The following is a 55,773-nucleotide window of genomic DNA, read 5'->3' on the forward strand; positions in this document are numbered from 1 at the left end:
CGGCGCCACGGCGCAATAAATCGTTGTTTTCATTGGGCGGCGCGGCCCAGTCGCTCACGTGCAGGCGTTTTTCCATCATGGCGAACCACGGCGCCATGGCGTCCACCGAATAGCCGGACAAGCCAAAATGCCGCTGCCAGTAGTCGAGGGTGCCGGGCGGTGTGCGGAAGCTCGACGTCCAGTTGACGGTGGTCGAACCGCCCACCGTGCGCCCCTGCAGGATATTGATCGCCTTGTCGCGCGTCTTGCGGGCGGCCGATTCCTGGTACAGCGCGGGATAGGCCTGCGCTTCGCGCATCTTGAAGTCCTTCGAGGACTTCAGGCCGCCCTCCTCGACGATCAGGACGGTCAAGCCTGCCAGCGCGAGGATTTCCGCCGTCACGCCGCCGCCGGCGCCGCTGCCGATGACGACGACATCTGCTTCGAAGCTGCGGTCGGCGGCCACGGTGCTGGCATCGGTGACGTTCCAGCCGGCGGCCACGCCGATGGCGATGGGATCAGGAATGGGGGATGTGCTCATGGATGCCTTATGCGCTCAGTTCGGGCAGCGGCCCCGGATAGCCGATGGCGGCCCAGTGGGCGGCATCGGCATACCAGGCGCCGAGAATCAAATCGTGCAGGGCCAGATAGGCCGTCTGCAGGGTGGCCAGGCGGTGCGTGCGCCACGCCTGCAGAAAGGCGGCCACCTGGGCCGGATCGGCGCCCTGCCAGCCATCCTTGACGCCGGCAACGAAGCGCCGCGCGGGCGCCAGCGCCAGTAAACCAAACAAATCCTGCACCTCCTGCTGCGCCGCCAGGGGCAAGCCATGGATGGCCGTCTCCACGCCGGCGATGGCGCCATCGAGCGCCGCCGCCCGCGCGGTGGCATCCTGCGGCAGCGCGCTGCCCAGCATGGCCGGCACGATGGCCGCCAGCGCCGCGCGCGCTTCGCCATCGAGCACGAAGCGGCCCGGCGGCGCCGGCCCGCGCACGGCGCGGTAAGCGGCGCCGCCGGCGGCCAGCGCACAGGCGCCGAGTACACCCAGTTTCAGAAACGATCTGCGTCGCATTCCCATGTCTCCCCTTGTTGTGTACCGCCTTTTGCAGGCCAGTGTACGCCAAAGGCAGTGGGCGTTTGAACGCAAAAACTAGAGCGGGCCGTCTAGTTTGCACGACTGGAAGCACAGCAGCAGCATGGCCAGCAGCGCCGCCAGCGCCCCGCCGATGGCGATGCCGGGCAAGCCAAACGCGACGATCAGCATGCCGCCCAGCGCCCCGCCAGCAGCCGTGCCCGCATTGAAGGCGGCGATATTCAAGCCCGCCGCCACGGCGTCGCTGCCAGGGCAATGCCGTTGTGCCAGAAGCAAGAGGCGCATGGTCGACAGGGTCACGAGGGCAAAGAACAGCAAGCCCAAAGTGCCGCACAGGGCCAGCATGGCAAACGGATGCGTGCGCAGCGCATACAACCCCAGCAGGTTGAGAGCCAGCGCGGCCAGGGCCAGCACGGTGCAGCGCAGCGCGTGGGGCCGGTCCGCGCACCAGCCTCCCAGCAGGTTGCCGCCGATGGCGCACGCGCCAAAGCACAGCATGGCGGCGCTGAGCCAGCCCGCATCGAGCCCGCCCAGCTGCAGCAGGAACGGCGAAACATACGTGAAAAAGCTGAAGGTGGCCACGCTGACCAGCGCCGCCACGCCGGCCGCCAGCAACAGCGGCGGCTGCAGGATGGCACGCAGGCTGGCCAGCGCCGGTGCAGCGGGCGCAGAGGGGCGCGTGCGCGGCATGGCGGACAGCAAACCGGCGCCGCCGCACAGGGCCAGCACGCCGATGGCCGTAAATACCCAGCGCCACGACGAGACGGCGCCCAGCCAAGTCCCCAGCGGCACGCCGCCGGCCAGCGCCAGGGTCAGGCCCAGCCAGACGATGGACAGCGCCCGTCCCGCGCGGGACGGGTCGACCAGGCTGGTGGCTGCATGCGAGGCGACGGCCATGAACACGCCATGCGCGAGGCCGACGGCAAAACGCACACCCAGCAGCGCGCCCAGCGCCGGCGCGGCCGCCATGGCCACGCTGCCGGCCGCCAGCACGAGCATGGTGGCCACCAGCAGCTGGCGCACGGGCCGGCGCGCCAGCAGGGCCGTCAGCACGGGCGCGCCGATGGCCGCCCCCAGCGCATACGCGGCGATAGCGCCGCCGGCCGCCGCCACGCTGGCGTGCAGGTCGCGCGCCATGGGGGTCAGCAGCCCGGCGGCGATGAATTCAGACAAGCCGAAGGCAAAGCTGCACAAGGACAGCCAATAAATGGAAGGAGGCAGCGCGCGGCTGGGTGGCGAAACGTTGGACATGGCATTCCCGACAATCAAAACGCCATGCTGGCCCCTGGGCCATCATCTGTAAAATATCTTATTTATCTTGAAACGAGACGTTTAAAGTCTTATTGAACAGCGGACAGCCGCAGCTGCGCCAGCAGCCGCTCGCGCACGGGAGACGTGCGCTGCGGGTTCCACGCCATGTACAGGTCGAGCTGGCGCAGCGGCGCGGGCGCGCTGCTTGCCAGCGGCAGCATGACGACGCCGGCAGGCCTGGACGCCGCCAGGCTGGCTGGGAGCAGGGCCACGCCGAAACCGGCCGCCACCAGGCCCAGCACCGTTTGCAAACGGCGCGCCTGCTGCGCCACGCGTGGCACAAAACCCGCATGCAGGCACAGGCTGGCCAGCTGATCGTGGAAACCCTGGCCCAGCTCGCGCGGCGAGGCGACAAAATCGTCACCGGCCAGCTCCGCCAGGTCCACGCGCGCCTGCCCCGCGCAGCGGTGGCCCGACGGCAGCGCAACAAGGATGTCTTCGCCGGACAGGCGCTCGAAGCGCAGGCCCGGCGTGCCCCGGCCGGGCGCGCGCAGCAGCGCGATATCGACCTCGCCCCGCTCCAGCCACTCGACCTGCTGCTGCGTCGACGCTTCGCGCAAGGTGAATTGCACGGCGGGCGAAGCGGCGCGAAACGCGCGCAAGGCGTTCAATACGTGGGCGTAGGGCGTGATGTGGATGAAACTGAGGCGCAAATGGCCCTCGATACCCTGCGCCACCCGGCGCGTGGCGGCCACGCCCTCTTCCAGGCTGGCCAGCACTTGGCGCGCCGTGGCCAGGAAAGCATCGCCCGCCGGCGTCAGGCTGACCTTGCGGTTCGTGCGCTCGAATACGGGATAGCCGAGCGCTTCTTCCAGCCGAAAAATCGCCTGCGACAGCGGCGGCTGCGCCATGTGCAGCCGTTCGGCCGCGCGCCGGAAGTTCAGCTCCTCGGCGACGGCGATGAACTGGCGCAGCAGCCGCGTCTCTATCATGGGCCTTTTTTCGCCACCGCCAGGATATGCCGCGCGATGCCGCGCAGGATGTTGACTTCTTCCGTTTCCAGCCCCGTGCGCGAAAACAGGCGTTTCAAGCGGGGCATGAGCTTTTTCGGGTTATCGGCGTCGAGGAAATCGATGGCGACCAGCGCCTGTTCCAGGTGCGCATACATGCCGTCGACCTGCGCTAGGCTGGCCGCGTCGCCGTGAAAGCCGACAGGACTGGAGATTTGCCCGTCGCCGAGGGCCGCCACGCGGCATTCGTAGGCGACGACCTGCGCCGCCTGCGACAGGTTCAGCGACGAGTACTCGGGATTGGCGGGAATGTTGATCAGCACATTGCACTGCTCGACGATCTCGTTGGGCAAGCCGAAGCGCTCGTTGCCGAAGATGACGGCCGCGTGCAAGTCTTCGCCGGCGGCCAGCTGGGCCGCGATGGCGCGCGGGGCCGTGACGGGCGGCGAGAACTCGCGCAGCCGGGCCGACACGGCCGCCGCGTAATTGCAGCCTTCGAGCGCCTCGGCGATGGAGCCGACGATGCGCGCGCCGGACAGGATATCCTGCGCGCCGCTGGCGAAGGCCACCGCTTCCGCGTCCGTCAAGGCATCGGGAAAACGGGGGTTGACCAGCACCAGATCGGAAAAACCCATCGTTTTCATGGCCCGCGCGACGGCGCCAATGTTGCCAGAGCGACTAGTTTCGACAAGAATAAATCGCAGGCGTTTGAAAAGAGACGTGTTGATTTCGGGCAGATTCATTTAAAATAGCGCTATTGCGCGGTATCGATACAGGAAATTTCGGGAAACGGAGTCACAAAACGCTGACTCCAGGCCGGGATTTTAACCACTTCGGCACCGCTCCGCTCTTTAATTCATTCTTGCACTCTACCGTACCGGCGCCGCAAGGCGGCCATGGGCGGTCGCGTGCTTTTAACGGAAGCTCACATGCACCCAATGCTCAACACGGCGATCAAAGCCGCCCGCCGCGGCGCCGCCGTCATCAATCGCGCCTCTTTTGACCTCGACCGCGTCGTCGTCACGGAAAAACAACATAACGATTTCGTCACCGACGTCGACCAGGCGGCCGAACAAGCCATCATCGAGGTGCTGTCCAAAGCCTACCCGGACCACGCGTTCCTGGCTGAGGAATCGGGAGCTTCCGCCAACTCGCACGACGAGAATGAATATCAGTGGATCATCGATCCGCTGGACGGCACCACCAACTTTATCCACGGCTTCCCGCAATACTGCATCTCGATCGCCCTCGCGCATCGCGGCGTCGTCACGCAAGCCGTCATCTACGACCCGGTTCGCAACGACCTGTTCACGGCCACCAAGGGCGCCGGCGCCTACCTGAACGAAAAACGCATCCGCGTCACCAAGCTGGACCGGATCTCGAACGCCCTGCTGGGCACCGGCTACGTGGCCGGCAGCGCCCGCGCGCTGGACGAATACCTGAAGATGTACGCAATCATGGGCGAACGCAGCCAGGGCGTGCGCCGCGCTGGCTCGGCCGCGCTGGACCTGGCCTACGTCGCTTGCGGCCGCCTGGACGGCTTCTACGAAAAAGGCTTGAAGCCTTGGGATATCGCCGCCGGCGCCCTGATGATCACGGAATCGGGCGGCATCGTCGGTGAATTTTCCGGCGAATCGGACTACCTGTACAAGGGCGACGTCATCGCCGCCAGCCCGAAGATCTTTGGCCAGATGATCACCCTGCTGACGCCATTTGCCTGATTGCCAGGCAAGGGTTGAACTAAAAAAAGCTGCCGGAGGCGACTCCGGCAGCTTTTTTATTGCCCGCAGGTATAACAATCAGTCGCTGACGCCATACGTCGCCGACGTCACGATGCCATTCGGCGTGCGCACCGTCACCGTCAACAGGCCGTTGCGCACGCTGTTCGGCTGGCACGCAGTGCCGATCTGGGTCACGTCGCTGATCATCTGCACCGGATAGATCCAGTTCGCGGAACTGGCGCTGTCGATGCTCGGCACGACAAAGCTGGTGCCGCCGACGATGCTGCCATTGCTCGCCGAGAAGCTGATCGTCGTGCCCGCCGGCAACGGATTGCCGGGCAAATCCATCGCCAGCCCCGTCACGGCGGCACGATTCATGGCAAACACGGTGTCATTGCCGTCGCGGATGGCGAGCGGGAAGGTACGTACCCGGTTTTCGAACACGGTGCCATCGACGCACTTGTCCAGATCAACGGAAGCGGCGCCCAGGGGCGTGAAACGCGCCGTGCTGCCCGACAACACCTGCACCAGGGCCTGGCGTATGTGCACGGTGTTGGCGGCCGTGGCATTGGCGCTGGAGGCAGCGCGTCGGACGCCATTGTACTGTCCATCACCCACCTGATCCCAGCTGCCGTTGCCATTCGAATCGATAGGCTTTTCATTGCCGGCAAGCACCGCATTGCCCGTGCTGTAGGCATCGTCCTTGAAGTTGGCATTGCTGCTGACGATGGCGCGGTCATTGCGGAACGGTTCGCCCAGGTCGACGTAGCTTTCGCCGGCATCAAACAAATTGTTGCCATTCGCATCGACAAAACTTTCCTCGCCCAGCGCATACGCCAGGATGGTCACGCGGCCGTCAAGCGGACGGGGATTGCCGGGGCAAAAACGCACGGAACACGAACCCGGCACGCCTTTCTGCGTAATTACCGTGCCGTCCGTCAAGGTGGTGTTGACCAGGCCCGTCAGGCAGGATGCATCGACGGTGCCGCCTTCGGCCGTGAAGCTGACGGCCGTGCCATCGGGTACGGGATTGTGAAAGTGGTCGCCCAGGCGCGCCGTGATGGTGGCGCCCGTCGGCGCGGTGCAGCCGGCAAAATCGCTGCCTTCCGTATTGAACATGGACGTGGTCAAGGTAAAGCTGTCCTGCTCGGGTATGCCGGTGGACACCACCAGCTGGTCCGACACCGTCGACAGGCTGGTGCCCTGCAGGGTGGCCGTGACGCGGATCGGCGTGTTCACGGTACCGGAAGCCACCGTGGTGCTGACGCTGCCGTCGGCGCCGCTGGTCGATTGCGCGGGATTGAGGCTCAGCCCGCCCGCCGTCGTATTGAGCGCGAAATTGACCGCTTTGCCGCTGACGGGATTGCCATTCCTGTCGAGCACCTTGAAGGTGACGGTGGACGACTCTTGCCGCCCGGCCCCGCCCGTGCCTTTCAGGGCGATGTTTTGCGGCAGGGCCGAGACAAAGCCGATCTGGCCGGCATTGGCCGTCTGCACCGTCAGGGTGCCCGACTGGCTCAAGGTGGTGGCATTGAAGACGGTGCTGGCCGTGATCACGTCCGGCGCGCCGCAGCCCTTGTCGATGTACGAGGTGCTGGCCACGCCATTGACCGTATTCACGGGGCTGCTGATGGCCGCCTTGCCGGCGCTGGCGCAAGGCGAACTGAAGACGACCGACTGCACCGGCGCATACACGGCCGGGCCATTCATCACCGTCACGCTCAGGCCGGCCGTGCCGCCCGCCGACAGGGTCGCCGGCACGACGCCCACGCCGCCCAGGGTCAGGGCCGGGTAGACCACCGTGTAATTGATACTCGACGTCAACACGCTGCCATTTACCGTGGCGCTGGCCGTCAGCGCAAAAGCACCGCTCTGGCTGCCCGCCGCGATGACGATGCTGGCCACGCCGTTCGCGTCCGTCAGAGCGCTGGCCGCGCCCGGGGTGAAACTGGCGCTCTTGTCGCTGCTGTTCAAGGTCAGCAAGACGCCCGGCAGCACCGCACCCTTGCCATCCTTCACGACGGCTTGCACGGTGGCGCTGTTGCCGGGGCCGACCGAGGTGGTCGCCTTGCCGCCCCCATCCTTCAGGCTCAGCGCCAGGGTTGCAGGCACGGGCACGACGGGCGTGACGGGAGCCACCGGCGTGACGGGCGGCACGACGCAGCCGGGCAGGTTCGGATTGCGGCCCGGGTCCAGGGTGCTGCAATCGCTGCCGCCGGAACCGCCGCCGCCACAGCCGGCCAGCAACGTTGCTGCCGTGCCGGCAGCCAGGCAATGCGCCCAGCGCGCCGGCCAAGCCCTACTCGTCAATCCATACATGCACTTCTCCCTGTTATTGTGATACTGATAATGTATTGCTGCTAGCTTGTTCCAGTTAAGCCTGGTCGTGTCCCAGGATCAGGCGGATGCCGGCGCCACGCCCCAGGCTGGCGACGGCCACCAGTTGCACGGGCGGCCCCTGCTGCGCCAGGACTTGCCGCAAGGCATCGGCCTGGCGCGCATGGCCGGGGGCGTACAGGATCTGGCTATGTGCCTGGCGGAAACCAGGCTGATTCGCCAGGCGGCCGACCGCCATGCCATGCTCCCGCACGCGCTGGCGCACCTGCGCCGCCATGCCGCGGATGCCATTGCCATTGATGATTTCGATCCCGGCCAGCGCCGCCGGCGCGGCGGCCACGGCTGGTGCCGCCTGCATCGCTTGCGCCGCTTGCACCAGTTGCAGGTTATTGCGGGCCAGCGCCGTGCCGCCATCGCGCGCCACGGCCTGCCCGAGCATGCCCGACGCTTGCGCCAGTTCCCCTTGCAGGTAGTAGACATAGCCGAGATTGTTCATGGGCTGGGCGGCCTCGGGATAGTCGCGCACCAGCGCCAGCAGCGCCGTGGCGGCCTGTTCAAGCCGGCCCTGGCGCGCATCGAGCACGGCTTGCGCATTGCGCGCGCCCAGTTGCCGCGGGTCGAGGGCAATCGAGGCGGCATAGGCGCCGGCCGCCAGCTCCAGCTGGCCCCGCTCCTGGTAAAACTTGCCCAGTTGCAAATACGTGGCGGCATTCTGGCCGGCGGAATGGCCGATGCGCTGCACGCCTTGCACTTGCCACTGTGGCGCGACGGGCGTGGCCGTACAGCCTTGCAGCAGGCACGCCAGCAGCCACCAGACAGGCATCCTGAACCAGCGCGGCATCACGCGCCCCCCATCGCCGGCAGCAGCGCGCGGCGGATCTGCAGCAGGGCGGGCCCCATGAGCACCACCAGCAGGGATGGGAAAATGAAAAAAATCAAGGGAAACAGCAGCTTGAGCGCAATCTTGGCCGCCGTTTCCTCGGCGCGCTGGCGCCGTTTGGTGCGCAGCTCGTCCGACTGCACGCGCAAGGAAGCGGCGATGCTCGTGCCGAAGCGCTCTGCCTGTATCAGCAGGGTCACCAGGGCATCGACATCTTCCACGCCCGTGCGCAGTGCCAGGTTGCGCAAGGCCTTGTCCTTGGCGCTGCCGGCGCGCAGTTCCAGCGTCACCAGTTGCAATTCCTCGGCCAGAATCAGGCTTTTCATGCCAATTTCCTGGGCCACGCGCGCCAGCGCGGCATCCATCGCCAGACCCGCTTCGACGCAGACCGTCATCAAGTCCAGCGCATCGGGAAAGGTTTCGAAGATTTCGCGCTGCCGTTCTTTCAAGCAATGCTTGAGCCAGAAGTCCGGCAGATAATAGCCCAGGGCCGCGGCCAGCAGCAGCCACAGGAACAGGTTGTACTCGCCGTGCCGCAGCAGCAGATAAGCCAGCAGGGGGAACAGCAGCGCCAGACCCGTCTTGGCCGCGTAAAACAGCGCCGGCGCGGCGCTCTTGCGCCAGCCCGCATTGATGAAGCGGATGCGGATGGGCGATACTTCCCACCCCTCCTCGGGCAGCGACAGCCTGGCCAGCGGACGGGTCAGGCTGACCAGGTATCCCAGCCAGCGCTGGTTCATCCGGCGGGCCTTGCCCGTATCTATTTTCTGCACATCCAGGGTATCGAGCCGCACTTGCACCGCGTTGCCCGCAAACAACCGCGCCAGCACCAGGACGATGCCGAACACGATCAGGAACAGCACCACCAACAAGCCCATCTGCATGCCGCTCATCGTGCCACCCTCTGTATAGTCAATTGCCTCATTTCACAGCCTCACACGCGAATCCGCACAATCTTGCGGATGACAAAGATGCCAATCACCAACATGCCGAAGGCCATTCCCACCATCTTGCGCCCGCCGCTATCCGTGTACAGCACGGAGAGGAACTCGGGGTTCGTCACCTGCATCATCAGCGCGGCGGCAAAGGGCAGCGAACCGAGCACCCAGGCCGACATGCGCCCTTCGGCCGACAGCACGCGCACCTGGCCCATCAATTTAAGGCGGTCGCGGATGATGGCACTGATGCTGCCAAGCAATTCCGTCAGATTGCCGCCCGTCTCGCGCTGGATCAGCACGGCGATGACGAAATAGCGCAAGTCCGTGCTCGGCACCCGCGCCGCCAGCCCCGACAGGGCATCGGACATCGACACGCCAAAATTGACTTCGTCAAACACGGCGCGGAATTCATCGGCCAGGGGCCCCGTCATCTCGTCGCCGACCATTTTCAGGGCCGTGGGAAAGGCGTGGCCGGCACGCATGGCACGGCTCATCATGTCCAGTGCATCGGGCAATTGCAGTTCGATGCGCGCCTGCCGCCGGGCCTTGGCGCGCATCACGAGCAGGAGCGGCAGCGCCGCGCAGGCAAGACTGAGCAGCAGGCGCAGATACCAGGGCAAGGGGCTGATGCTGCCCAACAGCAAGCCCAGCAGCCAGGCCAGCAGGCTGTAGCCGAGCAGCTTGCCCACGTCCCAGTCCTTGCCCGACTGCAGCAGCAAGCGGTCCAGACCGGCCACGCCGGGCAGCCATTCCAGCAATCCCTGTATGCCCGCATGCGAGCTGAGCTGCCGGTTCTTGGTGATGGAAACGGTTTTCTGCGCGTCGTCGCTGGCCGTATTCATGGCCCGCAAGCGGCGCGCCACGCGCCCGGCGCCTGCGCCGCGCGACTGCAGGTTGAAATACACGGCGCCGACCAGCAGCATGACCGCCAGGAAGATCAGCAGATACACCAGATACGAGAGATAGCCCATGCCGTGTCAGCGCCCGCTGCCGGTCGGCTCGAATACCGCGCTGGAAATGCCGACGCCAAAACTCTTCAGGCGTTCCAGGAAATGGGGACGGATGCCGCTGGCCGAGAAATACCCGACGACGGCCCCGCTCTCCCCCACCCCCGTCTGCCTGAAGCTGAAGATTTCCTGCATCGTGATGACATCGCCTTCCATGCCCGTGATTTCCTGGATCGACGTGACCTTGCGCTTGCCGTCGATCAGGCGCGACACTTGCACCACCACCGATATGGCCGAGCTGATCTGCTGGCGGATGGCCTTGCTGGGCAGGTTGGCGGCCGCCATGCTGATCATGTTTTCCAGCCGCGTGATGGCGTCGCGCGGCGTATTGGCGTGGATGGTGGCCATCGAGCCTTCATGGCCCGTGTTCATCGCTCCCAGCATGTCGAGCGCCTCGGCGCCGCGCACCTCGCCCAGGATGATGCGGTCGGGGCGCATCCGCAGGGCATTGCGCACCAGCGCGCGCTGCGACACTTCCCCCTTGCCTTCGATATTCGGCGGGCGCGTTTCCAGGCGTACCACGTGCGGCTGCTGCAATTGCAGCTCGGCCGCGTCTTCCACCGTGACGATGCGTTCCGTATGGCTGATAAAGCCGGAAATCACGTTCAGCATGGTGGTCTTGCCGCTGCCCGTGCCGCCGGAAATGAGGATATTCATCTTCGCCTTGCCCAGGCCCTGCAGCACTTCGGCCATCTCGGCCGTCATGCTGGTGTAGGCGACCAGGTCGGCCAGGCGCAGCGGGTCGACGGAAAAACGCCGGATCGACATCACGGGCCCGTCGATGGCCAGCGGCGGGATGATGGCGTTGACGCGCGAACCGTCGGGCAGGCGCGCATCGACCATGGGGCTCGATTCGTCGATGCGGCGGCCCACGCGCGAGACGATCTTGTCAATGATTTTCATCAAATGGGCATCGTCATTGAACACGACATCGGTCAATTCCAGCTTGCCGCGCCGCTCGACATACACTTGCTTGTGGCCATTGACGAGGATATCCGACACACTCGGGTCCGACAGCAAGGTTTCCAGCGGGCCAAACCCCAGCATCTCGTTGCGGATGTCGCGCGTCAGGTTCTTGCGCTCGATATCGTTGATGACCACGGCTTCCTCGTCGAGCAGGCGCTCGACCAGGCTGCGCAACTCGTCGCGGATCTGATCCTGCGTCAGCCGCTGCATGCTTTCCAGGTCGACGCGCTCGAGCAGCAGCGTATGGATGCGCTGTTTCAGCTCGCGGTAGCTGCGGTTGTCGATCGAGGGCGCGCGCTGCGGCGTCAGGGTGGCGATCTTGCCATTGCCGAGACGCTCGCGGATCGACAGGCTGGAGACGGGGGAAGTTGCCATAAAAGAATTCCTGTTCGAATGGGGTTAGGCGCGCCGCAGCACGCGGTTCAGCCAGCCTTGCCGCGCGGGTTCGACGCTGGCGCCCGTCAGGCTGGCGGCAAACTCCTGCAGCGAGCGCGTGATCGGGCTGTTCTTGTCCAGCTGCAAGATCGGCATGCCCTGGTTGACCGATGCGGCGGCCGACGCATAATGATTCGGCACCGTGCGGTCGATCGTCGTGCCATATGCCGCCTCCAGGTCCTGCAGGCGGATTTCGCCGCCCCTGTCGTGCCGGTTGACGATCAGGCGCACCTTGCCCTTGTCGTATTCCAGCGAGCGGAACATGCCCAGCAGGCGCTTGCCGTCGCGGATGTAGGGCAAGGTCGTTTGCAGGATGGGGAAGATCAGGTCGGCGTGGTCGAGCGCGCGCACGCTGACCGCATCGAGGTTGCGCCCCACGTCGAGCACCACGAAGTCGTACTGGCGCCGCGCCAGCTTGATGATGGCGTCGATATGCTCGGGCTGGACTTCGCTGGCATGGGCCGGGTCCTCCGGCGCCGCCAGGACGCTGAAATTGGGCAGCACATTGAGCATGCTCGAAGCGAGGAAGGACGGGTCCAGGCGGTGGATGTCGCGCGTCACGTCGGCCAAAGTAGCGAGCGGCTTGTTTTCGGAGACAAACAGCGAGGCATCGCCGAAGTGCAGGTTCAGGTCCAGCAAGGCAACACGCTTGTGGCCGCTTTCCGCCAGGGCATAGCCGAGGTTGGTGGCGATGAAAGTGGCGCCGCTGCCACCCTTGCAGGAAATGAAGGCCAGCACCTTGCCATTGCCATTGTCGCGCCGCTCGAGTTTTTCCTCGATGCGTTCGAGGGCCGGGTAGACGCTGGCGGCGGCCGCCGGCGACGGCAACACTTCGCGCACGCCGGCACGCATGGCTTGCAGCAGGAAGTCGGGCGAATGCTGCGGGCACAGCAGGATCACGGCCAGGCGCGGAAACTGATTGCTCAGGCGCTCGATGGCGGCCAGGTCGGCGCCATCGTTGCCGGGCCGGTCGAACATCAGCACGTCTGGCAGCTCTTGCGCCGCATACAGTTGCTCCAGCGGTCCGCTGCGGGCGTCGACGTCGTCCGCCGGATTACGGTTGCCGACCAGGCGGCCCAGCTCGGCCAATACTCTGTCATCCCGGGATATGATGGCGATTTTCACGATATGCCTTGCCTGTTCTGTGGTAACGGTGACATCTTCATTGGCGTCCCAGGCTGATCGTCATGGCGCCCGACTGCGGCACGGGCGCGCTGAAAGTCTTCTCGTAGGCCTGGTATGCCGCCGCCGCCGACTTGCCGTCGAGGCCAGCCACCGGGTCGCGGTTCAGTCCCGCCTGCGGGTTGATCACTTGCTGGGCGCGCAGCAAATCGACGCTGCGGCCGAAGTTGCTGTCGAGGCGCGGCGTGGTGGCGCAGCCGCTGGCGGCGATCGATGCCAGCAGCACGCACAGCAGGGGAAGGAATGGAGGACGCTGCATGCTCACTCTCCTATTGAATGTCGAAGCCGGTCGCCGCTGGGGCGCCCGGTTGTTTGTCGGCCGCCGCCGGCGGCGGCGTGGCATCGCCTTCCATCTTTCCTTGCAGGAAAAATTGCGCGCGGCTGGGCGCCACATAGGCATCCGTCGGCAGCACGTAGTCGCCGGCCAGCGGCTTGACCAGGTGCGGCGTGATGATGAACACCAGCTCGGTGCGGTCGGTCTGGAAATCGCTGCTGCGGAACAAGGCGCCCAGCACGGGAATCTCGCCCAGCATCGGCAGCGCCTTGATATTCGTCGTCACATTGTTCTTGATCAAGCCGCCGATGGCAAAGCTCTGGCCATCGAACAATTGCACCGTGGTGGTGGCGCGCCGCGTGGTAAATGCCGGCAGGATGGCGCTGCCGGCCGTGCCGCCCGTGGTGATGCCGATGCCGTCCTTGTTGAGCTCCGACACTTCCGGCGCCACCTTCAGATTGATGCGTCCGCCGTCGAGCACGGTGGGCGTGAACTTGACGGCAATGCCGAATTCCTTTTCTTCCAGGGTGATCTTGTTGGTGGCGCTGTCTTGCGAGACGGGAATGTAGATCTTGCCGCCGGCCAGGAAGCTGGCCTCCTGGCCGCTGATGGCCATGATGTTCGGTTCGGCCAGCACTTTCACGAGGCCGTCGCGCTTTTGCGCATCGAGCGTGAGGAAGTTGCCGTTTTTACCATTGAAGCCGTCGATCATGCTGGGGTTGCCGCTCAACAAGTTCGACAGGAAACTGTAAGTCCAGTTGCCGCTGCTGGCGCGCGCGCCGATGCTGGCGCCCAGCTGGTCGACGAGGGTTTTCGAGACTTCGGCGATCTTGACTTCCAGCATCACCTGCTGCGGCGCGGCGATGGTCAGCATATTGATCACGCTCACGCCGGAAGCGGCAGCGCCGGCCGGGCCGGCGACTGGCGCCATAGCGGCTCCTGCCGCTCCTGCGGCCGCCGGCGCCGCTTCGCCGCCTCCCCGCTGCGCGAACGCCGTGGCCATGGCCATGATCTGGCTGGCCTTGACGGCATCCGAAACCATGCCCGTCAGCACGATGGCGCCGCCGGCCGAACTGGCCTTGAGATCTGTTTCACGGGGAAACACATGCGCCAGCTGCGCCTGCAAGCCGTCGGCATCGACACCGACTTCGATATCGACGATCACGGGACGATGCTCCTTGTCCCACAGAATCAGATTGGTGCTGCCCGGGGCCAGGCCCCAGATATACAGCTCGCTGGAACTGCCCAGCAGCCTGGCGCCCGCCACCTTCGGATCATTGACGGCGATCTGCGAGACGGCCCGCGTCAGGCTGCGCAAGGTCGACTTGCCGACGGACAAGCGGATCGGCGGCCCCAGCCGGGCGATATCGCCCCCCAGCGACAGGGGGGCGGCCTGGCTGGCGGCGTCCACCTTGCGCACGGCGGGCGCGGCGCTGGCGCCAGGCGGCCACAGCAAACTCGCCGTCAAGCCACTCAGGGCCAGGGCCAGGCGCAAGCGCGGCCTGGCGATACGGTTACAAAATGAGGTCATCGACTATCCCTGCTACTGGTATGGTTAGAATTGCTGGACGCGGGTATCCATGCCCGTGATCACTTTGACGCTCTCGGCCGGTGGCGCGGCGGGACGCGGCGCCTGGCGCGCCGGTGCAGCCGCGCGCGGCGCGGCGACGGGCAGCAGCGGCTTCAGTCCCAGCAGCGACTCCTTGGTGGCGCCGCCCGTGTTGACGGGCGCCGGGTCGATCTGGTTGCGCAGCACCAGCGACAAGGTGCCCACGCTGCGCGCCAGGTCGAGCTTTTCCACCTGGTCCGGCGTCAATTCCAGGGTGACGGCATTGACCACCTTGGGCTTGTTGTCGTCGCGGTTCGATTCCTGCGCCACGGCCAGCACCAGGATGCGCTCGAGCACGATCTTCGAAATGGCCAGCTCGGCGCCGCCGCTGGCCTTGGCCCGGTCGTCCTGGGTATTGACGAGGATGTCGACAAAGTTGCCAGGCAAGGCAAAGCCCGCCACCCCCACCACATCGTTGACGCGCACGGTCATCGCGCGCTTGCCATCGGCCACGATGGAGGACAGGCCGCCGCTCGTGCCCGGCGGCGCCAGTTTGCTTTCCAGCACCGGTTCACCGAGGCTGATGGCCGTGCGCGTGATGCGTCCGTCCAGCGCCTTGCTGTCGGTAAAGGCGCCGGGCGGCTGCGCGCCGGCGGGCCAGTCCATGCTGCGCAGCATGAGCGGACTGATCTTCGTGCCCACGCCGATATCGACCAGGGCCACGACGATCTGCTGGCTCGCGGGCGTACTCTGGCCGCCCATCCAGATCGCCGCCGTCAGCACGGCGGCACCGGCCAGCACCAGGGCCAGCAGCAACATAAGTAAAGCACGGGTATTTCGCATCGTTTTTCCTCTGACTTCAGCTTGATTTCTGTTCGCGCCGCTCTTGCACGGCCATGTCGTCCGCGCCCTGGCGCTGGTTCGCGCCGGCAAAATAATTGTTCCAGGCCCAGTCCAGCACCGTTGCACTCAGTTGCACCGGCGTGCCTTCGTAGCGGGCCAGATCGCGCACCTGGCGCAGCAGGTCGCGCGGATAACAGGCCAGCAAGGGCGTCGCGCCGCGTGCATGGCGCTGCAGCAGGAAGGCAAAGGCCTCCGCGTCGAACGCCACGCCGCAGGTGGCGCAGGTCTGGCGAAACACGCTTTCGTAATGCGCCGCGCTGAGCGCCGGCACTTCGATCTTGTAGCCCAGGCGGCGCAGGAAGGCCGCGTCCGACAGCCGCTCGGGCAGGAAATTCGAGGAAAACACCACCACCACGTCGAACGGCACCTGGAAGGTATGGCCGTTATGCAGCGACAGGTAATCGATGGCGCGGTCCATCGGCACGATCCAGCGGTTCATCAGCTCCAGCGGCGAACAGCGCTGGCGCCCCAGGTCGTCGATGATGAAAATGCCGTTGTTGGCCTTCAGGTGCGGCGGCGCGCGGTACAGCCGCGTTACGCCGTCGAAGCGCAGGTCCAGCATTTCCAGGGTCAGCTCGCCGCCGGTGAGCACGGCCGGGCGGCGCACGCCGCGCACCCAGCGCGCGTCGAGCTGCACGGCGCGCTCGATGCCGGCCGGCGCTTCCGCCTGCTGCGCCGCCGGCAGATGCAGCACCGGGTCATAGAAGGGCACGACTTCGCCATCGACCATGATGGCGTAGGGCAAGGCAATGGCCCCTTGCAGCAAGTCTTGCAGGCGCTCGGCCAGATACGTCTTGCCGCTGCCGGCGGCGCCGTAGATGAAAATGGCGCGCCCGGAATTCATGGCCGCGCCCAGCTGGTCGAGCACGGTCTGATTCACCACCACGCCGTCGAAGCTGGCCGCGACCTGCGGACGCGTGACATGCATGTTGGCAACACTTTGCGCCGATACCTGCGCGTTATAGGCGGCCAGCGGCACCGGGCATGGGCCCGCATAGGCATTGCGCGCCAGGCATTCGAGGGCGCGCTGGCGGCCGCTGTCCGTCAACTGATAGTGGAGGTCGGCATCGGTGCCGCTGGCGCCGCGGCGCATGACCTCGCACATTTTTTCCTGCCGCATGAAGACCATGACGGGGTCGATCACGCCCAGGCCCAGCTTGACGTAGCTGGCCAGCTCGGGCAGGTGCAGCTGCCCGCGCTGGAACAGCACCTTGACCAGCAGTTCGACCAGGAAGAAAAAGGGCAAGCCCGTCTCTTCGACGGTGCGCGGGGCACGCTGGGAAGCCGGTGCGGCAAGCAGATCAGCAGGCATGGGTACGGGTGCGGAAGACGCCAGCGGTCATGCGAAGATTCCCAGCTGGCCGCCGGCGGCCAGGAGCAGGTAGAGCGCGGTGCCACTGGCGATGGCTATGGCATACGGCAACTTGCCGCTGGGCGCGACCGGCGCGTCGATATCGGGCCGTTGCGCCGCGATGGCCCGCATGAAGCTGCTCAAGGCCATGTGATAGCTATTGCTGCCGACCTGGCGCAAGGTGCCGTGATAAGCGGCCACGGCCAGCGCCAGCACGCCGCCAGCGAGCAGGCTGGCCAGCAGGCAAAAGAAAACGGCGTGCGGACCGACAAAGGCCCCCACCATGGCCATCAATTTCACGTCGCCGGCGCCCAGCGCCTTGAGCGCATACATCGGCAGCAGCAACGCCAGGCCAAGGGCCAGGCCGCCCAGGGCCGGCCAGAAGCCGAGCGCGCCGGGCGTGGCCGACAACAGGCCTGCACCGGCCGGCAACGCTGCGTTGAGCAACAATCCTGCCAGCGCGCCTGAAAACACCAGGCGATTCGGGATGCGGCGGCTGCGCACGTCGTGGCACACGGCCAGCAGCAGCAAGCCGGCCAGCAGAACTGCCGGCGACCAGGTCAGGAAAAGAGCGGTATACATGGATTATCCGGCGCGGGAAAGACAAGGACTGGGGCAGAAACGACGATGGCCCGGCGCCATGCGGCTGATCCGGGCCACCATCGGCGCGCGCCCGGAGGGGCGCGCACTGCCATAGCACGCGTGGCGATTACTTGCCTGTCAAGTTCTTCGAAACGCTGGTAAATACGGCACCCAGATCGGTACCCACAGTTTTCACGACGCCAACGATCGCGACAGCGATCAGCGCGGCGATCAGGCCGTATTCGATTGCGGTAACGCCATCTTCTTCAGCGATAAAATTTTTGATGAAATTCATGATTAATCCATTCAGAGTAAGTTTTACAACGTCATGACAACTGCGGATACAGCCAGAAGTGGATCTATGCCACGGATCCTTGCATATGGGCGAAAGTACAAGCAGGCACGCCAAGGCGATCGGCGAGCATCGCCAGGTATAAGCGGAAAATGAATTGCTGCGCCAACCGCGCATTAAATACACGATGCCAGGCATATCATTTTTTTCCGGACTTTCCTGCCCTTGATCCTATTCGCAATATCAGTCTGACTAATTCAGCGGCATTTATCGATTGCCGATTCATATATTATAAATAAATAAATAGTGATATTAATCAGATAAAAGTAATTTTTTAACTGGTACAAAAGAGCTTTTTTCTTTTGCAATATCAGTACATTTGTACTGGATTCAGCATTCCTGGGGCCCCGCAAGGCCGTTCTTCAAGGCGTAGACATAGAGTTCCAGGCGGTTGGCCACGTCCAGTTTGCTGTAAATCGACGTCAAATGGTTGCGCAAGGTTTGCTCGGAAATGAAGGCGCGCTGCGCTATGGTTTTGTTGAGTGCGCCATTGCCTTCCACCATCATGACAACGATCTTGCGTTCCTTGAGGGTCAGCAGGGCGATGCGCGCCGCCTCCGGATCGGGCGCCGCCGGTGCCGGGACCGGCTTGATCAGCGCTCCCAGCAGACTGCCCAGCAAGGCCTGGTCGAGGCAGAGTTCGCCGCGGTGCACGCGCGCGATGGCATCGATGAGCTGTTCCGCCGCCACTTCCTTGCCGATCACGCCGCGCGCACCGCTGCGCACGGCGCGGGCCAGCACTTCCTGGTCGCGCGTGCCGCTGAACATCAGCGCGCGCGTGACGCCGTTGGCCACCAGCGCCGGCACGGAATCGACGGCACACACGCCATCGAGATCGACGTCGAGTACGACGATATCGGGCTGCAAGCTGCCGGCCAGCGCCACGGCATCGCCAATATTGCTGACGCTGGCGACCACTGTCATCGCCGGGCACGCGTCCTCCAGCATTTTTTCCAGGCCCCACAACATGGTTTTATGATCGTCGACCAGCATGACGCGGATGGGATGCAGACTTGACATAGGCTTACCTTCAATGTGCCACGGCGCGCAGGGCCGGGCCCTTACACGGGAATTTCGATACGCACCGCCGTGGCGCCGCCAGCCGCCTGGCCAACCTGCACGGTGCCGCCCAGCGCCTGCGCGCGTTCAGCGATGGAAGCGGGCATGAACGGCACGCGCCCCGGTGCGCCGGACTCGGCGGCATTTTCGATCGAGATCGACACGGCATGCGTCCCGCAGGCCAGGCGCACGCAGCCCTCGCGGGCCGTGGTGTGCCTGCGGATGTTGCTCATGCCTTCATTGACGATCTGAAACACTTCCGCCGCCAGCCTGTCGCTGAGAAGGAACGTCCGGTCCGAGACAATCTCGATGTCGATGCCAAAGAATTTCTTCAACTGTTGCGCCTGGCGCCGCAGGGCCGCCAGCAACTCCGGCTCGTCGTACCGCTCCTTGCCGCCGCGCACCGTCTGCGCCATCTGGCGCAAGTCGGCTATCACCTGGCCGCTCATATCGATCAGCTTGTCGAGGTCGGCCAGCAGGGGACTGCCGGCGGCCACCTTGCCCCGCAAGGCGCTCAAGCCATGGCGCAGGCCGATGTAGGGCTGGATGGTCGAATCGTGCAAATCGCGGGCAATTTTCTGCCGTTCGCGGTAAGCGGCACCGGAGGCGAGCTTGTCGAGAATGGCGATATTCTCCAGTTGGGGAAATACTTGTGCAACGATATGCGTCAAGAACATGGCGTCGGCCTTCGACAGCCGGGTTGTGGACGCCAGCACGTACAGCCGGCCCTGTCCCTTATGCAAAGGCAAGGGAACGCTGATGAAGGACCGCGCATCGAAGAGTTCCGTCAGCGCGGTGCCCTGCGTCGCGTCGATGTCGAGCCGCTGCCATCTGGCGCTGGCGCGTGCCTTGCCCTGCCAGGCATGCGCCAGCCCGAGGCGCGAACGCAGCGACGACGCGTACAGTACGCTCTGGCTGGCCTCGAACACCATCAGCGGCGCCACGGCCGCTTCGCTCATCTGGCTGACGCGCCCGCCATTTCCCCGGCTGTCGTCGAGCGCCGTGCGCAACTGCCAATGCGCGGCGCCGCCCTCGCGCATGACCAGGATGCAACTGCTGGCGCCAAAGAAGACGCGCGCCTTCTCCAGCATCGACGCCACCGTATGATCGACCCCGAAACGGGGATTCGATTGCTGGCCCACCTCGCGCAGCAAGGCCAGGCGGCGCTTGTGCTGCACGCTCAGGCCACCCCAGCAAGCGATCATGCAGCCCAGCGCCAGGACAAACGCCGTGCGCAAGAGCAGCTGCGGCAGCTTCGGCTCCTGCTCCGACAGCACCGACGCCAGCACCAGCATGGCACAGGAAGCGAGCGTTATGCGGGCGCCTTCATCGTATCCCCGCTGGAACGAGGACGCCAGGATCGCAAAGAAAAAACCCGGGAAAAAGTAACTCTCGCCGCCGCCGGTGCACAACACGATCAGGCCGCACCAGCATACGTCGAGCCAATACACCAATTTGCCGCTGCCGCGATGAAAATGCAGCAAAACCAGCAATACCGCGCCATACAGCACATACAGGGGGAAAATTACCCAAGCCAATTGCCCGGACAAGCCTTGGCTGCCGGAATTGAGCATCAGTGCCAATAATGCCGTCACGGCCAAGAATAAGCGCATGCCTGAGATTATTTGCAAGTCAGCATGCTCCTCCGGCGGCAAGGCTGGCACGCCATTCTTTCCCCATTGCAATTGTTGCTGTTGCAGCATACTCATTTCATCTTTGCAAAAAGCACCATCGGTTCGGCATGCCGGAAATTGCTTAATTATTTTTTAATTTCCGTACGCTCCGCATATTACTCTCAGGAATACAAATTAGGAATGGGCAGCCCGCCATTGACTATGTAAATTATAATAAACTTGATTTCCGTGCATTTTAATGCGAACCTCACTCGCGCAAAGCGCGATAAAATGAGCTGAGGCAAATTGATTTGAATGCATTGCCATAAAACGCAGGCGCGAGCCTTTACCTGGATACCCGAAATGACGCTCAGCAAGGCTACGGCCCGCTTTTCCCGCCCTCCGCCATGCAGCATCCGGCAGGCTGGCGCCACCCTTGTCGAGTTTGCCATCATTGCCCCGGTCTTCCTGCTGCTGCTGATCGGCATGATCGAACTGAGCATGGCCTATTTCGCCAATCTCACCATGCAGCATGCGGTGCGCGAAGGCGCACGCTATGCCGTGACGGGCAACAAGGATCTCGATCCGGCCAGCAGCAACCAGCAGCGCTACCAGGCCGTCATTCAAAAGATGAAAGCCAGTTCCATGGGCATCTACGACAAAGTCAATCCCGTCATCACGGTCAATGGCACCAGCGGCACCAGCACCGGCATGTTCGGCAACAGCGGCGATATCGTCGTCATCTCCGTCGCATACAACTGGAAATTCGCCACGCCGCTGATGGCCGCCTTCTACAAGGACGGCGAGTCGCCCTACGTCGTGGCCGCCACCATGCGCAATGAAAGCTTTGGCGGCCTGTGATGCGCTCCCGCCCTCTTGCGCGGCGCGCCGCGCGCGGCATCGCCGCCATCGAATTTGCCATCGTGCTGCCGCTGCTGGCGCTGCTGCTGTTCATGGTGGTCGACCTGTCGCGCGCCATCCAGGCCAAGATCATCCTGCTCAACATCAGCCGCGAAGGCGCCAACCTGGCCTCGCGCTCGACGTCCGACCTGAGCGGCTCAAGCCAGACCATCATGAATGCGCTGGCCGCCAGCACGCCGCCGCTGGACATGAACAGGCGCGGCATGATCTACGTCACCAAGATCATGGGCTACACGGCGAAGAGCGGCTTGCGCAATATCGTGCTGGAACAGTACCGCTGGGACGCCGGCGCCAAGGCCAGCGGCTACCTGCCCGCCAGCCAGGTGTGGCAATGCAGCAGCTGGAGCAATGGCACGTGCACCAGCATCGCCAAGGACGACTATGCTCCCACGGTGGCATTGATGCAGAACCAGCTGGCGGACGGCGAACTGATCTACGCCGTGGAAACTTTCTACAATTTCGACATGCTTTTCGGCACCTTGAAAATTGGCAACAGCACGACGCCCATCCTGGGCCCCAACCTGACTTCGATGACGATATTCTGATGCGCACTCCACACAAGCGGCAAGGCGGCCAAGTGCTGATCATGGTGGCGCTGTCGGCCGTCGTCCTGATCGCCTCGGCGGGCCTGGCCATCGATTCGGCCCTCGGCTACTTCGTCAAGGCCAAGCTCAATGCGGCCGTCGACTCGGCCAGCCTGGCGGCGGCACGCGGCGTTACTACAGGCAACTCCGAAGCGGAACAGCGGGACAGTGCGCGCCAGTCGGCCAAGGAGTTTTTTGACATCAATTATCCGGATCAGTTCCTGCTCTCGACGCCGACCCTGAATCCCGTCGACGTCACGTTCGACAAGGGCACCGTCACCATCGACGTCTCGGCCACCGCCTCGATGCCTGTCTCGCTGATGGGCATACTCGGCTTCAAGACCATGAACGTGGCCGCCAGCGCGCAAACCATCCGCAAGGACCTGGATATGGTGCTGGTGATGGATACGTCGGGGTCGCTGAAAAACAATGCGGACGCCGTGCGGGCCGCGGGCATTTCCTTCCTGAATAAATTCAATTCCACCGTGGACCGCGTGGGCTTGCTGCATTTTGCCTCCGATGCGCAAACCGATCTACCCATCAATCCCGTTACGCGCGGCTTCAACCGCGCCACGACCACGGCGGCGATCAAGAATTTTTCCTTCGAAGGCGGCACCAATTCGGCCGAAGGCATGTGGCAGGCGCGCAAGCAGCTCAACGACATCAGTCAGCTCAACCGCTCCAGCCTGCGCGTCATCGTGTTTTTTTCCGATGGTTCACCGGCCGCCTTTTCCTCGTACTTTCCGAACTCTGGCACTAAATGCAAGACCGCCGGTGGACTCGCCACCTACACCAAATTTCAATCGGACGCGCTGGCCGGCCTGTACAAGATGGGCACGACCAACAGTCTATTGAACGGTGACTGCGACTCCGGCACGATTACTTCCCTCCCCCTCTGGTATAACGCGAATAACCCGATAGCCCAGTCCAACGATCCGACGGCGCGCGAATTTCCCATCGTAACCAGCACCCCCCGCCCCGTGACGGCGTCCGTTTCTTCGTCGCAGGACCAGTGGAACAATGTGCACCGCGCCTCGCGCAACCTGCCCGAAGCGATGGCGGCCAAGGCGCGCCAGGAAGGCACTTACATCTTTACCCTGGGCATGGGTCCATCGCTGATCACGCCGGAGGGGCCGGACAGCGAACTGGGCGCAGACTTTCTGCGCTGCATGGCCAACACGAGCGATGCGCCAACGCGTTGCCGCAAGCCGGCCGAGCCCGTGGGCCTGTACTGCTATGCGGCCACCGAAAGCGACCTGAGTCCCTGTTTCACGCGGCTCGCCTCGGCCATCCTGCGCCTTTCAAAATAAGGCCCGGCCGCCTAGAAGGCGAAGCAGCTGCAGCCCAGGGTGCCCCAGAAACCGGAAAAGTCGGCAACCGGCACGGCCGACTTGCGCGCCCGGTCGTGCGCATGCGCATGCACGCCGCAGGCGCCCGCGCACTGGTGCGGCAGCATGGCTTGCGCTTGCGCCGGCCTGGCTGCGGGCCGGTAATGGCCGGGCACCGCGCGCACGGGCGACCACTCGGGCAGCACGGGGATGGCCGGCGGCGCCAGGGCCGTGAATTCCCCCTGGGCGTAGACGACCTTGCCGCCCACCATGGTCAGCACGGATTCGATGGACTTGATCGCCTCTTCCGGCACCGTAAAGTAATCGGCCGACAGCACGGAAAGGTCGGCCAGCATGCCCTCGCGGATGCGTCCCTTCTTGCCTTGCTCGCTGGAAAACCAGGCGCTGCCCGCCGTCCACAGTTCCAGCGCCGTGTCGCGCGACAGTCTGCCCGCCGCATCCGTCAGGGCCAGGCCGCCCACGGTGCGCCCGGAAACGAGCCAGTACAGCGCCGTCCACGGGTTGTAGCTGGCGACCCGCGTGGCGTCCGTGCCGCCGCCCACGGGCACGCCCGCGTCCAGCATGCGCTGCACGGGCGGCGTGGCCTTCGCCGCGTCCGCGCCATAGCGCTCGACGAAATACTCGCCCTGGAAGGCCATGCGGTGCTGGATGGCCAGGCCGCCGCCCAGCGCTTTCACGCGGTCGATATTGCGCGGACTGATGGTTTCCGCATGGTCGAACAGCCAGTGCAGGCCGCCGAACGGCGTGTCGCGGTTGACCTTTTCAAACACGTCGAGCATGCGGCTGATCGATTCGTCATAGGTGGCATGCAGGCGGAACGGCCAGCGCTGCTCGACCAGGTGGCGCACGACCTTTTCCAGCTCGTCTTCCATGCCGGCCGCCAGCTCGGGGCGCGGCTCAAGGAAATCCTCGAAGTCGGCGGCGGAAAACACCAGCATTTCGCCGGCGCCGTTATGCCGGTAGTAATCCGTGCCATCGCCGGGCTTGATCATGCCCGTCCACTTCTGGAAGTCCTGCAATTCCGCGCCCTTGTTCTGCGTAAACAGGTTGTAGGCGATGCGTATCGTCAACTGCTCCTTTTGCGCCAGCTCGTCGACGACGGCGTAATCCTCGGGATAATTCTGGAAGCCGCCGCCCGCGTCGATGGCGCTGGTCAGCCCTAAGCGGTTGAGTTCGCGCATGAACTGGCGCGTGGAGTTCACCTGCAGTTCCAGCGGCAGCTTCGGGCCTTTCGCCAGCGTGGCATACAGGATCATGGCGTTCGGCCGGGCGATCAGCAAGCCCGTCGGGTTGCCGGCCCCGTCGCGCACGATCTCGCCGCCGGGCGGGTTCGGCGTATTTTTATCGTAGCCGACGGCGCGCAGGGCGGCGCGGTTGAGCAGGGCGCGGTCGTACAGGTGCAGGATGAAGACGGGCGTGTCGGGCGCGGCCGCGTTGATTTCATCGAGCGTCGGCATGCGTTTTTCCGCGAACTGGAATTCCGTCCAGCCGCCCACCACGCGCACCCATTGCGGGTTCGGCGTGCGCAAGGCTTGCTCCTTGAGCATGCGCAAGGCGTCGGCCAGCGACGGCACGCCTTCCCAGCGCAGTTCCAGGTTGTAGTTCAAGCCGCCCCGGATCAGGTGCAGGTGCGAATCGTTCAGGCCGGGAATCACCGTGCGGCCAGCCAGGTCGATCAGCTGCGTGGCGGGGCCGCGATGGCGCATCACGTCTTCGACGTCGCCGACGGCGAGGAATTTGCCATCGGCGATGGCGACGGCGGACGCCAGCGGCTGCGTCCTGTCGACCGTGTGGAAACAGCCATTCAGTAAAATCGTGCTTGCGTGCATGGAAACTCCCGGTTCAGGTGAAGAATACCGCCCCGCCGGCGGGCGGCGGTGGCGCGATATCAATGAAAGCTCAATGGCCTTCGCTGGCGTTGAACATGGATTTGGCGTAGATCAAGCCGAGGCCATAGCCGCCGCCGTGCGCCACGGCCGTCGCCACCGTTTCATTGTAGGTCTCGCCGCGGGCCCAGTCGCGCTGCAGTTCCAGCAAGTATTGCACGGACGTCATCGGCTGCGCGCCCGCCTGTATCATGCGCTGCATGGCCATCGCATGGGCTTCATCGGAGACGTCGCCGCTGGCGTCGGCGATCACGTACACCTCAAAACCCTGCGCCAGCGCCGACAGGGCGGGGCCGACGATGCAGACGGAGGTCCACAGGCCGGCCAGCACGATCTTGCCCTTGCCGTAGCCGTTCACCTTGTCGGCGATGCGCGCGTCTTCCCAGGTATTCATGGTCGTGCGGTCGACCGGCGCCTGGTCGGGGAAGACGGACTGGATTTCGTCAAAAATAGGGCCGGAGAACGACTTGGCCGCCACCGTCGTCAAAATCGCCGGCACCTTGAATTGCGCCGCCGCCTTCGCCACCAGGGCCGCATTGTTGCGCAGCAAGGCCAGGTCGATCGAGCGGGTGGCGAACGCCATCTGCGACTGGTGGTCGATCATGATCAGGGTATGATCGTCAGGGGTCAGCAGTTTTTGGGCGGCTTGGGCGGTGGCGATAGGCATGATGTTTTCCTTGGTGAAAATAATTGAATATAAAAAAAGGGATGTCGTTGTACGGCGCTTCTGCTCCTGCCCTTGCGTCACTCTGTGTGTGCGGGGCCAGTGCTATGCAGTATGGACGAGATACTTTGAAAACAAAAACGGAAAGAATGCCAAGCTATGTGCAATTTTTTCGATGATGAAAAATAGCCGCTGCGGCGGCCCGCAAATCAAGGAGAAAACATGGGATTTGAATTCAGGATCACGGCCAGCCTGACGCCGGAACAGCGCCAGCACCTCGCGCGGCTGCCAGAGCTGGCGGCGCCGGCGCCGCGCCCGCCCGGCAACGCCATGCCCGACACGGACGCCAGGCTGACGGCCGCCGGCCTGTATGTCTGCCAGCACCTGCGCCCGGACCCGTGGCACGGCCTGGACGCCGTGCGCGCCTGGCTCGATGCGCAGGGCATCGCTTACGTCGTCGCGGAGATCGACGACTGAACAAGGCCTACAAGGAGCCTTCGAGCATGACGCGCAGGGTGCGGTAGCTGCCCGTATCGACCGTGCGCAACAGGCTGCCGGCGCCATCCGCATACAGGCTGCGCGCGCGCTCAGGCTGCCCCAGCAGATTGGCGCCCGACACGCGCAGGCGCAGCTGGTCGCTGAACTTCCACAAGGCGTACAGATCCAGTTCGCGGCGGGCGCCCTGCCAGGCCAGCAGCTGGCTTGACTCGCGCCACCGTCCGCCGCCCTGGTAATGCAGATTGCCGCCCACGGTCAAGGGCTTGCTGGCCAGCCGGTAATCGGCGCCCAGGTTGGCGCTCCACGGCAGCTGGCCATCGAGGCGGTTGTCCGGGCCGGCGACGGCGTCCAGCGTCGACCAGTTGCGCGCCACGTTCGCCCGCAAGTCCAGCGCGGGGGCGCCCGCCCACAGCGCCGCCAACGGCAGCTTCGCTTCCAGCTCGATGCCGCGCACCTGCGCCCTGCCCTGATTGACGGGCGTGGCCACCCAGCGCCCGTGGTCCTGGTACAGGCGGTCCAGCATCACGTCGCCGATGCGCCGCAGCGAGGCGCTGGCGCCCAGCATGGCGCCCTCTGCCCCGCCTGCCGGATAGTATTCGTAGGCCGCATCGAGCCCCCACGCCAGCTCCGGGCGCAGCGCCGGATTGCCCTGGTTGTCGGGATTCGCGGGGCTATTGCCGTTGTCGTTGAGGTAGGGGCGCGGGATCAGCTGGAAAATCTGCGGCGCCTTGTAGGTGCGCGTGACGGCCAGGCGCAGCTGATCCTTGCCCGCCAGCTTCCACAGGCTGTGCAGCACGGGGCTCCACACTTGCGCGCGCACGTCGACGGCGTCCGCGCCACCGGTGGCGCTGGCCGTGCGCCAGGTTTCCCAGCGCAGCCCCAGAGACAGCGACCAGCGCGCGGAGATATCCCATTCATCCTGCGCAAACAGGGCCAGGCGCCGCAGCGTGGCCGCATAGTCTGCGTCCGGCAGCACGGGCGGCCCGCCCGGCGACAGCTGGCGCTCGCGGCGAAACTCGGCGCGCCGCCGGTGCCCCGCATCCCAGCCCGCCGCCAGCGCGTGCCCCGCGCCCAGCGTCCGGCGGTAGGTGCCGCTGGTCTGCGCGCCCAGCTCGTCCACGCCCGCATCGACGCGGCGCACATTCGCCGGCCCGGGCGCGGCACTGACGCCTTGGAACAGATAGTCGCTGCTGCGGTGGTTGACATCGAGGCCCAGTTTCATATCGAGGCTGGCCCCTTGCCCCAGCTTGCGCAGCCAGTGCAGATCGCTGCGCACGGTGCCGCTGTCCTGGCTGAAGGCGGCGTCGTTGTGCGGATAGCCGGTATGGCCGCCCAGATAAGCCGTTTCCACCACCTGGCGGCGGCTGGCCACGCGGCGCCAGCTGACCAGGCTTTGCCAGGCCAGGCTGTCTTCGCCCGCCAGCGCCCATTGCAAACGGGGCGCCAGCTCGAACGCATCGCTGGTCACGCGCTCCGTCAGCGGCATATGGCGCAGCACCGTGGGGCTGCCAGCGGCATCGTATGCGCGGTTCCATTCATCGAGCACGCCCCGGCGCCCCGTGTGCGCGAGCGTGCCGGCCAGCGCGTAGGACAGGTCCCCGTCCTTGTCCGACCACTGCACGGTGGCGCTGCCGGCGGGCATGCCATGGCTGCCGGACGCCCCCAGCTTGACAGTGCGCTCGCGCCGCTTGCCCGATTTTTTCAGCACGATATTGATGGAGCCGGCGATCGCCTGGGCGGAAAATTGCGCCGTGGCGGCGCGCATGATTTCCACGCGCTCGACCAGTTCCGGATCCAGGGAATCGAGCGAAAAACCGGGCGGCACGGGCACGCCGTCGAGCATGACCAGGGTATAACCCTGACCCAGCCCGCGCAGCTGGAGCTGCCCGCCAGCCGTGCCCGAAGCCGTGCCGCCGATGGTAACGCCGGGCAGGCGCTTCAGGGCGTCGGACAAGGTACGCTCGCCCTGGCGTATCAGCTCCTCGTGGCCGACGACGATGGCGGCGACGGTGTCGCTGCGGCGCTGGTCCACTTTGCCGGCAGTGACCGTCACGGAAGGGAGAACGTCCGCGGCACGGACGTGCGCCGTCCACGGCAGCGCAAGGCTGCACAATACAATACTCAATCGCATGGGGAATCCTGAAAGGGTTGTGGTGGAGTCAACTGTGCGCTCGCGCGCTCACCCGACCCGCGGCCAGGTAACACTAACGGCCGAACTGCTCCTTGCGCGTGCGCAGGGCGCGCGCGGTGGCGTTGGCATCGAGACCGGCCAGCCACTGTTGCGGGTCCTGCAAACGCCCGTTGCGGATCACCTCGAAATGCAGATGCGGTCCCGTCGCCAGGCCGGTGGCGCCCACCGTGCCGATGGCCTGCCCCGCCGTGACGGCCATGCCGGTGGTGAGCGTGACCCGGTCGAGATGGGCATACAGCGACTCGACGCCGCCGCCATGGTCGATGCGCACGGCCTTGCCGAGGCGCGCATCTTCGCTGACGCTGGCGATGCCGTCGGCCGCCGCATGCACGGGCGTGCCGCGCCTGGCGCCCAGATCGATGCCGCGATGCCCCCGCGGCGTCAGCTGGCGCACCACGCCAAAGAAGCCGGTCACGCGCATGGTATCGAGGGGATTGCGCCAGAGCGCTGGCGCCGTTGCCGGCGCAGCGGGCATGGTTGCCGGCGCGGCTGCCACGGCCCACGCCAATGCCGGCTGCAGCGCCAGGCTGGCCGCGCCGATCGCGCACAGCAGCAGCGCCGTCAGCACCCGCAGGGCCGCAGGCGGGCGCCCCTGCCCGTCACGCATGCGCCGCAGGCGCTCGGCCATGCCGCCGCCGCCGAAGGCCAGCCCCGGCAGCGGCTGCGCCTGCAGTCCCAGCTGCCGGACCAGGGCGGCCGCATATTGCTGGCGCTGGCGCGCGGGGCGGCCCGCCAGAACCTGGCGGTCGCAACCGAGCTCTTGCGCCCAAGCCAGCTGGCCGGCCAGCCAGCGCGCGGCCGGATTGAACCACAGCAGCGCCTGCAGCAGATTGGCCAGCAGCAGGAGCACGGGGTCGCGCCGGCGGGCATGGGTCAGCTCATGGGCAATCACCAGCTGCCGCTGTTCCGGCGTAAATTGCGCCAGGTGCGCCGGCAACAGCAAGCGCGGCCGCCACACGCCCACCAGCATCGGCGAGATCGGCGCGTCCACTTCCAGCACATCCATGCCAGGCAGGCGGCGGCGCCGCGCCAGTTGCAGCAAGGTGCGCAGCATGGCGTGGCCACGCCGCCAGCGCCAGACGGCGCAAGCGACGCCCAGCAGATAGATCAGGCCCCAGGCGGACGGCACCAGGGCCAGCCAGGAAGCAGCCGGTGGCAGCCCGGCAACCGGCGCCGCCATGGCCAGCGGCGCGCCGGGCGCCGTGCCGGCCAGGAAAACGGGCACGCTTACCTCGGGCACCACGCTCAGTTGCCGCGCGTCGGGCAGCAGCGGCAGCACAAACACGGCGGCCAGCACCAGCTGGGCGCCCAGCCACACGCTGCGCTGCGCCGCCAGCGCGGGCCAGCGCCGTTGCGCCAGGCTCAGCATTGCCCACAGCAGCGGGCCCGTCATGAGACAGGCGGCGCTGGCCTGCAACAGCGTGAGAGAAAACAGCAGCATCGCTTATTCCTTTCCCTCGAGCGGCCAGTCCTGCAGCAGTTGCTCCAGCGCCGCCAGCTCCTGCTGGTCCACCAGTTTGCTGCCCGTAAACATACTGACCGGCAAGGGACTGTCGATTTCCATCACGCGCCGGCCAAAGTCGTGGGCAAACGCGGCCAGGGTAGCCACCTTGTCCACGTTCGCTTCATACACGAGCACGCCATGCACGCTGCGCTGCAGCAGCATGCCCTTGTCCAGCATGCGCTCGACCGTCTTGCGCGTGGACGAAAACGACCAGCCCAGCTCGTCTTCCACCCTGGCGTGCAATTCACGCGCGGACAGCGGGTGGTCTTTCCACAAGGCTTTCAGTAACGACAATTCGGTGACGGAGGGCGTGCTCATGGTGCATCCTTTTAGTGACTATTGACACAATTATGCGACAACAGTCACATGCACGCAAGCGCTATTTTGCGACAACTGTCACATGCACTGCGACATTAAAACTCGTCCCACTCATCTTCCCCCGGGCGCTGTTTGCCGGCCGGAACTTGCGGCGCATGGCGCGCCACGGGCCTGGCACTCAGGCGGGCAGGTGCGCGCGCCGCCTTGAGCGGCACGGGACGGCGCACGGCGGGCCGGGGTGACGGCGCCGCGATGGCGTCCACCTGCGCCGTCCTGAACACGGCCACCGCATCGGCCAGCCGCGCCGCCTGCTCCTGCATGGCTTCCGCCGCAGCGGCGGCCTCTTCCACCAAGGAAGCGTTTTGCTGGGTCACATGGTCCATTTCGCTGATCGCCTGGTTGACTTGCTCGATGCCGGCCCGCTGCTCATCGCTGGCGGCCGAGATATGCCCGACGATGCTGCTGACTTTGTGCACGCTGTCGACGATCTCGTGCATGGTGTGGCCCGCTTCGTCGACCAGGCGCGCGCCGCTCTCCACCTGCGCCACCGAGTCGTTGATCAGGGCCTTGATTTCCCTGGCGGCACCAGCCGAACGTTGTGCCAGGTTGCGCACTTCCGTGGCGACGACGGCAAAGCCGCGCCCCTGCTCGCCCGCCCGGGCCGCCTCCACGGCCGCGTTCAAGGCCAGGATATTCGTCTGGAAGGCGATACCGTCGATGACGGCGATGATGTCGACGATCTTGCGCGACGAGTCGTTGATCGAGCCCATGGTATCGACCACCTGCGCCACCACGCTGCCGCCCTTGCCCGCCACGGCGGAGGCCGATGCGGCCAGGCCGTTGGCTTCATGGGCATTCTGCGCGTTCTGCTGCACCGTGCCGGTCAGTTCTTCCATCGACGAGGCCGTTTCCTCCAGCGAACTGGCCTGCTGTTCCGTGCGGGCCGACAGGTCGAGGTTGCCCGAAGCGATCTGGCGCGAGGCCGTGGCGATGGCTTGCGTGCCGCCCCGCACCTCGGTGACGATGCGCAGCAGGCTGGCCGTCATGTCCTTCAATGCCTGCATCAGTTCGCCCGTCTCATCCTTCGAACGCACTTCCACCTGCACCGTCAGGTCGCCCTGCGCCACCTGCCTGGCCACGCCGATGGCCGAGCGCAGCGGCACGCTGATGTTGCGCGCCAGCCACCAGGCGATCAGGGCGGCCAGGAACAGCGCCGCCGCGCCGCCTCCCAGCAAGGTCCAGTGCGTGCGCGCCTGCAAGGCCGCCGCCGCTTCCGAGCGCTGCGCCAGCAACGCCGTTTCCGCCTGGCCGATCTCGCCCAGCAATGCCCGCATGGCATCCATGGCCTGCTTGCCCCGTCCCTCCTTTTCCAGCGCCAGCACGGGCTCGATGGCCGCCGTGCCCTGCGCCACGGCGCGCCGCATGGCGATCACGGGTTCGAGCGCGCCGGCCAGCCAGGCTTGCTTGGCGGCATCGAGTTTTGCCAGGCGCTCCTGCTGGGCCGGATTGTCGCTGGTCAGGGCGCGCGCCTTCCCCAGATGCGCGCCGAACGCGGCCTGACCCGCCTGGTACGGTTCCAGCGAGGCCTCCACGCCCGTGATCACATAGCCGCGCTGGCCCGTTTCCATATTGATCAGACTTTCCAGGATGGCGCTGTTTTCGGCCAGTACCAGGTAGGTGTGGGTGTTGATGGCATTGGCGTCGGCCAGCCGCGCGACATTCAGCGTGGCGACGGTGACCAGGGCGGCCAGCAACAGGACGATGGTGGCAAAACCGCCATACAGGCGGGTGGCGATGCGAAGATCGGCAATACGCATGATAGTCCTCCGGGAGTGAACACCCCGGCGCCGCGCTGAGTCCCGCGAATGGAGTGCTACAGGCAATAATAATGAAAAACGGCATGAAAAGGCGCGCCCTGGCCATGTATTTCTTTTACCTGTGGCATTGCATACTTTAAACAAACTCGGCGGTTTTTTGCCATGCTGTTATACTTCGCGTGTGCGGCACATATGACCAGTCCCCTTGCCGCTGTCTTTCGACCCCTAATCTGATTGCCTGCGACTGGCGCCCCACGATGGCGACAGGCCGATCTCACAATAAAGTTACCATGTCCTTTTCCTCCCTCGGATTGTCCGACGCTATCGTACGTGCAGTTACCGAACACGGCTACACCGTGCCGACCCCGATCCAGTCGCAGGCGATTCCCGCCGTGCTCGCTGGCGGCGACTTGCTGGCCGGCGCACAGACCGGTACCGGCAAGACGGCCGGCTTCACCCTGCCCGTGCTGCACCGTTTGTCCACCGACGCGAATGGCGCTGCCATCACCAGCAACACCTCGACGCGCCCCATCCGCGCCCTGATCCTGGCCCCGACGCGCGAACTCGCCGCCCAGGTCGAGGAAAGCGTGCGCGCCTACAGCAAGTACACCAAGCTGAATTCGGCCGTGATCTTCGGCGGCGTCGGCATCAACCCGCAAATCAAGCAATTGAAGCATGGCGTCGACATCCTCGTCGCCACGCCGGGCCGCTTGCTCGACCACATGGGCCAGGGCACCGTCGACCTGTCGAAGGTGGAAATCCTGATCCTGGACGAAGCCGACCGCATGCTGGATATGGGTTTCATCCGCGACATCAAGAAAGTGCTGGCCGTGCTGCCGCCGAAACGCCAGAACCTGCTGTTCTCGGCCACGTTCTCGGAAGAGATCAAGGCCCTGGCCGACGGCTTGCTGAACAAGCCGGCCATGATCGAAGTGGCGCGCCGCAATTCGACCGTGGAAGTGATCAAGCAAAAGATCCATCCCGTCGACCGCGACAAGAAGCACCCGATGCTGTCCTACCTGATCAAGTCGAACAACTGGACGCAAGTGCTGGTGTTTACGCGCACCAAGCATGGCGCCAATAAACTGGTCGAGCAGCTGGGCGCGGACGGCATCGGCGCCCTGGCCATCCACGGCAACAAGAGCCAGTCGGCGCGCACGCGCGCCCTGTCGGAGTTCAAGGATGGCACCCTGCAAGTGCTGGTCGCCACCGACATCGCCGCGCGCGGCATCGACATCGACCAGTTGCCGCACGTCGTCAACTACGACTTGCCGAACATTCCGGAAGACTATGTGCACCGTATCGGCCGCACGGGCCGTGCCGGCGCCAAGGGCGAAGCCGTGTCGCTGGTCTGCGTGGATGAGCACGAAATGTTGAAAGACATCGAAAAGCTGATCAAGCAAACCCTGCCGCGCGAAGTCATCCCCGGCTTCGAGCCGGACCTGAACGCCCGCGCCCAGCCTGTGCAATTGCGCAGCGGCACCGGCGGCCACCGCAACAACAGCCGCGCGCCAGCCGGCGCCGTCGTGCGCGTGAAAACGGGCGGCAGCGGCGCCAAGCCACGCAGCGCCGGCCCGTCGGGCGGCGGCGGTGGCGGTGGCAACCGTTCCGGCAATGCGCCGCGTTCGGCGGCGAATCACAGATCTGGTGGCCGCGGCCGATAATACCCGCTTGTAAGCGCGTATCGCAGCAATCAAAACCGTTCCAGGACTTGTTTCTGGAACGGTTTTTTCATGCACGCCACTGATTGGCAATTTGGGCTAGGATAGTATCCATCTTCCTCACCTGCGTGCTGCCATGCCGAACTTCGCTGCCAACCTCAGCATGATGTTTACCGAACTGCCCTTCCTGGACCGCTTTGCCGCCGCCAGGGAAGCGGGCTTCGATGCCGTCGAATTCCTGTTTCCCTATGCCGTCGAGGCGCGCCAGATTGCCATGCGGCTGGAACGCCACCATTTGCAGCTGGCCGTGTTCAACTTTCCGCCCGGCGACTGGGAGCACGGCGAGCGGGGCATCGCCTGCGATCCGCGCCGGGGCGAGGAATTCCGCACGAATGTGCAGCTGGCGCTCAATTACGCGCTGGCGCTGGGGGCGAAACAACTGCACTGCATGTCCGGCATCGTGCCGCCAGGCATGAGCCTGGAGCGGGCGCGGCAAAGCCTGATCGGCAACCTGCAACATGCGGCCGACGCCTGCCGGCCGCACGGCATCAACGTGCTGATCGAGCCGATCAACCGCTACGACATGCCCGGTTACTTTCTGAACCATAGTCAGCAAGCGGCCGACATCATCGCCGACTGTCAGCGCAGCAATATTTTCCTGCAATACGATATTTATCACATGCAGCGCATGGAAGGCGAGCTGAGCAACACCATCCGCGCCCTGCTGCCCCTGATCCGCCACATCCAGATCGCCGACACGCCGGGCCGCCACGAACCGGGCACGGGCGAAATCAACTACCGCCATCTGTTCAAGCTGCTCGACCAGATCGGCTACGCGGGCTGGGTCGGCTGCGAATACCGGCCCGCCAGCGACACCGTTGCCGGGCTGGGCTGGCGCGCGCAATTGACGGGCACAACGGGCACAACAGGCGCCTGATCGCAGCGCGCTTGCGCCCGCACAAGGCGGGCAGCGCTGGCCGGCACGACAATACCTTTCCATACAGTACTCCCTGTCGAGAGGTGACGTGTCCACCCTGCCTGCCCGCCTTCGCCGCGCGCTTTGCCATAGCCTCGGCCTGCACCTCTGCCTGGCCGTGCTGCTGTGCGGCTGCGCCAGCCCGCGCACCGACCTGGCGCAGGTGCGCGCCCTGGCAGCCGGCACCGATGCCTTGACTGCCTTCAACGAACTGTCGCAGCGCCACGTGGACAGCTACCAGCGCGCCCGCCCCTACCTGTCGCCGGCTGAAGACGCGCGCGAACGCCTGCTCGATGCGCAGCGCCGCGCCGCGCAAGCGGACGTCGCGCGCCTGGCGCAGGCCGTGCGCCTGTACCTGCAGGCGCTGGGCCGGCTGGCGCATGCCGATGCGTATGACGTGCAGCCGGAACTGGCCGGCGCCGGCGCCGCCATCCGCGCCTGGCCCGGCAGCGGCATCGACGACCGCCACGTCAGCGCCTACACCGTATTGCTGCAGCAACTGTCGCGCCTGGGCGGGACGGCCAGCCAGCAGGCACACCTGGCGCAAGTGCTGCACGATGGCGACGCGCCGCTGCAAGCCTTGCTGGCGGCGCTCGACAACTTGCTGGCGCTGTACGACAAAAGCGGAGATAACGAGCGCGACATGGTGCTCGGCTTGCTCGAGGTGGAAATCGCGTATGCCGACACGCCGCAGCAGCGGCTGCTGTCCGTGCTGGCGAAAAACATGCAACAAAGCAAAACCGAAGAATACCGGCTGCTTGGCCTGCGCCACACCCTGGCGCGCCGGCAACTGGCGGCACTGGCGCGCGGCCATGCCCAGCTCGCTGCCGCCCTCACCACCACGGAGGCAAGATGGACGGATCAGTAAGCAGGAGCAGCGAACGCCGCGAAGCGGCCCTGAGCAGCGCCATGCGCGTCGAGCAACTGGCCGACAGCCTGTCGCAGGCGGCCGTCACCCTGCATGGCGCCGTCATGCGCGCCATCCGCAAGCGCGCCAGCCAGGGAGAAAACGGCATCAGCCACAGCCAGGCACAGGCCGTCTTCGCCCTGGAAGTGGCCTTGCGCCAGCAAGCCAACCAGCTGTATGCCGATGCCGCCGGGCACACGGTGGCCGGCCTGGAAACGGCGCAGCGCCAGCTCAGCGGCCTGCTCGACACGGTGCGTTTGCGCATCGCCCGCAACGATGACGTGCGGCACTGGATCAGCCTGGCGACGAGCTTGTTGCACCTGGGCAGCGCCGTCCTCGCCGGCAATCCCGAGCGCATCCTCGGCACCCTGGGCAAGGTGCGTGAGCGGCTGCAAGAGATGACGCCGGAGTGATTGAAATCGGCCGGCGAACGCCTATACTGGGACGTCCCCGCCTGGCAATCGTGCCGGCGGAACCACCAGAGGAGGCCAATATGCGTATCGAACCGTATTTGCAATTCAATGGAAATTGCGCGCAAGCGCTGGAATATTACCGCCAGCACCTGCATGGCGACAACCTGTGCCTGATGCCGTACCGGGGCACGCCAGGCCAGGAGCAAGTCAAGGAAGACTGGTACGACAAGATCATGCACGGCTCCGTGCAGCTGGGGCCGACCATGCTGATGGGCTCGGACGGCGGCTGCCAGGAAGATGGCGCCAAGGGCATGAGCGGCAGCTCGGTCTGCCTGACCGTCGACACGCCGGAAGAGGCGGAACGGGCCTTCGACGCGCTGGCGCGTGACGGCAACATCCAGATGCCGATGCAGGAAACGTTCTGGGCCAAGCGCTTCGGCATGCTGAAAGACCAGTTCGGCGTGGCCTGGATGGTCAACTGCCTGAAAGAGCCAGCATAGAACGGCCCGCGCCTGCCTGCGCCGCGTCAAACGCGGCGCGGGTAGTAGCGCAAGCAGAAGCGCCCATCCTGGACTACCATAGAGGAGAGACGCCTATCGGGGACAGCCATGAATGGATTGCCACAAGACCAGTTGCAGCGCCTGCAGGGCGTGCTGGAGCAACGCAAGCTGGCGTTGCTGGAACAGATCGAGAATGAAACGGCCGAGGCCGATGCGCGCGCCTCGCTGCTCAATGAAGTCGAAGCTTCGCCGGCCGACAATGCCAGCGTGCGCACCCTGAACGCCCTCGTCAGCGAAGCGGCCGAGCACAACCTGGCGCAACTGGCCATCATCAAGCACGCGCTGGCCAAGTTTGCCGACGGCAGCTACGGCCTGTGCGACAACTGCGGCGAAGCGATCGGCCTGTCGCGCCTGAACGCGCGCCCCGAAGCCCGGCTGTGCATCGATTGCCAGACGCGGCTGGAAAAAGCCCGGCGCCCGCTACCATGAGGTGAGCGTCACGGCGGCGCAACAACAAAGGGCAAGGCATTGCTGCCCTGCCCCCTGTTTTCCAGCGTGACTACCATGCTGCCTGCCGTCCTCCGCCAGCGTCTATGCGCCGGCTGGGTGGACGGGTCTCCTCTACTGCCATTGCCCTGCTTCAAATATCCAGCTGCACGCCCGATCAACTCATGTGCTGTCCGCCATTGATGGCGATGTTCGCGCCCGTGACGAACGCCGCCTCGTCGGATGCCAGGTAAGCCACCAGGGCCGCCACCTCGTCCGGCTCGCCCAGGCGGCCCAGGGGAATCTGCGGCAGGATCTTCGTTTCCAGGATATCGGCCGGCACGGCCGTCACCATCTGCGTGCGCAAATAGCCGGGCGACACCGTGTTGACGGTGATGCCGTGGCGCGCCACTTCCAGCGCCAGCGCCTTGCTGAAGCCATGCACGCCCGCCTTGGCGGCCGCATAGTTGCACTGGCCAAACGCGCCCTTCTGGCCATTCACGGACGAGATATTGATGATGCGGCCCCAGCGGTTGGCCAGCATGGGTTCCAGCACCTGCTTGCTCATGTTGAACAGGCTGTCGAGATTGGTGCGCATGACCTCGGACCAGTGCGGCAATTCCATCTTGCGCATGCTCTGGTCGCGCGTGATGCCGGCGTTGTTGACCAGCACGTCGATGCGGCCGAACTGCGCCAGCACCCTGCCGACGGCTTCGCTGCAGGCAGCAAAGTCCGTCACGTCGAGCGCCAGCGGATGAAAATAATACTGCTGTGCCTGCTGCTCGTCGAGCCAGCTTTCCACCCGCGTGTTGCCCGGCGTATGCGCCGCCACGACGGCAAAGCCCGCCGCATGCAGCCGGCGGCACAAGGCCGTGCCCAGGCCGCCCATGCCACCCGTCACCAACGCTACCTTTTGTTCCTTCATTGCTGTCTCTCCCCGCTTGTTATGGTTGTTCTGCGTGGGATCAAGTGTAGGTGGCGCTTTTGAAGCGGGCATTGCGCCAGATCAAAGGCCCGGTCTGCTTATTGCCGCGTTCGTCTGCGCTGTGTCCATATGCTAAAAATTATCAAAATCATACTCACCGGAGAGGTGATGGCACCTCGGCGGGCAAGGCAGATAATCCTTGCCTGATGGCATGATCCAAAGGAGAACGCGATGGAAATCCAGGACGACACAGAAGCATTGAGGGACTTGTTCAACGACATCAATCCCGGCATGAGCGACGTGGAATCGGTGCATCAGGCGGAGCTCGATCCACAGCATGCGCTGGCCCTGATGGCCAATCCGAAGGCGGCGCTGAAGGCCATGGGCATCCCCGTCAGCGATGCCTCGCAAGTGCAGGTGACGATGAAGAACCGCGCCAGCCGCGCCATGCTGGAGGTGGCGCAAAAAGCGGCGCAATTGCGGCGCGTCATCGTCATCGTGATTCATTACCGCAACTGCGACGCCGACATCATCATCATCGCCATGAGCTGAAGCGGCAGGCGCCGGCCGCAGTCGTGCGCGGCCGCCGCCCCGGACTGTGCCAGAATGGCCACTACCGCACAGCGAGAGGCCAGGCCATGACGTACAAGACCGTATTGCTCCACATCGACGACAGCGCCGGACGCGCCGCCCGCATCGCAGCGGCGGCCAGCATCGCCCAGGCGTGCGGCGGCCACCTGACGGGCGTGGCCCTGACGGGCGTGTCGCGCCTGCTGTACCAGCACCAGCCCGACCTCGATGCCGACCCGAACCTGAGCTTGCATTTGAACTTCCTGCGCGAGCGGGCCACGCGCGCCCTCGACGGTTTCGAACAGCAGGTGCGCGCGGCCGGCGTCGTCTCGTACGAACAGCGCGTCGTCGACGACGAGGCGGCGGGCGGCATCAGCCTGCTGGCCCGCTATGCGGACCTGGTCGTCATCAGCCAATACAATGCCAAGGATAAATCGCCGTCCGTGATGCGCGACTTTCCCGCCTATGTGCTGCTGCATTCGGGCCGCCCCGTGCTGATCGTGCCGTATGCGCCGCCGCTGCCCCTGCTGGCGCCGCCGGCAGCGGCGCGCAATGTGCTCATTTCCTGGAACGCCAGCAAAGAAGCGAGCCGCGCCGTGAGCGCCGCCCTGCCCCTGCTGCAGCGCGCCGGGCAAGTCCACGTCGCCATCTTCGACGCCCAGGTACACGCGGCCGAGCACGGTGAACAGCCGGGCGCGGAATTGCTGCACTACCTGGCGCGCCACGGCGTGGAAGCGCGGCTGCATTTGCTCGATGGCGGGGGCGTGCGGCGCGGCGATATCGGCGAAGCGCTGCTGTCGCAGGCCGCCGACCTGTCGGCCGACTTGCTGGTGATGGGAGCGTATGGCCATTCGCGCCTGCGCGAAACCATCCTCGGCGGCGTCACGCGCACGATTCTGCAGAGCATGACGATTCCCGTGCTGATGGCGCACTAGCGCGCTGCAAAGACGGCAGGGCTAGCCGCCCTGCCAGGGCTGGCTGCGGATCTTCGCCACCTGGCGCTGCGCCAGCCACTGCCACAGCTGCAGCGCATCGTCCTGCGGCAGGGCCGACATGTGGCGCGGACTGGCCAGGGCGATTTCGCAATCGCGGTCCGACCATTCCTCGAAAGTGACTTCGCCTCCGCTAGCGACTTCGACCTGATACATCAAGCCGTCGTCGTAGCCAAAGCGCAACAAGACGGCGGCCGGGCTGCCGTCCGGCGTGACGGCACCGCCCCGGTACACCTCGGCCAGCGCATCGGCCAGCTGTGCCGGCGAGGGCGCGCAGATGTCGCGCCCATCGGCCCGTGTCAGAATGAACCATGCCTGTGTCATGACGCGCCCTCCTATCCATACTCGTTAGCATGCGAGGCAAGTACTACGGGCAGTCACCTTGGTCCAGTGTCACTTCGGGCGCGCGGAAACTATCCCTGTCGGCATTGTTTACCAATAATTACTCATACTAACAAGGATCATACCTAAATTTCGTGCAGCGCGGAATTTATGCCTTTTGCACCACAGAGGCGGCGATTCACGCCACCAGCACGGGAATGCTGAGCGGGTCGAAGTCGAGCCAGTCGCCATTGGCGATCGTGCCTTCCGCTTCCTCGATATGCTCGGCACCCAGCCGGTGCAGCGCCTCGAGCGCCCGTTCGCGCTCGTCGAGGCCGCCCAGCGCCACGGCGATCAGCATGCCCGGATGGCGCGGCTGGCGGCGGTTTTCGCCATTCCGGTCGCCGTTCTTCTCGGCTTCGCCCGCCTCCTTCATCTTGTTGAAACTGTAGAGCGAGCCCACGTGGGCGCCCACCAGCGCCCCCACCACCGGCCCCAGCGGCCCCGTCGCCAGCGTGGTGGCCGCGCCGATGCCCGCCCCGACGGCGGCCCCGACCGCCACGCCTTCCACCACGCCCGTGGGCGTCTCCCGGGCGCCGGGCGAGATGTCGCGGTCGCCGCCGAGCGCGTGCAGATCGTGCTGCCCTGGCTGGTTGACAAAGAACGCGCTGATGCGGCTATCGGAAAAGCCCGCCTGGTTCAGGGCGGCGCGCGCGGCGTCGACCTGTTCCTGCAACTGAAAATGACCTGCGATGATGCGTGACATGATCTGCCTCCTGGTCGGCTGCTGGCGCACCGCGCGCCGCCTCGATAGCGTGCGCCGGACAACGCCGACAAACCGTTCGCTTACGCACACAGCCGCGTAATCTTCAGGCGGGAAGGCCCAGCGGGCTGCGGATATCGGCCAGGAATTGCCGCGCGCGCGCATGTTGCGGCCGCGCAAAGAATTCCTCGGGCGTGGCCCGCTCCAGCACTTGCCCGTGGTCCATGAACCAGACGCGGTCCGCCACTTCGCGGGCAAAGCCCATCTCGTGGGTGACGCACACCATGGTCATGCCGCCCTGCGCCAGGTCGCGCATCACTTGCAGCACCTCGCCCACCATTTCCGGGTCCAGCGCGCTGGTCGGCTCGTCGAACAGCATCAGCGGCGGCTGCATGGCCAGCGCGCGGGCAATCGCCACGCGCTGCTGCTGGCCGCCCGACAGGGCCGCCGGCATGGCGTGCGCCTTGTGCGCGAGGCCCACCCGTTCCAGCAGGGCCAGCGCCCGCTCTTCCGCTTCCTTGCGGCTCAGGCCGCGCAAGCGCTGCGGCGCCAGCGCGCAATTGTCCAGCACCGATAAATGGGGAAACAGGTTGAATTGCTGGAACACAAAACCGATATGCGAACGGAAGGCGTTCACGTCCAGCCCCGGCGCGTGGATATCCTGGCCCGCCACCGCGATGCGGCCCGAAGCGATCGGCTCCAGGCGGTTGATGGTGCGGATCAGGGTCGACTTGCCGGAGCCGGACGGCCCGCACACGACCAGTACCTCGCCCTTGGCCACGTGTTCATTGATCTCGCGCAAGGCGTGATACTCGCCATAGTATTTGTTGACGTTGTCAAAGGTAATCATCTAGCCGCTTTCAGGAGACGCGCCTGGCGCCGCTCGAGCCAGAAGGCGGCGCGCGACAGGCTGAAACACAAAACAAAATACGTCATGCCCAGCAAAAAATACACTTGCACGGGCTTCGTCAGCACCAGGCCGTTCACTTGCGAAGCGATGAACGACACTTCGGCCAGGCCGATGATGTAACCGAGCGAGGTTTCCTTGATGGTCGAGACGAACTGGTTCACCAGCGAGGGCAGCATGTGGCGCAGCGCCTGCGGCAGCACCACCTGGCGCATGCTGTCCAGGTAGTTCAAGCCCAGCGAGCGGGCCGCCTCCACCTGCCCGCGCGGCACGGCTTGCACGCCGGCGCGCACGATTTCCGCCAGATAAATGCCGTCGAAAATGACGAGGGCGGCCAGCATGGTGCCGAATTGCCCGCTTTCATGCCCCGTGATGCTGGGCAGGAAGAAATACGCCCAGAAGATGACCAGCAGCAAGGGGATGCCGCGCACCACGTGGATCAGCGCGGCGACGGGCCAGCGCAGCAGGCGCCAGGGACTCAGGCGCGCCAGGCCCAGCAGCAAGCCGAAGGGCAGGCTCAGCACCAGCGCCTGGCTGGCCAGCACGACCGTCAGCGCCAGGCCGCCCAGCGGCCCCTCGGGATAGCGACCGACGAGAAAATACAGCCAGTAATCGTGCAGCAGTTCCAGCATCAGGACACCTTCCTTTGCAGCAAGGCCGCCAGGCCCGCGATCAGCAGCGAGACGGCCAGGTAGGCCGCGCTGGCGAAGACGAAGGCCTCGACGCTGCGGAACGAGGCCGCTTCCACGCGCTGCGTCTGGTACATCAGCTCGGCTACGCCGATGACGGTGGCGATGCTGGTGTTTTGCCACAGGGTCAGGGTTTGCGACAGCAGCGGCGGCGCGGCCAGGCGCAGCGCCTGCGGCACGATGCACAGGCGCATGGTGGCGAGAAAACTGAAGCCCAGCGCCCGGCCCGCCTCGAATTGCTGGGCGGGAATGGCGCGGATGCCGCTGCGGATGTCTTCCGCCATGTAGGCGGCCGTATATAAAGTCAGGGCCGTGACGGCGCTGACGGCTTCAATATTGCCGGCATACAAGCGCTCCTTCCAAGAGTCGGGCAAGAGTTCGGGCGCGCCGAAATACCAGAACAGGAAATGGGCCAGCAACGGTACGTTGCGGATCAGCTCGACATACGCGGCGCCCAGCCCATTGAGCAGGCGCGACGGGGCGAGGCGCAGCATGGCCACGCCGCACGCCAGCGGCAGGGCCAGCAGCAAGGTAATGCCCATCAGTTGCAAGGACAGCAGCAAGCCGGAGAGCAACCAGTCGCGGTAGTCGCCGGCCAGCAAAAAGTTCAGATCAAACATGCGGAAGCGTCAGGCAAGGTTCAGGCGTCGATCTTGTCCGATTCGATCTTGAATGTGCGTTTTTGAAACTTGACGTTGCTCGTGGGGCCATACCATTTGAAAAACAGTTTTTCCGCCTCGCCCGACTTTTCCAGCCCGCGCAGCACCTGGTCGACGGCCGTTTTCACGCCCTTCTCGCCTTTGCGGATACCGAAGGCAAACACTTCCTCGCTGATGTTTTGCGGCAGCACAATATAGTCCTTTTGCGCGGCGCCCAGCTTGGCGTAATTATTCAGCAGCGAGACTTCATCGTCGACATAGCCGACACCCTTGCCTTGCTGCAAGCCGAGATAGGCCTGGCCCGCCGTCTCGAACGTCACCACCTCCACGCCGGGCACGGCCTTGCGGATATTCGGTTCCTGCGTGCCGCCCTTGACGGTCAGCACTTTCTTGCCGGCCAGACCCGCGACCGTCGTGATATTGCTGCTCTTTTTGACCAGCACGCGCTGGCCCGTGTAGAACGTGGACAGCGAGAAATCGACGAGCGCTTCGCGTTCCTTGTTGTGCGTCAAGGATGCCGTCAGGATATCGATGCGGCCCTGCTGCAATTCGGGAATGCGGGCTGCCACGGCCAGCTGTTTGATCACCGGTTTGACGCCCAGGCCCTGGGCGATGGCGCGGCACAGGTCCACTTCATAGCCGACCAGCTGGCGCGACCTGGCGTCGATGAAACTGTTCGGCTCATCCGTGCCCAGGGTGCCGCAGACCAGCTCGCCCTTCGCCTTGATGGCGGCCAACTGGTCCGCTTGCGCCACCTGGGTGAAGGCGATGCTGGTGAATAACAGGGCGGCGAAATGAAGACGGGTCTGCATGGGATTCCTCTGGTGGATAACGAATGCCGCCATTAGACCGCAGCGTCCTTATTTCCAAAAAGGAATCTTTTCAGCCTTGCTTATGAAGAATTCATCTAAGGCATCAGTGAAGACCTCAGCTAAGGCGCCAGCGCCTTCGTCTCGCCGCCCAGGCGCAGGATCGCCGCCCTGGCCCCCACGGCGCCCGGATAGCGGGGGTCGAGCTGCAATGCCTGGCGGTAAGCCTCGACGGCCTGCGGGCGCAAGCCTTGCTCCACATAAAACTCGGCCAGACTGTCGTGCAGGTTCGCGTTCTGCGGATGCAGGCTGACGGCCGCCTGCAGCACGGCCATGCCTTGCGCCACGGCGCCGCTGCCTTTCAGGCGATACGCTTCCAGGTTCAGCGCCGCCGGGCTGGCCGCTCCCAGCGTGTCGCGGGCCAGCGACACGCGCAGGGCGGCAAGGGCCGGTTCTGTCTTGCCGGCGCGCAGCAAGGTCAAGCCGTGCAGCGCATGCGCGCCGTCGCTGAGCGGATACAGTTCCACGGCCAGGCGGCCGGCCGCCAGCGCCGCCTCCGCTTCGCCGCGCGCGGCCGACGCTTGCGCCAGCTCAAGCAGCTCGGGCACGAAATCGGGATAGGCGCGCTGGCTGCGGAAGGCTGCGCGCAGCTGGCCGTCGAGTGCGGCGATGGATACGGGGGCCTGCGGCCAGGCGATGGCGGCCGTGCGGTCCCAGCTGGCGGCCAGGGCCACGATGGCTTGCTCGAAGGCGGGATCGAAACGGGGCAAGGTGCCGGACGCTTTGCCTTGCGACAACAGAATATAGTCGCGCGCAAACGCCAGCGCGCCGCCGCGCGAATAGGTATTCAGGTCGGCGCCCGATTCGCGCAATGCCCCGGCCATGCTGGCGCCGGCCGTGAGAAACACGCGCCCGCCCGCGGGATGGCGGGCCGTTTCGATGAAGGCGCGCGCGGCCGTGGCGTCCGGCGCCAGCGCTTGTTGGTTGATTTGCGCAAAGGCTGCCCGCGTGGCCGCCGCATCCGCATACGCTTGATCCGTGCGCTCGGCATACGCCCTGCCTTCCTCGAACAGGCCTTGCGCCACCTGGTAAGCGCGCTGCGCGCCCGCATCGGCGATATACGTGTTCAGCTGCCACGGTTCGCCCGTGACCACCTCGAACAGGCGCTGCACGAAGGCTTCCGGATTGACGCGCTCGAGATTGGACGCGACGGCAAGAGTGAGCTTGCGCGAGGGAAAGCTGTACAGATAGGTCACGGTTTCCGGCTGCTGGCCGCTGTGCGCAATGGCGTAGCGCCCGCCCGTCGGCAGGATTTCCCAGCCCATGCCGTAGTGCGTCAAGCGGCCCGCGCGCGTGGCCATCGGCTGCACCATGGCCGCCACGCTGGCCGCCGACAGAATCTTGCCTTCATGCACGCCCCGGCCGAAGGCCAGCATGTCGGGCACGCTGGCGCGCGTGCCGCCGGCGGAAAAGCGGCTGCTGATGTCGACGAATTCCGAATTCTTCAACGCCGTGCCGGCCAGCCGGTAGCCGCGCACGCGGTGGGCGATCACGGCGTCCGGGTCGTCCAGCACGGTGGCGTCCATGCCCAGCGGCCCCCACACGTGGCGCCGCATGTAGCCGCCATAGCTTTCGCCCGAGGCGCCCTCGATGACGGCGCCCAGCAAGTTGTAGCCATAGCTGGTGTAGCGGAAGCGCGTGCCCGGTTCGGCCACCAGGTCGAACTGCTCGAAGACGGCGATGGACTGGCGCGTATCCTTGTGCTCCTTGAAATGCTGCTCCGCCTGGCTGTTGCGGTAGGCGTCGATGCCGCCCAGGTGGCCCAGCAACTGGCGCACCGTGACAGTAAACGGTTTGACGGGGAAGTACGGCACATAGGTTTGCACGGGCGCATCGAGGTCGATCTTGCCCTGCTCGGCCAGTTGCAAAATGGCCACCGCCGTCATGGGCTTGGTGACGGACGCCAGCCGGTAGCTGGACCGGACAGTGGCCGGCACGCGGTTTTCCAGGTCCGCATAGCCATAGCCTTTTACCCATTCCACGTCGCCCTGGCTGAACCCGACGGTCACGCCCGGCATGCGCTGCATGGCCATGCGCCGGGCCGCCCAGCCGTCGAAATCGGCCAGGCGCGCGGCCAGCGCGGCGGAAGGAGCAGCGGGTGAAACAGAGGAAGGCGCGGAGGCGGCCTGCGCCACGCCGCACAACAGCGCCAGCGCGCCGGCGAAACCGTAGTATTTGCTGCTTTGCATAGTCATGATTCCATGGTGAGGGCCGCGTCCACCACGCGGCGCTGATGCATGATAAGCATCATGCCAGCGCCATAGGCGGACGATGCACGAAATGCACGCGGACTGCATGAACGGCACCGGGGAGCATGGAAATGTTGCAAAGGAGTAGCAAATGAGCAGCTACAATGCCCGCCATGCCCTCCCTCTTCCGCTACCTGTTGCTGTGCTGCCTGGCCTTGCCCTCTTTCGCCTGCGCCATGCATCCGCTCTGGCTGGGCGAAGGCTGGCGCACCTGCGGCAACACGCCGTCCGCGCCCGCCGCCACGCTGCACCAGTTGCTCCGGCCGGGCCAGCTGCTGTGCGTCGAGCGCGAACTGGTCCTGGCCGCCACGCCCTCGTCGACGCAGCTGCTGGTACTGTCGGCGCTGGCTTCCAGCGAGCTGTGGCTCGATGGCAACTTGATCGGCAGCAATGGCCTGCCGGCCCGCCAGGCTGTCGATGAAAGGCCGGGCGACATCGATTTCGCCATCCACCTGACGCCGCAACAGTTGACCGTGGGCAAGCACCACCTGCGCCTGCTGCTGTCGACGCAGCAGGCGCCGGCCCGCCTGGCGTCGCCATTGTATGCGCTGTACCTGGTCGACCGGCAAGATTACCGCGCGGCGCTGGCCTGGTACAGGCTGCCGCCGCTGCTGCTGGCGGGCGCGCTGGGCGCCGTCGCCCTGCTGTTCCTCGCCTTGACGGTGCTGTACCAGCGGCAGCGGCACTGGGCCATGTTTGCCGCGCTGTGCCTGGTGGCGGCGCTGCTGCTGGTGGTGGAACTCTGGCGCAGCGTTACCGGCTATGCCTACCCCTGGCACTTGCCGCGCCTGTATGCCGTCAGCGCCCTGACGTGGCTGTTTTCCGCCCTGCTGCCCCTGTATTTTTATACGGCGTACCGCCTGCCCCGTTGGCCGCTGGCGGCGGCGGTGTTGCTGGCGTGCAGCGCGCTGGCCGGCGCCTTGCCCGCGCATTTCGACGCCAGCTGCTGGCTGATGTTTATGACGGGTCTGGCGGCGAGCCTGGCGCTCAACCTGATCGCCCTGTGGCGCCGCCTGCCGGGCAGCCGCGGCGGCACCTTGATCGCGCTGGCCTCGTGCACCCTGTTCCTGCTGACGGGCAGCCAGTTTGCCGAAGGCGGCTTCGCCCTCGTCGTGTGCTTCTTGCTGCTGCCCCTGTGCGCGCAATTGCTGGCCCAGCTGTTGAGCGAACGCGGCAAGGCGGCGCGCGCCCGGCAGCTGGAAAACCAGCTCTTGCGCAAAAGCATGCAGCCGCATTTCCTGATGAATTCCTTGAGCCTGATCAGCGAACTCAACGCCCAATCGCCGCAGGCGGCCGAAACCTTCATCGAGGCGCTGGGGGCCGAGTTGCGCATGCTCAATGAATTTGCCCAGCAGCCCAGCATCGCCCTGACGCAGGAACTGGCCCTGTGCCAGAACTACCTGAGCATCATGGGCACGCGGCTGCAGCAGCCGTGCAGCCTGCTGCTCGATGGCGACGCGGCGGGCATCGCCGTGCCGCCCGCCCTGTTGCTGACGGCGCTCGAAAACGCGTTCAGCCACAACCGCTACCGCCACGGTGCCCACTTCGTGCTGCGCAGCGCCAGGCTTGCGCAAACGCAAATACTTACGCTGGTCCTGCCCGAAGGCGAGACGCGCCCCCATACGGGCGGCGGCGTGGGCGAACAGTACATCCGCGCCAGCCTGCATGCCGTGTTCGGCGATGCGGCCCACTATGCCAGCGAACAGCATCAGGCTGGCTGGCGTCTCACTTTTACCCTGCCGGCGGCCCCATGAACGTATTGATACTGGAAGATGAACCGCTGATCGCGCAAGGCCTGGAACGCGAAGTGCGCGCGCATTTCGGCGCGCGACTCCGCAATCTCGTGCTGCATGACAATGTCCCGCAAGCCCTGGCCGCCCTGGCGCAGAAGCAGGGGCAAGAGCAGGTCGACTTGCTGCTGCTGGATTTAAATTTGCACGGCGGGGATGGCTATGACCTGCTGCGCCTGGCCCAACAAGCCCCATTCCAGACCATCATCGTCTCGGCCCACGCGGAGCGCTCGATCACGGCCTTCGAATTCGGCGTGCTCGATTTCGTCGCCAAGCCGTTCAGCCGCGAACGGCTGCACAAGGCGCTGCAGCGCTATACGGGGCGGCATACGCAAGCGGCCTCGCTGGCCGTCAAGAAACGGGGCGCGCTGGAATGGATCGCCATGGCCGACATCGATCACGTGCAAGCCGATGGCCACTACAGCAATATCGTGCTGCGCAGCGGCGAACAGTGTTTTCATGACTTGCCGATCGACAAGCTCATGGCCCTGCTGCCGCCCCACTTCCTGCGCGTGCACCGCTCCTACCTCGTCAACAGCCTGGGCTTCAAGCGGCTGCAGATCGCCGCGGGCGGCAAGTACGCGCTCGACACGCAGACCAGCACGGGCATTCCCGTGTCGCGCAGCAGCTATCCCGCGCTGAAACGGCGGCTGCTGGGCTGAAGCCCCGTTTACCAGTGCGGCGCGTAATTGGGAAACGGCGAGGCCATGTGTTCGGGTTCCACGGGCGGCGCCATCCAGTCGCGCGGGTCAACCTTGTAGTACTGCAAGAATTGCGCGTACAGTTCTTCGTGGTGCTCGGCCATCTGGTACGGCTTTTCAAAGAAGGTTTCCGTGGCCACGGCAAAGAATTCGGCGGGATTCGTGGCGCCGTAGTGGTCCATCACGCTGTGCTGCTGATAGATGGCGTCGTGGCGCAGGTTGTCGAAGTCGCGCGACAGCACCGTGGCCCAGCTGCGGTAGCTCGACACGCTGGGCAGGTAGGGCGCGCCATTCGCGGCGCCCGATTCGCTGTCGAGCTGGTGGGCGAATTCATGCAGCACGACATTGTGGCCATCGGTCCAGTCGGCCGCCCCGCGCTGCACGTGGTCCCAGGCCAGCACGACGCGGCCATCGCCCCAGGATTCGCCCAACAAGCCGTTGGCCGATGGCGTGACGACGCCGCCCGGCCCCACTTCATCGCGCGTGACGATGAATTCCGTGGGGTACACGAGGATGGTGTCGAGTTCCGGATACACCTGGGTCTGGCGATTGAGCAGCAGCAAGCACGCCTGGCCGGCGATGGTGTAGCGCATCTCGTCCGTGATCTCCAGGCCGCCGCAACCGACGAATTTCTTCTGATACAAAAATTGCACGACCAGGCGGCGCAACTGTTCCTGCAGCGGCGCCGGCATATGCCGGTAGACGGGAATATTGCTTTCCAGCACGGCCAGGCCTTCCGGCGGCAAGGGTTTCGCCAGGGCCCGCTTCAGGCGCCAGCGGGGGAACCACAGCGAAAAGACGATGGCTGCCGTGACGAGGGCGATCCACAGCAGCGGGTTCATGCGGCGGCCCGCGTCAGGACAATGAAGGCATGGGGGCAGGAAAACACGGCGTAGGCAGACAAGGACAGCTCCTTCAAGTGAACCCGCGCGTTGCGGGCGGCAGTCCAGCCCACATGGGGTTGATTAATATCTTTTCAATCCGCCAAGATCAAAGGGCTTGCTCCAACGCCAAAAGCCGGGTTGCAACCCGGCTTCCATTACGTCACAACGCCTGACAAAACCGATAGGTTTTACTCGGCCGACTTTTGCTGTGGCGCGCCAAACAAGGCGGCCACCAGCGGATCGCGCGTCACGGGACCGCGGTTGACGCGGATGGCGTAATGCGTGTCATCGGCCAGGATGTGGAAGTGGCGGCCGCTGCCTGCCATGCTTTGCTCGCGCAAGCCTGGACGGTCCTTGCGCGGTGGCGCGCCTTCGCGTTTCGGCTGGACGATGGCGGCCAGGAAGGCGCGCACGCGCTCAGGGTCCGGCGTCAGCTGGTACACTGCCTTGCCCAGGTAGGTGGCGGTGCCTTCGATATAGCGGGCCAGTTCGATCACGCCCGCTTCGCGCAGGTCGCGGATGTATTTGCGGGCGCCCGATGGCGAAAACTTGAGGAACCAGGCGATTTCGTCGGCCAGCATCTCGTGCAGCGACAATTCACCGATCAGCTTTTGCATGTTTTCGATGCGGCGCAGGGTGGCCGACGTCGAACGCACGCGCTCGATCGGTGCCATGGAAATGGGATTCATGCGTTCCGGGGGGATGGGTGCTGCGCGTTCGACCATTTGCGAGCCTTTTTCGGGGCTACGAAGTTCCTGGTGCGCTGCCTTTAATTCGCTCTTCACGTGAGACTGAGTCATTGCATGCATTTGAATACTCCTTTTAAACGATTGCCGGTAGCCCGGATTGTTAAGTTCTTGGCAATTTTTATACCAGAACGCCACGAATCCTGAGCGTCTGGACACAGAATGCCTGTGCCGGCGGCGCTGGTCTGTGCGTTAACGAACATTAGAAGCAAGAAAGTGAAAAATATTTCCCTGTTGAATCATTTCTCTCGTGGCATCTAAAAAAGGCATCTAAAAAAACACTGTGTCCATTCATGGCGCAAAGTGAAATAGCGAACAGAAGCAGAGTCGCCATTGCAATAAATTCAAGCTTCGCGCGCGGCGCCTGCCGCCCGCACCGCGATCCTTCGACTCTTGCAAAGGAAACATCATGAAAATGCCTGCCCTAATGCCTGCCCTGTGGGCCACCGCCTTGCTCGTCACCTTGTCCGCCTGTAAAAAACCGGCCGAAGCGCCCCTGCCCGAAACGGCGCCGAATCCCGCCTCCACGCCACAAGTGATGCCTGCCCCCGTCACGCCAGCCATGCCGGAAGCGGGTCCGGGCAGCACGACGCCGCCTGCGCCGCTGACCGATCCCGCCACCGCGCCCGCCCTGCCGCCCGCCACGCCGAAATAAGGCGACAGACGAAGGCCTCCATCAGGCGCCCACGCGGCGCCATCCCTACTCCACGGGGGAGTTACGCGTTGCCAGCCGGTTTGCAACGCGTTTTTTTACGTTTGGAGTCGCCCGCGCCATGAAGGTTCACCCGTATCTGCGGCGCCGGCACGCCTCGCCAGCAGCGGCCGCAATGCGGCAATCCGCACAGTCTTTCCCCTCGCCGTGCGGAAAGGCGGAATCTCGCCATTTCCCATTTTCAATAGATTCAAATTAAGCCTTTATAAACAATCACTTGCAATAAACGCCAAAATGCGCTCCACTGGCACGGAAGATGCTTTTATATTTTCATAAGCGCCATCAGAGCGGCAGCCTCACCCAATATAAAAACCATCTACCTTTTTTGGAGACAACAGCATGGCAAGCACCTTCCGCATCTCGTCCTTCCTCAACACCAAGGCACTGGCCGTGGCCGTCGCCCTGGCCGCGCAATTCCCGCTGGCCGCCCATGCGGCCGACCTGGTTCGCCTGGGCAACCTGAAATTCGCCCATTACGGCGCCGTTGCCTACATGAAGGAAATCGCGCCCAAATACGACTTGAAGATCGAGGAACGCATCTTCGCCAAGGGCCTCGACATCGTGCCGGCCATGATCGCCGGTGAAATCGACGTGTCCGCCAGCGCGCTGGAAGCGGCCATCACGGGCCGCGCCACGGGCTTGCCCGTGTATCTGGTGGGCGGCTTCGCCAAGGGCGGCGTGCAGATCGTCGCCAGGCCCGACCTGAACATCAAGGATATTGCTGGCTTGAAAGGCAAGAAAGTCGGCGTCACGCGCGGCGGCCCGCAGGAAATCCTGCTGTTTGCCGAACTGACCAAGGCCAAGCTGACCTGGTCCGACAAGCCGGGCAAGGACGTGCAGATCCTGTACATGGGCTACCCCGACCTGAACCAGGCGCTCCTGACCAAGGACATCGACGTCATGAGCCAGTCCGAACCGTACTCGACGCAGGCGATCCACAAGAAATACGGCGCGGCCGTCATCAAGCCCTACGACACGCCGCTGGGCGAGCCCGTGCGCGCCCTCGTGATGACGGAAAAGATGTACAAGGAAAAGCCGGCCGTGGCCCAGCGCTTCATGGATTGCTTCGTCGCCGCCACCCGCGCCTTCCTGGCCGACCCGAAACTGGCAGAAAAATACGTGCGCGAATCGATGTTCAAGAACCAGATCACGTCCGAGGATTACCGCGACGCCATCGACAACGCCATCTTCACGGAAGACATCACGCAAAGCCACGTGCAGCTGACCACCGACTACATGGTGAAATTCGGCGTGGGCCGCATGGCCAAGGCGCCTGCCGCCAAGGATTGGGTCAAGCTGGACCTGCTGGAAAAAGCCAAGAAGTCCTATGTCCCACGCTAACCACGACCTCGCTAATCTGAAAGTGTCACGATGAATATGCAAATGATGAAACGCTTCGCGCACGGCGCCGCCGTGCCCGTCGCCGTGCTGCTGCTGTGGCAAGCCATGTCGACGTTCGGCTGGATCAACCCGCAAATCCTGCCTTCGCCCGTGGCCGTGCTGGTGAAATGGTATGAATACCTGATCCCGATGCAAGCGTACACGCCCGAAGCGGGCAATTACCTGGTGTGGATGTTCTCCGGCGAACTGCCGCACGACGCCTGGGCCAGCCTGTCGCGCGTGCTGGGCGGCTTTGCCATCGGCGCCGGCCTGGCCTTGCCGCTGGGCTTGCTGATGGGCACCAACAAGACCATCTATAAACTGTTCGACCCGCTGGTGCAGGTGCTGCGCCCGATTCCGCCGATCGCCTATATTCCGCTGGCCATTTTATGGTTCGGCCTGGGCAACCCGCCCGCCTTCTTCCTGATCAGCATCGGTTCCTTCTTCCCCGTGCTGATGAATACCATCGCCGGCGTGCGCCAGGTCGACGGCATTTATATCCGCGCCGCGCGCAACCTGGGCGCCAGCCAGATGACCATGTTCCGCCGCGTCATCCTGCCGGCGGCCACGCCGTACATCCTGGCCGGCGCGCGCATCGGCATGGGCACGGCCTTCATCGTCGTGATCGTGGCGGAAATGATCGCCGTCAACAGCGGCCTGGGTTTCCGCATCCTGGAAGCGCGCGAATATTTCTGGTCTGACAAGATTATCGCCGGCATGTTTACCATCGGCCTGTTCGGCCTGGCCATCGACATGGCCATGAATGCCCTGAATAATCATTTGCTGCAGTGGCACCGCGGCCTGGAACACTGAGAGGAACGGCCATGACCACGATCAATATCAATGCAGTCAATAAAATCTTCACCACAGGCGGCGCGGACGTCATCGCCCTGAAGGATATCAACCTGGAAATCGCCAGCGGCGAGTTCATCTGCCTGCTGGGACCGTCCGGCTGCGGCAAGTCGACCTTGCTGAACGCCATCGCCGGCTTTTCGCAGCCCACGTCGGGCCAGATCCTGGCCGGCGGCAAGCTGATTACCGAACCCGGCCCCGACCGCGGCATGGTGTTCCAGGAATATGCGCTGTTCCCCTGGATGACCATCGAAAGCAATATCGCTTTCGGCCTGGAAATCGCCGGCAAGACGCCGGCCGAAATCAAGGAGCGGGTCGACATGCTGCTGAGCATGCTGGGCTTGACGGAATTCCGTACCCGCTACCCGAAAGACTTGTCCGGCGGCATGCGCCAGCGCGTGGCGATCGCCCGCGTGCTGGCCCTCGATTCGCCGATCATGCTGATGGATGAGCCGTTCGGCGCGCTGGACGCCTTGACGCGGCGCAACCTGCAAGATGAATTGCTGAAAATCTGGAAAGTCTTCGGCACCACCATCGTGTTTGTGACGCACTCGATCGAGGAATCGATCTACCTGGCCGACCGCACCATCGTCATGACCTACCGTCCCGGCACCATCAAGCGCGACGTGGCCATCGAACTGCCCCGCCCGCGCGACCCGAGCGACCCGGAGTTCAACCGCCTCAAGCGCATGCTGGGCGAGATGGTGATGGAAGAGCAGCAGCGTCATCACAATGCCGAGACGATGGCCAGCACCGCAGATTAATCGTCGTGCAAGCTAACCCGAAAGCAAGTGCCGGGGGCGGACCTTAAGGTCCGACCCCAGTCTTCGACTTGCGGGTTTCAGCCTTACAATACCGTCGTAATTAACCCGACACACGGAGCACCATGGCATTCGGCAAATGGCCCCTGAGACAGCTGCTTGCCCCCCTGCTGGCCGTGGGCTCGCTGGTCGTGCTGACGTGGGCGTCGTATGCCTGGGTCAAGCAGCGCCAGCTCGATGAATTGCACCGCACGCTCGATTCGCGCGCGGAACTGTATGCGGCGTCCATCGGCGGCGCCCTCAACAAGTACGAATTCCTGCCCCTGGCCGTGGCCCAGAGCGATGCCGTAGCGCAACTACTGGAACAGCCCAGCGCCGACAAGGTCACGCAAATCAACGCCTACCTGGTCGACATGAACCGCCGCGCGGGCGCGTTTGCCGTCTACGTGCTCGACGACAAGGGCACGACCCTGGCGTCCAGCAACTGGCAAGACCGCAGCTCGTATGTGGGTGTCAACTACGGTTTCCGGCCCTACTTCAAGGATGCGATCGCGGGCGGCATCGGCCGCTTCTACGGCATCGGCGCCTCCACCTTCGAGGCCGGCTATTTCATTTCGCAGCCCGTGCAGCGCAACGGGCGCATCATCGGCATCGTCGCCGCCAAGGTCAACCTGGACTGGATCGAGCAATCGTGGCGCACGCCCGGCGCCGGTGAACAGATCTGGGTCAAGGATGCGAATGGCGTGCTGATCCTGGCCACCACACAAGCCTTCAAGTTCAAGACCCTGGCGCCTTTGTCGCCAGCCGCGAAGAACGATATCAGCGCGCAGCGCCAGTTCCTGCAGGAAAACCTGCCCATCTTGCCGCACCGGCTGCGGCGCCAGTTCGCCGACGGCGCCAGCGTGATGACACTGGAACGTGCGCAGACGGGCGACACGCCCGCCCTGTCCGGCAGCGCCGACAAGGTGGACTATCTGGCCGTGAACCGCGCGCTGGGCCCGCTGCAATGGCAAATCACCGTGCTGGCCGAGCTCGACCAGGTCGATGAGGCGGCGCGCAACGCGGCCATCGCCGCCGCGCTGGGCTGGGCCTTGCTGCTGCTGGCCCTGATGTATGCGCGCCAGCGCCGGCGCCGCATCGCCGACAAGCTCAACGCCCAGCAAACGCTGGCCCGTGCCTATGAACAGCTTGAAATCAAGGTCGAGCAGCGCACGGCCGACCTCGTCCACGCGAACGGCCGCCTGCAGGCGGAAGTGGCCGAGCGCGAGCGGGCCGAGCAGACCTTGCGCTACGCCCAGGCGGAACTGGTGCAAAGCGGCAAGCTGGCAGCCATCGGCCAGATGGCGGCCGGCGTCACGCACGAGCTGAACCAGCCGCTGGCCGCCCTGCAGACGTTTTCCGACAATGCCAAGGTGTTTTTGGCACGCGGCCAGATCGACGACGCGCTCGACAACCTGTCGACCATTTCCGACCTCGTCAAGCGCCTCGGCTATGTCACCTCGCAACTGAAAGGCTTTGCGCGGCGCAGCGACGATGCGCGCAAGCCCGTCAGCGTGCGCCAGGCGTTTGCGCAAACCATGCTGCAAATCCGCACGCGCAAAGGCTCGCAGCGCCTGACCCTGCATGAAAGCTGGCTTGAGGACGACATCATCGTGCTGTGCAACGCCATCGGCCTGGAACAGGTGTTTACCAACCTGATCACGAACGCCATGGATGCCGTACCGGAAAGCGAACCCGTGCAAATCTGGTTCCAGGTACGCCGCGAAGGCGACCTCGCCGTGCTGCGCATCACCGATAATGGCCCGGGCATCCCGCTCGCTTCGCTCGACAAGATATTCGACCCCTTCT

The 55,773-nt window shown here is 64.9% G+C and carries 55 protein-coding genes (2 of these 55 only partly in view); 20 read left to right on the forward strand and 35 right to left on the reverse strand.

Annotated features, from left to right (window positions below; genetic code table 11):
* The 5 genes from AC07X6_RS13125 to AC07X6_RS13145 all read right to left on the reverse strand — a co-directional run.
* Positions 1–520, reverse strand: partial view of a GMC family oxidoreductase gene (locus AC07X6_RS13125; RefSeq protein ID WP_494791243.1) — the start only. The gene continues 1,115 nt to the left of window position 1, outside the view; the window shows 520 of its 1,635 coding nt (coding positions 1–520); it begins with the start codon at positions 518–520; the stop codon falls past the left edge of the window.
* A gap of 7 nt (positions 521–527) precedes the next feature.
* Positions 528–1,055, reverse strand: a complete 528-nt coding sequence (locus tag AC07X6_RS13130; RefSeq protein WP_494791244.1) for a hypothetical protein — start codon at positions 1,053–1,055, stop codon at positions 528–530.
* A 72-nt stretch (positions 1,056–1,127) separates the two neighbouring features.
* Positions 1,128–2,321, reverse strand: a complete 1,194-nt coding sequence (locus AC07X6_RS13135) for an MFS transporter (protein ID WP_494791245.1) — start codon at positions 2,319–2,321, stop codon at positions 1,128–1,130.
* Positions 2,322–2,410: 89 nt separating this feature from the next.
* Positions 2,411–3,313: a LysR substrate-binding domain-containing protein gene (locus AC07X6_RS13140; protein ID WP_494791246.1), complete on the reverse strand. Its 903-nt coding sequence runs from the start codon at positions 3,311–3,313 to the stop codon at positions 2,411–2,413.
* Positions 3,310–4,074, reverse strand: a complete 765-nt coding sequence (locus tag AC07X6_RS13145) for an RNA methyltransferase (protein ID WP_494791247.1) — start codon at positions 4,072–4,074, stop codon at positions 3,310–3,312. The genes AC07X6_RS13140 and AC07X6_RS13145 overlap by 4 nt, the downstream gene beginning before the upstream one ends.
* 195 nt (positions 4,075–4,269) lie before the next feature.
* Between AC07X6_RS13145 and AC07X6_RS13150 the strand changes: the two genes are divergently transcribed.
* Positions 4,270–5,052: an inositol monophosphatase family protein gene (locus tag AC07X6_RS13150; protein WP_034758799.1), complete on the forward strand. Its 783-nt coding sequence runs from the start codon at positions 4,270–4,272 to the stop codon at positions 5,050–5,052.
* Positions 5,053–5,130: 78 nt separating this feature from the next.
* On the opposite strand, the gene AC07X6_RS13155 is transcribed toward AC07X6_RS13150, so the two are convergent.
* The 14 genes from AC07X6_RS13155 to AC07X6_RS13220 all read right to left on the reverse strand — a co-directional run bounded on the left by AC07X6_RS13155 (position 5,131) and on the right by AC07X6_RS13220 (position 20,480).
* Positions 5,131–7,371: an Ig-like domain-containing protein gene (locus AC07X6_RS13155; protein ID WP_494791248.1), complete on the reverse strand. Its 2,241-nt coding sequence runs from the start codon at positions 7,369–7,371 to the stop codon at positions 5,131–5,133.
* Positions 7,372–7,426: 55 nt separating this feature from the next.
* Positions 7,427–8,230, reverse strand: a complete 804-nt coding sequence (locus tag AC07X6_RS13160; protein ID WP_494791249.1) for a LytR C-terminal domain-containing protein — start codon at positions 8,228–8,230, stop codon at positions 7,427–7,429.
* Positions 8,230–9,162 carry a type II secretion system F family protein gene (locus AC07X6_RS13165; RefSeq protein WP_494791250.1) on the reverse strand — a complete coding sequence of 311 codons (933 nt, stop codon included), beginning with the start codon at positions 9,160–9,162 and terminating at the stop codon, positions 8,230–8,232. Before AC07X6_RS13165 ends, AC07X6_RS13160 begins: the two co-directional genes overlap by 1 nt.
* A 41-nt stretch (positions 9,163–9,203) precedes the next feature.
* Positions 9,204–10,178: a type II secretion system F family protein gene (locus tag AC07X6_RS13170; protein WP_494791251.1), complete on the reverse strand. Its 975-nt coding sequence runs from the start codon at positions 10,176–10,178 to the stop codon at positions 9,204–9,206.
* A gap of 6 nt (positions 10,179–10,184) precedes the next feature.
* Positions 10,185–11,531, reverse strand: coding sequence for a TadA family conjugal transfer-associated ATPase (locus AC07X6_RS13175; RefSeq protein ID WP_474295685.1), 1,347 nt, complete (start codon positions 11,529–11,531; stop codon positions 10,185–10,187).
* A gap of 48 nt (positions 11,532–11,579) precedes the next feature.
* Entirely contained in the window at positions 11,580–12,740 is a 1,161-nt protein-coding gene (locus AC07X6_RS13180; RefSeq protein ID WP_494791252.1) for a CpaE/TadZ family protein, read from the reverse strand.
* A 37-nt stretch (positions 12,741–12,777) separates the two neighbouring features.
* Positions 12,778–13,056 (reverse strand): pilus assembly protein, encoded by a 279-nt coding sequence (locus AC07X6_RS13185; RefSeq protein ID WP_494791253.1) that lies wholly within the window; start codon positions 13,054–13,056, stop codon positions 12,778–12,780.
* Between the two features lie 10 nt (positions 13,057–13,066).
* Positions 13,067–14,602, reverse strand: a complete 1,536-nt coding sequence (locus tag AC07X6_RS13190) for a type II and III secretion system protein family protein (RefSeq protein ID WP_494791254.1) — start codon at positions 14,600–14,602, stop codon at positions 13,067–13,069.
* 24 nt (positions 14,603–14,626) lie between these two features.
* Positions 14,627–15,463: a Flp pilus assembly protein CpaB gene (gene cpaB, locus AC07X6_RS13195; RefSeq protein ID WP_230541725.1), complete on the reverse strand. Its 837-nt coding sequence runs from the start codon at positions 15,461–15,463 to the stop codon at positions 14,627–14,629.
* Between the two features lie 16 nt (positions 15,464–15,479).
* Complete coding sequence (locus AC07X6_RS13200; RefSeq protein ID WP_494791255.1) at positions 15,480–16,835, reverse strand: DUF8689 domain-containing protein; 1,356 nt, start codon at positions 16,833–16,835, stop codon at positions 15,480–15,482.
* Between the two features lie 27 nt (positions 16,836–16,862).
* Positions 16,863–17,456, reverse strand: coding sequence for an A24 family peptidase (locus tag AC07X6_RS13205; RefSeq protein ID WP_494791256.1), 594 nt, complete (start codon positions 17,454–17,456; stop codon positions 16,863–16,865).
* A gap of 127 nt (positions 17,457–17,583) precedes the next feature.
* Positions 17,584–17,751 carry a Flp family type IVb pilin gene (locus AC07X6_RS13210; protein ID WP_230541728.1) on the reverse strand — a complete coding sequence of 56 codons (168 nt, stop codon included), beginning with the start codon at positions 17,749–17,751 and terminating at the stop codon, positions 17,584–17,586.
* 387 nt (positions 17,752–18,138) lie between these two features.
* The gene (locus AC07X6_RS13215) at positions 18,139–18,828 is read right to left on the reverse strand and encodes a response regulator (protein WP_494791257.1); all 690 of its coding nucleotides are present in this window, start codon (positions 18,826–18,828) and stop codon (positions 18,139–18,141) included.
* A gap of 41 nt (positions 18,829–18,869) precedes the next feature.
* Positions 18,870–20,480, reverse strand: coding sequence for a sensor histidine kinase (locus AC07X6_RS13220; RefSeq protein WP_494791258.1), 1,611 nt, complete (start codon positions 20,478–20,480; stop codon positions 18,870–18,872).
* Between the two features lie 363 nt (positions 20,481–20,843).
* Between AC07X6_RS13220 and AC07X6_RS13225 the strand changes: the two genes are divergently transcribed.
* Genes AC07X6_RS13225 through AC07X6_RS13235 form a run of 3 tightly spaced genes read left to right on the forward strand, consistent with a single transcriptional unit; the run spans position 20,844 to position 23,295 of the window.
* A complete protein-coding gene (locus AC07X6_RS13225) occupies positions 20,844–21,341 on the forward strand; it encodes a TadE family protein (RefSeq protein ID WP_494791259.1) in 498 nt (165 codons plus the stop codon).
* A complete protein-coding gene (locus AC07X6_RS13230; protein ID WP_230541732.1) occupies positions 21,341–21,946 on the forward strand; it encodes a TadE/TadG family type IV pilus assembly protein in 606 nt (201 codons plus the stop codon). Before AC07X6_RS13225 ends, AC07X6_RS13230 begins: the two co-directional genes overlap by 1 nt.
* Entirely contained in the window at positions 21,946–23,295 is a 1,350-nt protein-coding gene (locus AC07X6_RS13235) for a TadE/TadG family type IV pilus assembly protein (protein ID WP_494791260.1), read from the forward strand. Before AC07X6_RS13230 ends, AC07X6_RS13235 begins: the two co-directional genes overlap by 1 nt.
* 11 nt (positions 23,296–23,306) lie before the next feature.
* Here the strand turns inward: AC07X6_RS13235 and AC07X6_RS13240 are convergent, their stop codons facing one another.
* Positions 23,307–25,163 (reverse strand): amidohydrolase, encoded by a 1,857-nt coding sequence (locus tag AC07X6_RS13240; protein WP_494791261.1) that lies wholly within the window; start codon positions 25,161–25,163, stop codon positions 23,307–23,309.
* A 70-nt stretch (positions 25,164–25,233) separates the two neighbouring features.
* Positions 25,234–25,887, reverse strand: coding sequence for a hydrolase (locus tag AC07X6_RS13245; RefSeq protein ID WP_494791262.1), 654 nt, complete (start codon positions 25,885–25,887; stop codon positions 25,234–25,236).
* A 219-nt stretch (positions 25,888–26,106) separates the two neighbouring features.
* Between AC07X6_RS13245 and AC07X6_RS13250 the strand changes: the two genes are divergently transcribed.
* A complete protein-coding gene (locus AC07X6_RS13250; protein ID WP_230541736.1) occupies positions 26,107–26,361 on the forward strand; it encodes a hypothetical protein in 255 nt (84 codons plus the stop codon).
* A gap of 7 nt (positions 26,362–26,368) precedes the next feature.
* Here the strand turns inward: AC07X6_RS13250 and AC07X6_RS13255 are convergent, their stop codons facing one another.
* The 4 genes from AC07X6_RS13255 to AC07X6_RS13270 all read right to left on the reverse strand — a co-directional run bounded on the left by AC07X6_RS13255 (position 26,369) and on the right by AC07X6_RS13270 (position 32,212).
* A complete protein-coding gene (locus AC07X6_RS13255; protein WP_494791263.1) occupies positions 26,369–28,513 on the reverse strand; it encodes a TonB-dependent receptor plug domain-containing protein in 2,145 nt (714 codons plus the stop codon).
* A gap of 73 nt (positions 28,514–28,586) precedes the next feature.
* The gene (locus AC07X6_RS13260; protein ID WP_494791264.1) at positions 28,587–30,014 is read right to left on the reverse strand and encodes a peptidoglycan DD-metalloendopeptidase family protein; all 1,428 of its coding nucleotides are present in this window, start codon (positions 30,012–30,014) and stop codon (positions 28,587–28,589) included.
* 3 nt (positions 30,015–30,017) lie between these two features.
* A complete protein-coding gene (locus AC07X6_RS13265; RefSeq protein WP_230541739.1) occupies positions 30,018–30,395 on the reverse strand; it encodes a BlaI/MecI/CopY family transcriptional regulator in 378 nt (125 codons plus the stop codon).
* A gap of 95 nt (positions 30,396–30,490) precedes the next feature.
* Complete coding sequence (locus AC07X6_RS13270; RefSeq protein WP_494791265.1) at positions 30,491–32,212, reverse strand: methyl-accepting chemotaxis protein; 1,722 nt, start codon at positions 32,210–32,212, stop codon at positions 30,491–30,493.
* A gap of 290 nt (positions 32,213–32,502) precedes the next feature.
* Here AC07X6_RS13270 and AC07X6_RS13275 point away from each other — a divergent pair, with 290 nt between their 5' ends.
* The 6 genes from AC07X6_RS13275 (at position 32,503) to AC07X6_RS13300 (ending at position 37,158) form a co-directional block, all read left to right on the forward strand.
* Positions 32,503–33,876 (forward strand): DEAD/DEAH box helicase, encoded by a 1,374-nt coding sequence (locus tag AC07X6_RS13275; protein ID WP_494791266.1) that lies wholly within the window; start codon positions 32,503–32,505, stop codon positions 33,874–33,876.
* 133 nt (positions 33,877–34,009) lie between these two features.
* The gene (gene otnI, locus AC07X6_RS13280; protein WP_230541741.1) at positions 34,010–34,810 is read left to right on the forward strand and encodes a 2-oxo-tetronate isomerase; all 801 of its coding nucleotides are present in this window, start codon (positions 34,010–34,012) and stop codon (positions 34,808–34,810) included.
* Between the two features lie 88 nt (positions 34,811–34,898).
* On the forward strand, positions 34,899–35,717 hold the full coding sequence (locus AC07X6_RS13285; RefSeq protein ID WP_494791267.1) for a hypothetical protein: 819 nt from the start codon (positions 34,899–34,901) through the stop codon (positions 35,715–35,717).
* A complete protein-coding gene (locus tag AC07X6_RS13290) occupies positions 35,702–36,169 on the forward strand; it encodes a hypothetical protein (protein WP_230541743.1) in 468 nt (155 codons plus the stop codon). The genes AC07X6_RS13285 and AC07X6_RS13290 overlap by 16 nt, the downstream gene beginning before the upstream one ends.
* Before the next feature lie 80 nt (positions 36,170–36,249).
* Positions 36,250–36,669 (forward strand): VOC family protein, encoded by a 420-nt coding sequence (locus AC07X6_RS13295; RefSeq protein WP_494791268.1) that lies wholly within the window; start codon positions 36,250–36,252, stop codon positions 36,667–36,669.
* 108 nt (positions 36,670–36,777) lie between these two features.
* On the forward strand, positions 36,778–37,158 hold the full coding sequence (locus tag AC07X6_RS13300) for a TraR/DksA family transcriptional regulator (protein ID WP_230541745.1): 381 nt from the start codon (positions 36,778–36,780) through the stop codon (positions 37,156–37,158).
* 175 nt (positions 37,159–37,333) lie between these two features.
* On the opposite strand, the gene phbB is transcribed toward AC07X6_RS13300, so the two are convergent.
* On the reverse strand, positions 37,334–38,080 hold the full coding sequence (gene phbB, locus AC07X6_RS13305) for an acetoacetyl-CoA reductase (RefSeq protein WP_230541746.1): 747 nt from the start codon (positions 38,078–38,080) through the stop codon (positions 37,334–37,336).
* Between the two features lie 231 nt (positions 38,081–38,311).
* Between phbB and AC07X6_RS13310 the strand changes: the two genes are divergently transcribed.
* Both AC07X6_RS13310 and AC07X6_RS13315 read left to right on the forward strand, forming a co-directional pair.
* Complete coding sequence (locus AC07X6_RS13310) at positions 38,312–38,632, forward strand: hypothetical protein (protein WP_150130844.1); 321 nt, start codon at positions 38,312–38,314, stop codon at positions 38,630–38,632.
* Between the two features lie 86 nt (positions 38,633–38,718).
* On the forward strand, positions 38,719–39,585 hold the full coding sequence (locus tag AC07X6_RS13315) for a universal stress protein (protein WP_494791269.1): 867 nt from the start codon (positions 38,719–38,721) through the stop codon (positions 39,583–39,585).
* A 21-nt stretch (positions 39,586–39,606) separates the two neighbouring features.
* On the opposite strand, the gene AC07X6_RS13320 is transcribed toward AC07X6_RS13315, so the two are convergent.
* The 7 genes from AC07X6_RS13320 to AC07X6_RS13350 all read right to left on the reverse strand — a co-directional run bounded on the left by AC07X6_RS13320 (position 39,607) and on the right by AC07X6_RS13350 (position 46,039).
* Positions 39,607–39,966 (reverse strand): hypothetical protein, encoded by a 360-nt coding sequence (locus AC07X6_RS13320; RefSeq protein WP_070224943.1) that lies wholly within the window; start codon positions 39,964–39,966, stop codon positions 39,607–39,609.
* A gap of 196 nt (positions 39,967–40,162) precedes the next feature.
* The gene (locus tag AC07X6_RS13325; RefSeq protein WP_494791270.1) at positions 40,163–40,729 is read right to left on the reverse strand and encodes a glycine zipper domain-containing protein; all 567 of its coding nucleotides are present in this window, start codon (positions 40,727–40,729) and stop codon (positions 40,163–40,165) included.
* Positions 40,730–40,832: 103 nt separating this feature from the next.
* On the reverse strand, positions 40,833–41,576 hold the full coding sequence (locus tag AC07X6_RS13330; RefSeq protein ID WP_494791271.1) for an amino acid ABC transporter ATP-binding protein: 744 nt from the start codon (positions 41,574–41,576) through the stop codon (positions 40,833–40,835).
* Positions 41,573–42,265, reverse strand: a complete 693-nt coding sequence (locus AC07X6_RS13335) for an amino acid ABC transporter permease (RefSeq protein ID WP_494791272.1) — start codon at positions 42,263–42,265, stop codon at positions 41,573–41,575. Before AC07X6_RS13335 ends, AC07X6_RS13330 begins: the two co-directional genes overlap by 4 nt.
* Complete coding sequence (locus AC07X6_RS13340) at positions 42,265–42,942, reverse strand: amino acid ABC transporter permease (protein WP_494791273.1); 678 nt, start codon at positions 42,940–42,942, stop codon at positions 42,265–42,267. The genes AC07X6_RS13335 and AC07X6_RS13340 overlap by 1 nt, the downstream gene beginning before the upstream one ends.
* Before the next feature lie 20 nt (positions 42,943–42,962).
* The gene (locus AC07X6_RS13345) at positions 42,963–43,793 is read right to left on the reverse strand and encodes a transporter substrate-binding domain-containing protein (protein ID WP_474290302.1); all 831 of its coding nucleotides are present in this window, start codon (positions 43,791–43,793) and stop codon (positions 42,963–42,965) included.
* A gap of 119 nt (positions 43,794–43,912) precedes the next feature.
* Positions 43,913–46,039, reverse strand: a complete 2,127-nt coding sequence (locus AC07X6_RS13350; protein WP_494791274.1) for a serine hydrolase domain-containing protein — start codon at positions 46,037–46,039, stop codon at positions 43,913–43,915.
* A 173-nt stretch (positions 46,040–46,212) separates the two neighbouring features.
* On the opposite strand from AC07X6_RS13350, the gene AC07X6_RS13355 reads away from it, so the two are divergent.
* Entirely contained in the window at positions 46,213–47,853 is a 1,641-nt protein-coding gene (locus AC07X6_RS13355) for a histidine kinase (protein ID WP_494791275.1), read from the forward strand.
* On the forward strand, positions 47,850–48,551 hold the full coding sequence (locus AC07X6_RS13360; RefSeq protein WP_494791276.1) for a LytR/AlgR family response regulator transcription factor: 702 nt from the start codon (positions 47,850–47,852) through the stop codon (positions 48,549–48,551). Before AC07X6_RS13355 ends, AC07X6_RS13360 begins: the two co-directional genes overlap by 4 nt.
* Before the next feature lie 8 nt (positions 48,552–48,559).
* On the opposite strand, the gene AC07X6_RS13365 is transcribed toward AC07X6_RS13360, so the two are convergent.
* Positions 48,560–49,432 carry a M90 family metallopeptidase gene (locus AC07X6_RS13365; protein ID WP_494791277.1) on the reverse strand — a complete coding sequence of 291 codons (873 nt, stop codon included), beginning with the start codon at positions 49,430–49,432 and terminating at the stop codon, positions 48,560–48,562.
* A 230-nt stretch (positions 49,433–49,662) separates the two neighbouring features.
* A complete protein-coding gene (locus AC07X6_RS13370) occupies positions 49,663–50,163 on the reverse strand; it encodes a winged helix-turn-helix domain-containing protein (RefSeq protein ID WP_223278908.1) in 501 nt (166 codons plus the stop codon).
* A gap of 466 nt (positions 50,164–50,629) precedes the next feature.
* Here AC07X6_RS13370 and AC07X6_RS13375 point away from each other — a divergent pair, with 466 nt between their 5' ends.
* From AC07X6_RS13375 to AC07X6_RS13395, 5 genes are all read left to right on the forward strand, one after another.
* Positions 50,630–50,875: a hypothetical protein gene (locus AC07X6_RS13375; RefSeq protein ID WP_474290297.1), complete on the forward strand. Its 246-nt coding sequence runs from the start codon at positions 50,630–50,632 to the stop codon at positions 50,873–50,875.
* Positions 50,876–51,271: 396 nt separating this feature from the next.
* A complete protein-coding gene (locus tag AC07X6_RS13380; RefSeq protein WP_494791278.1) occupies positions 51,272–52,273 on the forward strand; it encodes an ABC transporter substrate-binding protein in 1,002 nt (333 codons plus the stop codon).
* Positions 52,274–52,315: 42 nt separating this feature from the next.
* The gene (locus AC07X6_RS13385) at positions 52,316–53,125 is read left to right on the forward strand and encodes an ABC transporter permease (protein WP_442908093.1); all 810 of its coding nucleotides are present in this window, start codon (positions 52,316–52,318) and stop codon (positions 53,123–53,125) included.
* An 11-nt stretch (positions 53,126–53,136) separates the two neighbouring features.
* On the forward strand, positions 53,137–53,928 hold the full coding sequence (locus AC07X6_RS13390; RefSeq protein WP_230541760.1) for an ABC transporter ATP-binding protein: 792 nt from the start codon (positions 53,137–53,139) through the stop codon (positions 53,926–53,928).
* Between the two features lie 122 nt (positions 53,929–54,050).
* Positions 54,051–55,773, forward strand: the 5' portion of a protein-coding gene (locus AC07X6_RS13395; RefSeq protein WP_494791279.1) for a sensor histidine kinase. The gene runs 176 nt beyond the window's last position; 1,723 of the gene's 1,899 nt are visible here — the first part of the coding sequence; the start codon lies at positions 54,051–54,053; the stop codon falls past the right edge of the window.

Source organism: Janthinobacterium sp. GW460-12-1-14-LB5, assembly GCF_059423585.1.

Excerpts from the sequence above, each read along its gene's own strand:
- AC07X6_RS13130 (WP_494791244.1), bottom strand. The coding sequence starts at position 1,055 with ATGGGAATGCGACGCAGATCGTTTCTGAAACTGGGTGTACTCGGCGCC.
- AC07X6_RS13135 (WP_494791245.1), bottom strand. The coding sequence starts at position 2,321 with ATGTCCAACGTTTCGCCACCCAGCCGCGCGCTGCCTCCTTCCATTTAT.
- AC07X6_RS13140 (WP_494791246.1), bottom strand. The coding sequence starts at position 3,313 with ATGATAGAGACGCGGCTGCTGCGCCAGTTCATCGCCGTCGCCGAGGAG.
- AC07X6_RS13145 (WP_494791247.1), bottom strand. The coding sequence starts at position 4,074 with ATGAATCTGCCCGAAATCAACACGTCTCTTTTCAAACGCCTGCGATTT.
- AC07X6_RS13150 (WP_034758799.1), top strand. The coding sequence starts at position 4,270 with ATGCTCAACACGGCGATCAAAGCCGCCCGCCGCGGCGCCGCCGTCATC.
- AC07X6_RS13155 (WP_494791248.1), bottom strand. The coding sequence starts at position 7,371 with ATGTATGGATTGACGAGTAGGGCTTGGCCGGCGCGCTGGGCGCATTGC.
- AC07X6_RS13160 (WP_494791249.1), bottom strand. The coding sequence starts at position 8,230 with ATGCCGCGCTGGTTCAGGATGCCTGTCTGGTGGCTGCTGGCGTGCCTG.
- AC07X6_RS13165 (WP_494791250.1), bottom strand. The coding sequence starts at position 9,162 with ATGAGCGGCATGCAGATGGGCTTGTTGGTGGTGCTGTTCCTGATCGTG.
- AC07X6_RS13170 (WP_494791251.1), bottom strand. The coding sequence starts at position 10,178 with ATGGGCTATCTCTCGTATCTGGTGTATCTGCTGATCTTCCTGGCGGTC.
- AC07X6_RS13185 (WP_494791253.1), bottom strand. The coding sequence starts at position 13,056 with ATGCAGCGTCCTCCATTCCTTCCCCTGCTGTGCGTGCTGCTGGCATCG.
- AC07X6_RS13190 (WP_494791254.1), bottom strand. The coding sequence starts at position 14,602 with ATGACCTCATTTTGTAACCGTATCGCCAGGCCGCGCTTGCGCCTGGCC.
- cpaB (WP_230541725.1), bottom strand. The coding sequence starts at position 15,463 with ATGCGAAATACCCGTGCTTTACTTATGTTGCTGCTGGCCCTGGTGCTG.
- AC07X6_RS13200 (WP_494791255.1), bottom strand. The coding sequence starts at position 16,835 with ATGCCTGCTGATCTGCTTGCCGCACCGGCTTCCCAGCGTGCCCCGCGC.
- AC07X6_RS13205 (WP_494791256.1), bottom strand. The coding sequence starts at position 17,456 with ATGTATACCGCTCTTTTCCTGACCTGGTCGCCGGCAGTTCTGCTGGCC.
- AC07X6_RS13210 (WP_230541728.1), bottom strand. The coding sequence starts at position 17,751 with ATGAATTTCATCAAAAATTTTATCGCTGAAGAAGATGGCGTTACCGCA.
- AC07X6_RS13215 (WP_494791257.1), bottom strand. The coding sequence starts at position 18,828 with ATGTCAAGTCTGCATCCCATCCGCGTCATGCTGGTCGACGATCATAAA.
- AC07X6_RS13220 (WP_494791258.1), bottom strand. The coding sequence starts at position 20,480 with ATGCGCTTATTCTTGGCCGTGACGGCATTATTGGCACTGATGCTCAAT.
- AC07X6_RS13225 (WP_494791259.1), top strand. The coding sequence starts at position 20,844 with ATGACGCTCAGCAAGGCTACGGCCCGCTTTTCCCGCCCTCCGCCATGC.
- AC07X6_RS13230 (WP_230541732.1), top strand. The coding sequence starts at position 21,341 with ATGCGCTCCCGCCCTCTTGCGCGGCGCGCCGCGCGCGGCATCGCCGCC.
- AC07X6_RS13235 (WP_494791260.1), top strand. The coding sequence starts at position 21,946 with ATGCGCACTCCACACAAGCGGCAAGGCGGCCAAGTGCTGATCATGGTG.
- AC07X6_RS13240 (WP_494791261.1), bottom strand. The coding sequence starts at position 25,163 with ATGCACGCAAGCACGATTTTACTGAATGGCTGTTTCCACACGGTCGAC.
- AC07X6_RS13245 (WP_494791262.1), bottom strand. The coding sequence starts at position 25,887 with ATGCCTATCGCCACCGCCCAAGCCGCCCAAAAACTGCTGACCCCTGAC.
- AC07X6_RS13250 (WP_230541736.1), top strand. The coding sequence starts at position 26,107 with ATGGGATTTGAATTCAGGATCACGGCCAGCCTGACGCCGGAACAGCGC.
- AC07X6_RS13255 (WP_494791263.1), bottom strand. The coding sequence starts at position 28,513 with ATGCGATTGAGTATTGTATTGTGCAGCCTTGCGCTGCCGTGGACGGCG.
- AC07X6_RS13260 (WP_494791264.1), bottom strand. The coding sequence starts at position 30,014 with ATGCTGCTGTTTTCTCTCACGCTGTTGCAGGCCAGCGCCGCCTGTCTC.
- AC07X6_RS13265 (WP_230541739.1), bottom strand. The coding sequence starts at position 30,395 with ATGAGCACGCCCTCCGTCACCGAATTGTCGTTACTGAAAGCCTTGTGG.
- AC07X6_RS13270 (WP_494791265.1), bottom strand. The coding sequence starts at position 32,212 with ATGCGTATTGCCGATCTTCGCATCGCCACCCGCCTGTATGGCGGTTTT.
- AC07X6_RS13275 (WP_494791266.1), top strand. The coding sequence starts at position 32,503 with ATGTCCTTTTCCTCCCTCGGATTGTCCGACGCTATCGTACGTGCAGTT.
- otnI (WP_230541741.1), top strand. The coding sequence starts at position 34,010 with ATGCCGAACTTCGCTGCCAACCTCAGCATGATGTTTACCGAACTGCCC.
- AC07X6_RS13290 (WP_230541743.1), top strand. The coding sequence starts at position 35,702 with ATGGACGGATCAGTAAGCAGGAGCAGCGAACGCCGCGAAGCGGCCCTG.
- AC07X6_RS13295 (WP_494791268.1), top strand. The coding sequence starts at position 36,250 with ATGCGTATCGAACCGTATTTGCAATTCAATGGAAATTGCGCGCAAGCG.
- AC07X6_RS13300 (WP_230541745.1), top strand. The coding sequence starts at position 36,778 with ATGAATGGATTGCCACAAGACCAGTTGCAGCGCCTGCAGGGCGTGCTG.
- phbB (WP_230541746.1), bottom strand. The coding sequence starts at position 38,080 with ATGAAGGAACAAAAGGTAGCGTTGGTGACGGGTGGCATGGGCGGCCTG.
- AC07X6_RS13310 (WP_150130844.1), top strand. The coding sequence starts at position 38,312 with ATGGAAATCCAGGACGACACAGAAGCATTGAGGGACTTGTTCAACGAC.
- AC07X6_RS13315 (WP_494791269.1), top strand. The coding sequence starts at position 38,719 with ATGACGTACAAGACCGTATTGCTCCACATCGACGACAGCGCCGGACGC.
- AC07X6_RS13320 (WP_070224943.1), bottom strand. The coding sequence starts at position 39,966 with ATGACACAGGCATGGTTCATTCTGACACGGGCCGATGGGCGCGACATC.
- AC07X6_RS13325 (WP_494791270.1), bottom strand. The coding sequence starts at position 40,729 with ATGTCACGCATCATCGCAGGTCATTTTCAGTTGCAGGAACAGGTCGAC.
- AC07X6_RS13330 (WP_494791271.1), bottom strand. The coding sequence starts at position 41,576 with ATGATTACCTTTGACAACGTCAACAAATACTATGGCGAGTATCACGCC.
- AC07X6_RS13335 (WP_494791272.1), bottom strand. The coding sequence starts at position 42,265 with ATGCTGGAACTGCTGCACGATTACTGGCTGTATTTTCTCGTCGGTCGC.
- AC07X6_RS13340 (WP_494791273.1), bottom strand. The coding sequence starts at position 42,942 with ATGTTTGATCTGAACTTTTTGCTGGCCGGCGACTACCGCGACTGGTTG.
- AC07X6_RS13345 (WP_474290302.1), bottom strand. The coding sequence starts at position 43,793 with ATGCAGACCCGTCTTCATTTCGCCGCCCTGTTATTCACCAGCATCGCC.
- AC07X6_RS13350 (WP_494791274.1), bottom strand. The coding sequence starts at position 46,039 with ATGCAAAGCAGCAAATACTACGGTTTCGCCGGCGCGCTGGCGCTGTTG.
- AC07X6_RS13355 (WP_494791275.1), top strand. The coding sequence starts at position 46,213 with ATGCCCTCCCTCTTCCGCTACCTGTTGCTGTGCTGCCTGGCCTTGCCC.
- AC07X6_RS13360 (WP_494791276.1), top strand. The coding sequence starts at position 47,850 with ATGAACGTATTGATACTGGAAGATGAACCGCTGATCGCGCAAGGCCTG.
- AC07X6_RS13365 (WP_494791277.1), bottom strand. The coding sequence starts at position 49,432 with ATGAACCCGCTGCTGTGGATCGCCCTCGTCACGGCAGCCATCGTCTTT.
- AC07X6_RS13370 (WP_223278908.1), bottom strand. The coding sequence starts at position 50,163 with ATGAATCCCATTTCCATGGCACCGATCGAGCGCGTGCGTTCGACGTCG.
- AC07X6_RS13375 (WP_474290297.1), top strand. The coding sequence starts at position 50,630 with ATGAAAATGCCTGCCCTAATGCCTGCCCTGTGGGCCACCGCCTTGCTC.
- AC07X6_RS13380 (WP_494791278.1), top strand. The coding sequence starts at position 51,272 with ATGGCAAGCACCTTCCGCATCTCGTCCTTCCTCAACACCAAGGCACTG.
- AC07X6_RS13385 (WP_442908093.1), top strand. The coding sequence starts at position 52,316 with ATGATGAAACGCTTCGCGCACGGCGCCGCCGTGCCCGTCGCCGTGCTG.
- AC07X6_RS13390 (WP_230541760.1), top strand. The coding sequence starts at position 53,137 with ATGACCACGATCAATATCAATGCAGTCAATAAAATCTTCACCACAGGC.